Below are 57,671 nucleotides of genomic sequence, written 5' to 3'. Positions count from 1 at the left end.
GAAGCATGGTCACACGACCGTAACGCCAGATAAGCCGGGTAACCCAGGTCAACCAGTTAATCCAAACAATCCAAATGGGCCTAAGTACCCAGATGGCACTGATATCAACAACCTGAAGAAGACTGGTACGCAGACAATCCACTATGTTGGCGCCGGTGATAAGACCCCAGCTGATAATAAACAGAGCTTTGACTTTACTAAGACGATTACCTTTGATAACGTCACTGGTAAGATCACTAATGACTCTGGTTGGAATGTCACGAGTCACACCTTCGGAAGTGTTGACACACCAGTTGTCAATGGATACCACGCCGATAAGCGGACTGCTGGTAATACCACAGTAACGCCAACCGACTTGACGAAGACGGTTACTGTAACCTACACGCCAAATGGTAAGATTGTTCCAGTTGATCCAAACGGGAACCCAATTCCAAATGTACCAACGCCACAATACCCAACTAATCCAAACGATCCAACGACGGTAACGCCGGATGAACCAGTGCCAAACATTCCTGGTATGACGCCAGAAACACCAACGGTAACGCCAACTGATCCTGGTAAGGATACTAACGTTATTTACAATGTGCCAACTAAGGATCAAGGAATTGTTAATATTGTTGTTCATGACAATACTACTGGCAATGATTTGACTGAATATGGTTGGACTAGTGGTGAACATGAGATTGGCACGAAGGTTGACTTCAACAAGGCACAAACCATTACGAACCTTGAAAACAAGGGTTATGAAGTTGTCAACCCAGGAGTTACTGTTCCTGGTGAGATTACGAAGGGTACGACGACTGTTACGATTTACGTTGTTCACAAGACTAAGACCGTAACGCCAGATCAGCCAGGTAACCCAGGTCAACCAGTTGATCCAAACAATCCAAATGGGCCTAAGTATCCAGATGGTACTGATATCAATAGTCTGAAGAAGACTGGTACGCAGACGATCCATTACGTTGGCGCCGGTGATAAGACTCCAGCTGATAATAAGCAGAGCTTTGACTTCACCAAGACAATCACCTTTGATGAAGTAACTGGCAAGGTTATCAATGATTCTGGATGGAATGTAACTAGCCACACCTTTGGTAACGTTGATACACCAGTTGTTGAAGGGTATCATGCAGATAAGCGGACTGCCGGTGGTCAAACGGTAACTCCTGATGACTTAACCAAGACGGTTGTTGTTACCTACACGTCTAACGGTCATATCATTCCGGTTGACCCTAATGGCAACCCAATTCCAAATGCTGATCAACCACAATTCCCAACTGATCCACAGGACCCTACTAAGACAACTAGTGGTCAAATCCCTGATGTACCCGGCTACAAGCCAGAAAATGGTAAGCCAGGTGACCCAGTTGCTCCAAACGAGGATCCAGGAAAGGATGTTAAGGTTCCTTACGTCACTCCTGAAACTGACCAACAAGCGGTTGTTAACTATGTTGATGTTGATACTGGTCAACAAATTGCTACTTCCGGAATTCTTTCTGGTAAAGCAGGAACAAGCATTAACAAGCTTTACAGCACTAGTGCAGAGCTTCAAAAGCTCGAAGCTGCTGGCTATGAACTTGTTTACAATGGCTTTGATGGTGATGGAATTGTGAAGAACTTCGATAATGACAGTAATGTTACTCAAGTCTTCACGGTGGCATTGAAGAAGAAGGCAACGCCAACTCCTACACCAACTCCAGAACCAACTCCGCAACCACAACCTGTTCCAGAACCAACGCCGGAACCAACTCCACAACCACAACCTGGTCAACAGCCAACACCACAGCAACCAACTCCACAACAAACAGTTAATGTTCAACCAGCCGAAGAAGCACAGCAGCCAACATCAGCTGCAACCCTTCCACAAACTGGTAACGATCAGACTGCTGAAGCTGTTGCTTTAGGTGCAGCGGCCGCACTTGCTGCTCTTGGTTTGGCAGGAACAGATAAGAAGAAGCGTCGTAATTAGTTTGATTATTAATTAGTTCATTACTACAATTAGAATAGAACTAGCCAATAGGGAGTGACATGAACAATGCCACTCCCTATTTGGGGTTTCAGTTGGGAGGAATTACCATGCAAACAGAAGTAAAAGGTCAGCCACAATCTTTTGCGATTATTAATTATGTTGATCTAGATAACAACATGGCGCAAATTGCAACGTCTGGTCAGATTACCGCTACTAGTGACTACCACCTTGATGAGCAAATAAAAAAGCTTCAAAGCCAAGGCTATGAACTCGTCACTAATGGTTTTGCCCAGCAGCGCTTTGATAACCAGACCCACCTACTGACATTCAAGCACCAGCGCCAAGTGGTAACGGGTAATCATCTTGACCATGGTGTTGAGCCAAATGAAGTTGCTAAGGTGGGGCACCAAATAGTTCACTATCAAGGAGCAGGTAGTCGGACGCCTCGTGACAGTCAGACAACCGTCCAGTTGAGCCGGTCAATCATCTTTGATAAAGTGACCAATAAGAGGATGGGAAGTAAGCCATGGCGGCCGGTTCACTCAAATTACCCAGTCATTGGCAGTCCCAGTGTTCAGGGATATACTCCTTCTCAGGCAATGGTCGGCGGTCATGAAGTTGATCCAGCAAAACCAGATGTGGAATATACTGTTGATTACCGCTTAATTAAGCAAGCATCAACTGGGCCACAAACAGCAGTGATCCGCTTCTTAGACATTGATAACCATAATCAGGCCATCATAACGCCAGTTGAGGTTACCGGTCAGCCAAATGCGGTCATTAATTACGACCCAACTGAAACAATTAAGCAGTTAATTAACCGCGGCTATGAGTTAGTTGATAATGGCTTTAATCCGGACGGGGCACCACAGTTCTTTGATGCTAATGATCAGTTTGAACAAACTTACATCATTACATTGCAACACCGTCATGCCAATGTTTCACCACAACATCCCCAAGCTTCAGTCAACGCTGACCAATATCAACGGACAACGAAGCTAACTGTGCAGTTTTCTGGTGCCGGTGATAAAACTCCGCAACCGATTGTGCAAGCAGTCAATTGGGGACGAACGATTACGGTGGACCTGGTGACTGGTGAGCTAATCACGGCTAGTCCTTGGCAAGCTGATGAGCAGTCATATAAACCAGTGGCGGTTCCAGTAGTTAATGGTTTTCATTCTACTGTTAAGACGGTCGCTGCCCAAAAAGTCACTGGTAATAATGATGTGGTCAACGTTAGTTACCAACCTGATGTTGTTGAAAATGCATCACAAGAACCAGCTGCTCCAACGGTACTCCAGAAGCCAATGGCGATTGTTAACTATGTTGACTTAGGGGATGAGAGCAAACAACTTGCTTCTTCTGGATTGATTTCCGGAGAGGTAGGCCAAAAGATTGCTGCGCGGTATTCGACAGCCGATGAAATTGAGCAGTTGAAGAAGGATGGCTACCAAGTGCTATACAACAACTTTGATCGTAATAGGGAAGAGCATGTCTTTAGTAATGATCAACTTCAGACATTCACGGTGGCATTAGTCAAAACCAATGCTTCAACGAATTTACGTAAGCTGTCAAAAGCACAAAGTGGCAACATCCTTAATCCGGTAGCGACTAGCGATGACCTGTCAGTTGTGTTTGACGCGCTGAAATCCTTGAATAGTCTCTTAGGATTAATGATGAAAAATAACTTTAAATGATGAGTTCCTAATAGGTAGTTCACACAAGTGGGTATAAAAAAGGGGAAGAGAAAAAGCAGAATGCTTTTTCTCTTCCCTTTCTCTGTTACTAGTAGTCTCGAACTTAAACTTACGAGTCTATTTCCCAGCTTCTTTAAAGCCCTAAGTACTTGTTTTTAATCATTTCAGCTTTTTTAGCGTGGTCTTCTGGATAAATAAAGCTGTAGTCAATTCCTAACTTGGCCAGTTCATCTAAAATGGATCGTTTATACTTGGCTGGAATAATATACTTCTCTTTTTCATTCGGGTTATCTGCATTATACAAGCTCAAAATATCAATGGCTGCTTGTGCCTGGCGTTCAATTTCGTGATAATCGACATTTACTGATTGATCATATTCATCACCAATGAATGGCACGAAGAGGAACAGTCCTTGCTGATTTTCCATTCGCCGGCTCATTCGCTTGATAGTCACTATCTTGGGGACAATCAGTTCGAGCGGATTCAATTTGTTGGCAAAACTTGGAATATCACGTTTGGCCTCTTCAAATAACCGCAAAAATGGCAGCGTCTGTAAGTCATGCTTGAATTCAGCAAAGTAGTTGGCGTCTTCATTTTCAAAGTAATTTAAATAGTCGTCACTCCACAAGCGGTGTTGCTGAGCAATGTAACTATTATCTAGTTGGTAGAACTTCTTAATGGTTTGAAAGAACGAACTCTTATCCGCCATGGATTGCCGGGCGAGAGATGATTCCAATTGCATTTCATTACTAAAAGCGTTTTTCTTAAAATAATTGTGGTGGGTCACACCAACTTTATACTGGTATTCAGCAATTAAGTTATGCCATCCCCGCTGGTCAAGCATTGCAGCGAGCTTATCCTGGTTAGGCTGATCTTTGTAAATGTAGACTTCGCCATTTCCCTGACCGCCTTTTACCGCAAAAAACAGGGCAATTAATGGATTAGAACTGACATCCAGTAATCTTGTTGGTAAGTGGTAGTGTTCCATCAATGCCATTCGTTCGAAATTAGTCCGGCATTTTTCAAACAACTGGGGATCAGTCATTAGAAAATCATTGAATAAATTATCTTCGTTATCCAGTAATTTGCGACTCCGAAAAATAGCTGGTAGGGTGTTGGAAAATGCATCATCCTGGCCACGAAAATAGAAGTTATGGTGCTTGTCATTGATTAATTTTTCGATTTCTTCAATGTAATCAGAGACGGTTTGAATAGTATGAATCATATTGAAAACCTGCCTTTATAACCAAGCGATCAGTAAATACAAATATCAGCTTTAGTTTAAGCTAGTTCAAACATAAACTCTAGTAAAAAAGATTGGTTTAAATGTAATCGCTTGCAGGAATTGACTATTTATTGTACAGTTAAAACAGAATTGAATATTAGCACTAGGGGTGCCCACTGCGGCTGAGATTATACCCTTGAACCTGTTAAGTTAATACTTGCGAAGGAAAGTTGCATTCATGTTACGCACGTAGGTTTTTAACTTACGTGCGTTTTGTTTTAGAAAGGATCCGTTAATAATGACATTTGCGACAAGCATTCATCAACAAGTTGCCAATTTATGGCACCAGAGTTTTCACCATCCTTTTATCACCAGGATGGCAAACGGCCAGTTACCGATCCGTAAATTCCGCTTTTACTGCATTCAAGATTATCGCTATTTGGAAGTGTTTAATCACTTACAACGACAAGTAATGGATCAACTGAGTGCTGTCTATTCAATTCCTAATGACCTTTTTGTAATGGATGATTCGCAGCTGGAAATTAAGGAACGGGAGAAGTATTTTCAAGAAATGAAGGTTAGTACGCACGAATACCGGGAGACACCACTAGCGCCAACTACATATGACTACCTCAACCATTTGCGACAAAGCATTGCCGTCTCTTCAGAAGTAGGATTAGCATCTCTATTACCATGCCCATGGCTATATAACGAATTAGCGGAATACTGGCGATATCAACAGAGCCCGCAGCCAATGTATAATCGCTTTTTTCAAACTTATGCTGAAGTAGCAGCTAGTGGGGAAAAGCAAAGGATGATGAGCGCATTAAATACGGTGGCGGATAGTGTTAACAAGGAAATTCGCCAGCAGATGCGACAGGCCTTTGTTCGTAGTAGCTTTTATGAACTGCATTTTTGGCAAATGGCGATGGAGGAAGAGGGGTGGCAACAATGAAGCAATTTGATTGGTCACTAATTGAACGCGTTCGTTCAACCCATCCCCTGGTTCTAATAATTAACAATGCTGTTACCCCACAGATTGTGGCTAACGCGGTGAATTTTATTGGCGCATCGCCAATGATGATTACTGCTCCAGAAGAAGTTCCAGATATGGTTGCTCAAGCGGATGCGATCTGCTTAAACATTGGCACGCTTAATCAAGCACAACAAGAACTGATGACGGCAATTTTGGCCGCCAACCAAGCTTTTCACCGGCCAGTGGTGTTTGACCCGGTAGCGGTAGGGAGTAGTAGTTTTCGACTGAACTGGACTAAGCAGGTTCTGGATCGTTACCCAGTTACCTGTCTACGTGGCAATGCTGGCGAAATGGCAGCTTTATTACACCGCCCATGGCACAGTCACGGTATCGACAGTGGTGAGGGACAAGATAATGTTAGTGAATTGGTTCAAGAATGTGCCCGGCATTTTCACAGTTTTGCCCTCGCTAGCGGCCCCACTGATTATGTGAGTGATGGCATTGATGTTGAGGAATCAACGTTTACTAACCCATATTTTCCCCGGTATGTTGGTACCGGTGACATGTTGTCTTCACTTGTGGCAACTTTCCTGGCAGTTGAAAACAGTCTGCAGGCAGTTTCGACAGCAGTGGGGACTTTTACCTTGTGTGGTCAAAGTTGTCATGACCGGGGATCCCTTACTTGGTTCAACCACTTTAATGATGTTTTAAGTGAAATAACGACAGTAGAAATAACAAAACTATTTGAAAAGAGTGAGCATAATGATTAATGAATTCCCCCAGACATTGACGATTGCTGGTTCAGACTGTGGCGGTGGTGCTGGTATGCAAGCTGATTTGAAAACGATGCAGATGCGCCGTGTTTTTGGGGCGACCGTAATTGTAGCCATCACAGCCCAGAACACCCTTGGCGTCCAAAAGGCATATCCTCTGACCACTGAACAGATCAATGCACAGTTTGCATCAATTGCGGATGACTTTCGGATTCGGGCATGTAAGACGGGGATGCTGGCTGATATTCCGACTGTTCAAATAGTGGCAGAAAATCTCCGTCGCTACGATTTTGGACCATATGTTTTAGATCCCGTAATGGTGGCCAAGGGAGGAGCAAAGTTACTCGCTGATGATGCCATTGCCGAAGTTAAAAGAGATTTGATACCGCTGTGTACTCTTATCACTCCTAACTTGCCAGAAACGGAGAAGCTAACCGGGATCAAAGTTGAACAACCTGAACAAATGAAGGAAGCTGCTCGACAACTTCAATCTATGGGAGCTAAAAACGTGTTAGTGAAGGCTGGCCATTTTAACGATCCTGACTATGCCACTGACTACGTGCTCTTAGCTGATCAACGTGACTTTTGGATGAAGGCCAAACGGGTTCACACAAAACGGACCCACGGCACTGGGGATACGATTTCTTCCTGTATTGTTGCGGAATTGGCTAAGGGTAAGCCAATAGAAGAAGCCATAAAAATTAGTAAGCAGTTTGTGACTGCTAGTATTGCCAATACCATTCAGATTGGTCATGGCCATGGACCACTCAATCTGTGGGCGTTTGGAGGTGAAAAGTGATGTTTGATCCAGCAATATTACGATGCTACTTTGTGGCCGGGACGCAAGACATTCATCATTCCCCATCTGCCTTACTAGCAAAAGTCACAATGGCATTAAAAAATGGTATTACGGCTTTTCAGTTCCGTGAAAAGGGTTCTAGCCATCTGGATGAAACGGCCAAAATTGAACTTGGCGGCCAGCTTAAACGACTTTGTCAATCATATGGAGTTCCCTTATTCGTTGATGATGATGTGCAATTGGCCCAACAGATTCACGCCGATGGGATACATGTTGGCCAAAAGGATCAACAGGTTGAACAAGTCCTGTCTGCAGTTGGCAGCCAGATGATGGTCGGTTACTCATGTAATACCAGTGAACAGGTTGAGCATGCCAATAAATTGGCCGTTGACTATATTGGAGTGGGGCCAATTTATCCTACTGATTCCAAAGCAGATGCTGATCCGGCAATTGGGCCACAACAGTTGCAAAAACTTGTCCAGTTGAGCAAGCACCCCGTTGTCGCCATCGGCGGGATTAATAATCAAAATTTCGGTGAAGTAGCGAATACTAATTGTGCCGGTGCAGCGGTAATTTCTTATTTGGCGAATAATAACAACCTAAGAGAAGCAATTGATCAAATGAAGACTGCTTTTGAACACTAATTCATTAACGGGAGCGCTATAATTAAGTTAGTAATTGTTATATCGAGGCGCTATATGATGAACAAGCAAACAAATAGTAAAACAGGAACCATCGGGGTGGTTGGTGCCACCGCAATCGGCGTGGGCGGCATGATGGGTGCTGGCCTGTATACATTGTTAGGACTAGCGGCCAAGTCGGCTGGCGTTTGGTTACCAGTGGCTTTCTTGATTGGTGGCTTAGTGGCCGCTTTTTCGGTGTACTCCTATTCTAAGCTTGGAATGAAGTATCCCGATCGTGGCGGCGCAGCCCAATTTTTAGTCAAAGGATTTGGCGATGGCCTCCTTGCCGGTGGATTAAATGTTTTCCAGTATTTTGGCTGGATTATTGCAATGGCGCTCTATGCAACGGGTTTTGCTGAATATGCTTGTCAATTAATGGGTCGGCAAAATAATGACTGGCTTGGCAAAATGATTAGTATTGGCATTGTCATTGTGGTTGTCATCCTAAATTTGTTTGGCTCACAGCAAGTGGCCCGTGCGCAAACCGCTATTATTGCATTTGAATTAATCATTTTACTGGCATTCATTGGTGTGGGTTTGAGCCAGGCCCATATGGCGCCAATGATGACTTCGACTGTTCATGGCGGGATATTGGGTATTTTGTCAGCGGCAGGACTACTGTATGTTACCTATGAAGGTTTTGGGGTGGTCACTAATGCCGCGGGCAATATGAAGAATCCGCAGAAGCAATTGCCCATGGCCCTCTTCCTATCTTTAGGAATAGTAATGGCCATTTATATTATTGCAAGTGTAGTTGTTATTATGACGATTGGTGTTCATGGTGCGATCGCTAACCAAGGACACGTCCTGGCCATTGCTGGGAAGGTGCTATTTGGTAAAATTGGGATGGTCTTAATTAGTATTGCTGCGTTAGTAGCGACGGCATCTGCTGTTAATTCAACGATGTTTGGTGATGAGAATCTAGCAATTCGGATTGCTAAGATTGATGAAATCCCACCGAAGTTTGGGGCAATGACCAAGATTGGCGGTACTTGGGGATTGTTCTTTACCTCATTAATGGTCTGCTTATTTGTCGTCATTTTTCCATTGGCATCAGTTGGTGAAATGGCTAGTCTGGCTTTCTTACTGGTCTATGCAATGGTTAATGTTGGTCATTTGCGCTTAATTAGACAGACAGGCGCAAACCGGTGGCTGCTGATTGGCTCAATCATTCTTAATTTTGCTTTGTTTGCGCTGTTATTTGCTCAAACCATTATCAATGGTGAAGTGTTAACGTGGCTGTCAGTCATTGCTTTATTGATTATTAGTTTTGGTGTCGAGTTTACCTGGCGTAAATGGAACCATCAGGACTTGGCTTGGATAGTCTCGGTCAAACAAGATCATCGTTAGGATCGACCTTGAATTAAGGAGGAAATCATAATGACAAAAGTCGGAATTATTGGTGCTTCAGGAATGGCAGGACAAGCCATTTATCACCTGGCGACGCTGACCAGTGGGCTTACAGTTACTGGAATAGTTCGTCATGAAAAACGAGCAAAGGAAGTTTTAGGAAATAGTGCCCAGTTGATCGTTAAAGATGTTTTAGCCCTGGATAACCAGCAGCTAGCAAAATTTGACGTATTGGTAGATGCTTTTAACCCTGGCCCTCAGCATGCGGAGCAGCAAGTAACGTTGGCTCAAAAGCTGGTTCAAGTTGCGGCTAATACTAATATGCGATCATCTTTATCCTGGGAGCAGGCAGCTTATTAACAGGACAAGACCGGCACCGCTTTGTTGACGATATTGCAAAGGTACCAGGTGCTGATAAATGGATTAATACACCTAAGCAGCAATTTAAGGAATTAGAATACCTGGCAACGGTAAACAATGCGGATTGGCTTGGCATTTCGCCATCGATGACCTTTGAAGAGGGCCCTGCTACTGGTTATGTTATTGGTGGGGATGACCTTTTATTTGACGACAAGGGAGCGTCGAAAGTTACTTCAGGCACCATGGCAAAACTGATTGTCAATGAAATTGTGAAGCCACAACACCACCGTGAACGGATCACCGTTATTAACGCATAAATATAGAAATGCTACAGCACAGTACGAAAGGGCTCTAGTGTTCAATCCGAACGCTAGAGCCCTATTTATATTTGCGGGGGCGTGAAGAAAAAGACATAAATGGTTTCTGTCACGGCTCCTTTTATTGGTTCTTCTCTAAAGAACTATTAACTGCTTTTTGATGATTAAAAAAGTGACAAGTTAATCCCAGTAGCATTCCAGCAATCCCAAAACTCAACCATCCGAAGCCATTGTTAAAGAATGGGAAGTAATGTTGAGCAAATCCTAACAATCCTTGGGTAAATGCCCAATTATGAATGGAAGCAGGTAATGCATTCAGCATGTCAAAGAAAGCCGGAATTAAAGTTAACCCAGTAGTAATGCGGTAAACTAATGGGTCGTTGTGAAAGAGGGGTGAAGTGATCCCGAGAATGATTAAGGTAATTGCTAAAGGATACAAGAACATGAGAACTGGTGTCGACCAAGCAATAATTTGATTCAGTCCCAAGTTAGCAATCGTGAATGAAAGCAAACAGTTGAAACGCAGGAAAGCTTTATATGAAATCCGGGGGAAACGACGATGAAAATCTTGGGAGAAGGCAATTACCAAGCCCATTGCACTTGTCATACAGGTAATAGTGGCCAAGGTGGCTAACAACGCGTCACCAGTAGCTCCCATGTAGTAATGGGCAATTTGTGCTAACGTGGTGCCGCCATTGGCAGCTAACTTAAAGTGGTGGAGGCTAGTGGCACCGAGCCAGGTCAGGCTTAAGTAGATTAAGCCAATACCAGCTAAGCCAATCATGCCGCTTTTGGCAGTTGCTAGGGAAATGGTTCGTTGCTTGTGGATGCCAAATGATTTAATGGCCGTAATAACAGTAATTCCAAAGGCCAGTGAAGCTAAGCCGTCCATTGTGTTATAGCCCTGCAGAAAACCGTTTGAGAAAGCAGCGTGGAGGTAAGGCGTAGTTAATGGCGTATTTTCAGTCGTCCCCATTGGATTTAAGAAAGCGAGTAAGAAAATGGATAATAATAACAGGAGAAAAAGGGGATTCAGCAATTTACCAATGAGGGTGGTAATCCGCCCTTGTCGGGTAGAGAAGTAGTAGGTTAGCCCAAAGAAGATTGCAGAATAAATCAATAAGCCAATGGAGTTATTACTCGCCGATAAATGGGGCGCAATGCCAATTGTATATGGAACTGTCGCTGTCCGGGGAGTAGCAAATAATGGTCCTAAGGTGGCGTGAATTAAAATTAGAAAAATTAAAGCATAACGGCGGCCATTAGGTTTTGCCAGGTCATAAATACCATTTGAGCGGGTAATACTAATCGCCAGTAAAGCCATTAGCGGAATTAAAACACCAGAAATCAGAAAGCCACTACTCGCGGTTAACCAGTGAGCACCTGCCATTTGTCCGAGATGAACAGGAAAAATTAAATTACCAGCACCAAAGAGCATCCCAAAAATTAGTGAAGCAGTAATAATTGTTCGTTTAAAATTCAACTTGTCACTCATCATAATTACCATTCCTTTGTAAAAATTTATCGAATAACGGTATGAAAAAAGCGCCCTCCTTAAGCAATTGCTTAAAAAGGACGCTTGCGCGTGTTACCACCTTTATTCATACCACCATCACTAGTGATACCTTACCCCGTACATGATAAATCAGATACGTTGGCGCTGTAACGGGCGCTCCCGACTAAGACTCCTCAATGTCGCCCTAGTCACTCATAGGCTACTTTCGTTTAATTATCATTTGCCTAACTTGCACTTACTTAGGCTCGCTGCGTAATGATAAGAAAATTACTCTCCTATTCACTGTGTTTCAAAACCGTTATTTGATGTTGCAATTAATATAAGGCGGTGAAAAACAAAAGTCAAGAGATTTTTCTGAGAAACTTATAATTAATTTTTAAAGATTTAAAGACGTAATCACCATCATCAATAGGTATTAACGCTTAATAATAAATATTAATAACAGTAGCTTCTTATTTTTCTAATCAATTTATAATTTTCTATTTACTTTTTAATATAATTTGGCAAAATAGAACTCAATTCCTGCATAAGCAGAGAGGAGATTGAAAATATGCTAGTTACCCTTGTTTTTGCATTGTTGCCAATTGTCGTTACCATTGGTTTGGGTATTCTAGCCGGCAAAGTAGGTGACTTCGACAGCCATGATAGTCAACAACTTACGCGACTAGTTTTACGTTATGCATTACCAATGAGTATTTTTGCTGGAATTTTAAAAACACCACGGAAAGTGATTATTGCGGATATTCCATTGGTTGTATGGATTCTAGTCGGGATGATTGGTGCTTACTTTGTCTTTTGGCTCGTGATGCGGGCTAGCAAAGTGGAACGTCCAGTCGCTATCCTCCGCTCGATGTCCTTAGCAGCACCATCAGTACCTTTTATTGGTTCGGCGGTTTTACCACTGCTGTTCGCTGAATCAGTTGCTGCCATTGATATTGGGATCTCCAGTCTGTTAATGAACGTTATTTTAGTACCAGTTGTGTTTTGGCAAATGTCTTTAGTGAAGGGCGAAAATGATTCCTTAGGGCGACGCGTTTTGCGGACCCTTAAGCAACCATTGGTTTTTTCAGCTTTGTTAGCATTTATTTTAGCTTTATGTGGTTGTCAGCTGCCAAAGTTACTGGTACCTACTTTCACCACGCTTGGCCAAAGCGCAGGTGGGTTAGCAATGTTTGCTACCGGGATCATTCTATTCAGTCATGAGCTGAAGTTGACCAAACAAATTGCTGTCAATGTCTTTTGCCGTAATTTGTTAGTCCCACTAGTAATTTGGGGATTGATGTTAGTATTTAAGGTTCCAACTGAACTAGTTAAAGTAGTTGTTGTCACCTTAGCAATTCCAACCGCGGCAATTCCAACTATTTTGGCTATTCGTTACCGGGTTAATGAAACAGAAATTGCGGCAACCCAGTTTTATTCAACGGTGTTTGCTATTGTGACGATGGCCTTCTTCATGTTAATGGTTAAATTTTAATATTCAGCAAATAAAAGCGCCAGTTAACTGTATTTGCAGTTAGCTGGCGCTTTTATCAAGAATTAATACTTTTCTGTCGTCCATTTATTAATTCGCCGTAAGTTAATACGAAATCCTTTCACCGCATTATTTACCCAGCGATCAATGACCGTTTTACCAATGCTCAATGGACGTGAAATAGTTTCAGCGTAAGTATTCAGATATAAGTCACCATATTGATCTAAATGACCGAAGGGATGGTGGTTGATTTTAAACACGTAGTTAATTTCACCCTTATTTTCTGGATCAATCTCAACCTTGTCTTTTTTCATTAACTTCAACAATGCTTTAATTGTCATTGCTTTCATTATCAGACTTCCCTTCCTATAGACTCTAATTCCATTATAGAGGCGGAAAGGAACGGTGTTAAATAGGATGGCCCTTATTTGTTGCTGATTTGGTCGTAGAAACTGGTCCCCAGTTCAGCTGGGACATTAAAGTTGTCCAATATCGTAGCACCTAGGTCGGCAAAGGTCGAACGGGTTCCTAGTGATTGACCACTATTTTTCATTGATGGGGAATATGCTAACAACGGAACGTTTTCCCGGGTATGGTCGGTTCCGCGGAAACCGGGGTCGTTTCCGTGGTCAGCAGTGATCATTAGGAGGTCGTCGGGCTTCATTTCATCAAGGACCGTCCCAAGTCGCTGATCAAAGTCCATTAAGGCTTGCCCAAAACCAATTGGATTACGACGGTGACCATACATGGCATCAAAGTCAACGAGGTTAGTAAAGCAAAAACCAGTGAAGTTCTGTTTCATGACTTCATCGACGTGGTCCATCCCGTCCATATTGCTTTCGTTATGGAAGGCTTGATCGATCCCAGAACCGGAGAAAATATCGTTGATTTTACCGATAGCAATCACTTTATAACCGGCGTCATGAAGACGGTTGAGGTCGGTTTTACCAGTTGGCTTCAGGCCAAAGTCATGCCGGTTCGCAGTCCGGGTAAAGTGGTCTTTGTCTGGTCCAATATAAGGACGGGCAATAACCCGACCAACAATATACTTTGGACCATTCAGTAAGGTCCGCGCGTATCGACAGATCTTGTATAGTTCTTCCACGGGGATGATATCTTCGTGAGCAGCAATTTGCATCACAGAATCGCCAGAAGTATACAGGATTAATTCACCAGTCTTCATTTGTCGTTCACCGTAATCATGGATGATTTGGGTGCCGGAATAAGGCTTATTGACGATTACCTTACGACCAGAGAAGTGTTCAATCTTATCAATGATTTCTTGTGGGAAACCGTTGGGGAAGAAGGAGAGCGGCTTAGTAACGGGGAGCCCCATCATTTCCCAATGACCATTCATACTGTCCTTACCAGTTGAGATCTCAGCCATTTTACCAAAATCACCGATTGCCGGATTAGCAACTGGTACGCCTTCAATTGGGGTATTGCGCAAGTTACTGAGACCAAGTTTAGCTAAATTTGGTAAATGCAACTTTCCCTGATAAGCCTCACCCACGTGGCCTAAGGTATCAGCACCAACATCATCAAACTTAGCGGCATCGGCAGCAGCACCAGTTCCCACTGAATCCATTACAATTACAAAGACCCGTTTATAAGCCATTATGATCACTCCTCATTATTGTTGTGCAGCTTCTTGAAGAATTTTAACAGCGGCCGAAACACCTAAACGGTTAGCGCCGGCTTCAATCATGGCGTATGCTTCTGCCAAACTGTGGATACCACCGGCAGCCTTGATCTTAAAGTCGGGACCAACAGTTTGCCGCATTAGTTTGACGTCCGCGACCTTCGCTCCAGCGGTGGAGAAGCCAGTAGAAGTTTTAACAAAGTCAGCACCGGCCTTAACAACCAGCTGGCAAGCCTTAACTTTTTCTGCATCAGTTAATAGGCAGGTTTCAATGATGACCTTCAAAATTTTACCGTGGGCGTGAGTCGCTTCGACAACCGCGCGAATATCATGTTCTACCGCTTGGTCGTGCCCACTTTTGAGTTCACCAATATTAATCACCATATCGATTTCATCGGCACCATCGGTCAGGGCTTGTTTCGTTTCAAACACTTTGCTGGCGGTGGAAGTGGCTCCTAATGGGAAGCCAACCACGGTGCAAGTGTTGACAGTTGTTCCAGCTAATCCTTCGTGGACCCGGTGAACCCAGTAGGGATTAACACAAACGGAAGCGGTATTGTAGTGCCGGGCTTCAGCGATTGTCTGGTCAATCATGTCCGCAGTAGCGTCAGGTTTCAGCATCGTATGATCCATGTATTTAGCTAATTCGGCTTGGCTTAATTTCATCTTCAAAACCCCTTTGTGAATGCGCTTTCATAATATACACTCATAGCTTATCAAGAATAAGGGATGAGGTCCAGTTAATTTATGCATAATTTATGAATTGCTGTCAAATTATTGATAAAACCTGGCTAATAACCAACAAAATTTTCATTTTTACTAGGTAAAATTGAGTAAAAGCGAGGTGATTGGGGAATGCTGACAATTGAACAAGCTTGGCACCAAATCCACGCAATGTCGGGTTCGCCAGGTCAACGATTAGAACTACTGCTTAATGATTATTTCCATGTTAAGGTTGATCGTTTTGGTTTTCTTCAATTAACAACTAATCTGGTAGAGCCTGATACGGAGATATCACCCTTAGCGCCATTTTTTCGTCAATTTCGTAGTCAGGTTCGCCAGGTTTATCCAACAACAAGTGGATTACGGGTAGACGAACTGGGACATAAAATTCACTTATTTCGTGCTTATCTGGATTTGTTTTATTTGAACTATCTTCATAGTTACCGCGGCCACACAGATTATGAACGTTTGTTGAACTTTGCTAACGACCACCAATTGAAATTGGACTACTCAACCAACGCCCGTTATCATAATCGTTATCAAAAGGATTTTGCCTACCCACAACACATGAAAGTTCAGTTAGTACGTAACTCTTGGACGTGGCATGAAAGTCCAGCTCGAATGATTGAATTGATCATTGATATCGATAGCGAACAGTTCGTTAGCGAATGGCAACAGTATCAATGGACAGCTAACGGCCGGGTAATCAGTGATCCTGTTAAATATCGGGAGGAACAATTGGCAGAGATTGCCAATACGGAATCGTTTAATTATGGTATTCCCCATGGTCAATACTGTTTATGGCCGCAGGATCGGCGGAGTCACCAGTACCTCGACGTTCGTCAACCGCCGGATAATCAGCTTCGGCGCCGGGCTAAACAACGGTGGCAGACACCACAACGGAGGGTATACATTGACTTAGTACGGACGGGTGATGACGATGTGCGTTGTTGGCAAGGGGTGCCACTGGCTACTAGACCATTGCTATATCATGATTTTTTGCATTATTACCATCGCTATCACGGACCTAACTGGGGAATTAATCATTACTGTCGATCTACCATTCGTTATCAGCATTTTGCCGTTAAATAAAGAAGACGGTCCAAACTGATTTTGGACCGTCTTCTTTATTTCAGTATTTAGTAACGGCGTTTATTAATCCACCGAATAATTTCATCATAGATTTCCCACTTCCGATTAGTTTCATTGAGAATTTCGTGCATGAGAAATGGGTAGACATGGAGTTCCTTATCTTCAGAAGAGATCATTGCGTAGGCGTCCAGTGAATCTTGGTAATTGATCAAACCATCTTTTAACCCCTGGAGATAAAGAATTGGGTCAGTAATATCTTGTAAATGATCACGCAGGTACATGGCCCCATCCATAATACCGTGACGCATGATCCCCACAGTTAACTGGTGGAGAACCGCTGGATTATGAATGTACTTGTCAACTACTCGTTGATCGCAATCGAGACCGCCATTGATGGCATTTGGAATTTGGTCATGGTCATCGCCAGTTAAAGGACCGCCTAGCACTTTACTTGGTCCCTTTGCAATCGATACGGGATCAGTCACAATTAAACCATCCACGGTATTTGGATACTTGGCACCATACAAGAGAACCGTTTCTCCGCCCATACTGTGGCCGACCACAAACAGTGGTAAGTCTGGGTATTCATTTTTAACTTGTTCAACAATAATTTTGAGGTTGTCATACAGATCAGCTGGTGATTTCATATAACCACGCTCGCCTTCTGTTTCACCGTGACCAAGTTGATCATAGCGGAAGACATTGCAATCGTGTTTGACAAGGTAACTTGCTAGGGGATCAAAACGTTTGGCGTATTCAGCTAATCCATGGACAACAATAACGTTGGCTTGGGGTGTTGGAGCCAAGTTCGTAATGGTATGGAGCTGTAAATCAGGCGTATTTGAATCGATCATCTTTTCAATTTGTTCACTATAAAAACTCATTCAATAAGTAACTCCTCAGTACTGCCTATTATGTAAGCGATTACAAAAATAATAAAACTCCTGATGTTAAAAGGTCAATTAAAATCTGTAAAATTATAAAAACTGTAATCAGGCGGATCTAACCAATTAGCAATTACTAACGGCCCAGGAGAATAACTACACCTACTTATTTGATAAATTTATTGAATAATTAGAGAAAGAGTGTTCATTAACTTGAAAAAAGATTACAATAGAGTATGAAAGGAAGCATGAATCATGGAAATTAATGAAGATGCTCTTAAGAACTTCCAAAACTCGAAGTTTGATTTTGTTGATGCAAAGGGTAACGATGTTGACTTCAGTAATCTGAGCGACGACGTAAAGTACACTTTACGTGACGGCAAGGAAATTGTTGAAGACAACATGAGTGCCAAGGACGTTGTTGACACAATCAACAATGAGTATGGCAAGGAACTCAATGTCTGATTCATTACCTGATCTGCTAACTTTCGGAACCTTCCCAGCAATTAAGTGGGAAGGTTCTTTTTGTTTTAATTGATATTCCTAAATAATAGACAATTCTCCCTCATTAGACTAGTATTACAAATGTAAACGCTTAATTAAGGAGGAAACCATCATGAGCGAGAAGGCACTATATCATACCGTTGTCGAAAATCGAGTCGGTATTCATGGCCCGGTTAAAGTTGTTTCTGGTGGGAATTTACAATTAACTACAGCTAACCCAATTTCAGGTGATCCAGGAACTAATCCGGAACAGATGATTGGATTGGCACTAGCAACTTGTTTGAACGCAACGATTGAAGCTGATGAACATCGACGGGGATTAAAACACGAGAGCAGTGTCCAGGTCGGCATCACAATGTTGACTGATGATCCCGGCTTTCAATTCAAACTAGATGCCCAGGTAATAATTCCGCAGGTTGATCGGCAAACGGCCCACGCGATGTTGGCACGTGCTGAAAAACGGTGTCCAGTCGCTAAACTACTGCAAGATAGCTCTAACGTTACCGTTCACTTAGTCGATCACTTTGATTTTACAAATGAGAAGGCATAAAAATGAAATATTTGGTTACTAGTAATCGTGATATTAGATATAACTTGGCTTTGGAAACTTATTTGATGGAGCATGCTGACTTGGCAGAGCCAATACTGTACTTCTACATTAATTCGCCTTGCATTATCTTGGGGCGTTATCAAGATGCATACGAAGAAATTAATTTAGATTACGTCAAGAAACACAACATTATTGTCACGCGGCGAACTTCTGGTGGTGGAGCTGTTTATGATGACTTGGGCAATGTCAGCTTTAGCTTTATCACTAAAGATGATGGTGACTCAGTTGGTAACTTTCGTAAATTTACTGAACCAGTCATTGAAGCCCTTCATGAAATGGGTGCCCACAATGCTCAATTAGCGGGTAGAAATGACTTACAAATTGACGGCAAGAAATTTTCTGGCAATGCAATGAAAACGACCAATGGACGGATGTTCTCTCACGGTACTTTGATGTACGATGTTGATTTAGACGTGATTGGTAAGGCTCTAGATGTCCCAGCAGATAAGATTGCCTCGAAGGGGATTAAGTCGGTTCATTCGCGGGTGACGAACCTAAAGCCTTACTTTGCTCCCCAATACCAGTCATTAACGATTGAACAATTTCGCGATACTTTAGCGAAAAAGATTTTGGGTGTTGATGATTTAGCGCAAGCTCGAGAATATGTCTTAGATGATCAAACTAAACAACGAGTAGAAGAGTTAAATCAAAAGGTTTATTCGAACTGGGATTGGATCTATGGAAAATCACCTGAATCAGCTATTCAACACCGTCAGCATTTTGCTCAAGGAACCGTCGACTTTCGCTTGCAAATTGATAATGGTCGAATTAAATACTTAAAGACTTATGGGGATTTCTTTGGTCAACGAAAGATTGATGAATTTGAACAAGCCCTCATTGGGGTCCGGTATGACCGTCAAGCGGTGGAGAAAGCCCTCCAACCGCTCCAATTAAGTAACTATTTTGGTAAGATTAGTAAACAGCAGATTGTTGATTTATTAATGCGCCAAGAATAAGTAAAATTTTACTATTTGAGAGCACTTTCTTTATTTTGTGTTTATTTATGGTTAATTATGAAAGCTATTAGAATAAAAAGGGCGTTTTAAACCCATTTTTGTAATATAATTAAATCGTGCACAAAAACTGATATAGCAACATAGTAACCGCTTACTATGGATCGCTAAAATTAGGAGATGAAAATAAGTGCTTTCATTCTTAAAACCACGGCATAAACCAGCGGTACCTGCAGACCAAGCTAAACAAAAGTTTACTGCATACAAGTGGATGTCCTTGGTCGGGGTATTTATTGGTTATGCCGCTTTCTATATTGTTCGGAATAACTTTACGCTGTCGACGCCGAATATTAAGGCAACTCTGGACCTGTCAAAGGGTCAAATTGGGATGCTGTCTAGTTGCTTATTGATCGCCTATGGATTAGGTAAAGGGGTCATGAGTGCCTGGGCTGATAAGGCGGATCCAAAACGATTCATGGCCACTGGGTTAATTGCCTGTGCCATCATGAGTATGTGTCTCGCCGCGTTTGGTCATAATTTAATTTCATTAGCTATTATTTTGATTTTGCTTGGCCTTTTCCAGGGAATGGGGGTTGGACCTTCATTCATTATCTTGTCGACCTACTTTGACAAGAAACAGCGTGGCTTCATTACTTCCATCTGGAACTGTTCACACAATGTTGGTGGGGGATTAATTTCACCATTGGCTGGCTTTATGTTGGGAATGGTTGGTGCTGCTCACTGGCGTTTTGCAATGTACGTCTTTCCAGCATTAGTTGCGATTGTGATCGCCTGCTTAGTCCTCTGGTTAGTTAAAGGTCGTCCACAAGAAGAAGGGCTTCCTCCGCTGCCAGAAACCAAGGAACAGGAAAAAGGCATTGACTACAAAGATCTGTCATCTTGGCAAATTTTGACCCAATATGTCTTTAATAACCCTGGTGCTTGGCTGGTTTCCTTCATGGATACCTTCGTTTACATGATTCGGTTCGGGATCTTAACGTGGATTCCAATTTTCCTGATTCAGGCGAAGGGCTTCACGCACAGTCAAATGATGGTTGCCTTTGCTTTCTTCGAATGGGCTGCCATTCCATCAACCCTGTTAGCCGGGATCATTTCTGATAAGCTCTTCAAGAGTTACCGGATGCCACCGGCAATCATTGCCTTGGTACTGATTATCTTCTGCATCTTAGGTTACTGGAACGGTAAATCAGTTACTTCAGTTACGATTTACGCAGCCTTAGCTGGTTGCTTGGTTTACATTCCACAATTCTTGGACTCTGTTCAGACTATGGAAGTTGTTCCACCATTTGCTGTTGGTTCAACTGTTGGTCTTCGTGGATTCATGTCCTATGTTTTAGGTTCGACGTTAGGAACCAGTCTTCTTGGCTGGGCCGTTGATAAGTATGGCTGGAATGCCGGCCTGGTATTGCTGTTAGCCGCTACCGCTGGCTGCCTGCTTTGCTCAATCTTCTTACACATCTTTGTATTACGGAAAAAGGCTCAAGCACAAGCCCAAGACTAATTAGTGAGTGCAGACGGATCAGGTAATACTTTCTCATTTGTGCACGTTGTTAATTATTAGTCTGCATTATACTGATTCGTTTGAACCATTATTAAAACACCCCTGTCGTTTAATTAACGGTCAGGGGCGTTTTGGTGTTCCACAATTTAGAAAAAGGGTCTATATTAAACAGGTATGGACTTTGTGAATGCTAGATGGGAAGGATCGTCAGTGAATAAGCAGCAGAACAATTCGATGTCCATCCGGATTTTGGCGTTAGTTGTTGGGTTATTGTTAAATGCATTTGGTAATGGGTTAACGGTGTCAACCACTGTGGGGACTAGTCCGTGGACAGTATCAGAAGTAAATATTGCAGAACTAATTGGGACAACGGTAGGATTACCGATGTTCGTTGTCGGTACATTAACGGCAATTGCCAATCAACTACTTATTCGTCAATGGGATAAGTGGCGCTTCTTTGGCGAAGTAGCTTTTATTGCCTGCTTTTCTTCTTTTGTCGATATTTTTGTGAACTTCTTTAATCATTGTGGGGTGCCCACCTTGCCGTTTATTGTGCGGACTGGTTTGTGTTTCCTGGGTGTAGCTATTTTTTGTTGTGCGATTTCGATCTACCAACGGGCTAATTTAGTCATGCACCCGAATGATGATACGACGAATATTCTGCGGTTCTTATACTGTCACAATAAAGTAGTGGTCGCCCAACTTGTGAACTTTATTCCGCCGATTGTTATCATGGTGGTGACATTTTGCTTGAGTGGCCGTCTTTATGCCATCAATGTTGGGACCCTTTTTGCTTTACTGGCAAACGGACCGTTGATTGGTTTCTTTGACCGCCATATTTGGCATGGATTGAAACATAATTTTAGGGTTAAACAGATGAATTAAGGGTTTATAAATGAGATAAACCGCTTTCTTATCTATTAAGCGTTTCCAAGTAAGCACAATGACTTGGCTAACCAGACCAATAACAAGTATAATAATAAACAGATGTAAGGGGATGGATTAAAATGTCATTGATGAGAAATACGACTGATATTAATAAAACGAGCGAAAAGATTTATTTAGTAACCTTAGTTCGGCGAAGCGCTGATCGGCCAATGTACTTGGATCATATGCTGTATAAGTCTGCCGAAGAAGGTCAAAAGTTCATGGCACGTTTGGTTGAAGCATTTGCCAAAGCGGGCTACCGTGATAAGAAGATTAATGATGATCATTATCAATTAGATAATGGGTTGGATAAAATTAATCTGACTGGTAAAGAACATTCAGTATACAACGCTTAATGATAACTGCTTGTTGTTAATAAGATAGTATCTATTTTGACGACCAGCTTTATCAAATATTAACTCAATGAAAAAGTAGCAAAATAAAGGCCAGCCCTGGTGTACCGGGACTGGCCTTTTTACGCACGTAAAGAAGTGAGCGCATAATTCTTTAAGTTAGTAATTCTTGTAGTTCTGGTCCCCACCAAAGAGTAGATAGCACAAATAGCCCAAAACATATATATAATATACCTAATCCCTTATGATGTTTATCAACTTCATCATTGCTATCAAAAAATATTACCGGCAACGAATTGTAAGTATTAGATTAACTAGTGCTAGTTTAAAAACTGTATCCGGAGAACCGTTAACATATCCACTATATAGTAATGAGGCAGTAACGAAGGGTGATTTTATAGAGAGAATATTTAGATAACGCATACTATTTGATATAAAAAGCGCCAATCGTAGTCAGCACAGAAAAAGTAGCAATATTATTGCTTCACCTAATGAATCAGCTCAATTGTCTTTTTGATTAATCTTTTTACGTGCTTATTAGGCACGACAATGATTAGAATGCTGGTGTACAATTTGGATCAGTTGATTACTTATTCCGCGCTGGCCGGGCATCTGAAAAGATGCTCTTTTTTGTGCCTTAAATTTAAAATTAGGATCCATTTGTTAGAAATAACGCCCAAATTTAAAAAGCCGCTAGCATTTTCAGGTGCTAGCGGCTTCTTTCATAATTTAGCTTAGCAATGTTTTTTGACTAACGTATTTTTAGTTCGATATTCGAGCACTTGCTTACGATCTATCTATTACATATTACTATTATTTGAAGGGAAACTTGAATAAAGACATAAAATTATTCTATGTCATTTTATCAACAATTGTATTTACAAAATTAATAACATGAAGATATTGAGGACTGTACCTTAATATTCTGATAACATACAACTTATGTATTAACATTTATCATGATTTGCATATAATCAGAATTGATGAATAAAGATAAATGAGGTGTTTATAATGAGTTACAAAAATGTTTTAGTAGGAATTGATGGCTCCCGTCCTTCAAAAGAGGCTTTCTATAAAGCAGCTCGGATTGCTAAAAGAGATAATGCTTCATTACATATGCTAAGTGTTATTAATGGTCAACGGTTCCCTGAAAATACACCAAAAGGTTATGGCTTTGCGGATAACAGTATTTATCAACCAGCAGTTGATGAAATGAAGCGTCAACTTGCTGAATTCGAAAAGGTAGCCAAGGATCAAGGCATTTCCGATGTAAAAACAACCGTTATGATTGGTAGTCCAAAGGCAGAATTAGCAACTAAGTACCCTGAAAAGCATGATATTGATATGCTAGTACTTGGTGGTCAAGGATTGAATAGTGTAAGTAAACATGTTCTTGGTTCAACTGCTACTTACTGTGTCCGGGTTGCCAAGTGTGATTTGACGATTGTTAAAACTGATAATGGTAACAAGCTTATGGAAATTAAGTACTAATAATTAGTTGATACAATGTAATAAACACAGGAGTCTCTAGCAAGAAATTGCTGGGGACTTTTTGATTATTTGTCTTACTAAGCCAAAATAATGTACATACATTCATTATTATTCTAAAATTTAGGTAAGCGGTTACAATTAGTAACCATATATTGCGCATGTATTTTGGAAAGGAAGCTTTTGCGATGCGTGAACAAAGAGTAGCAGTTGTTACTGGGGCCGGACAAGGAATTGGTGAAGCAATCGTTCGCCAATTATCGGCAGATGGTTATGACGTCGTTGTTGCTGATTTGAATGGCGAAAATGCTAATAAGGTTGCTGATGACTTGAACAAAACCGGCCATAATGCAGTTGCCGTTGAAGGCAATGTTGCGAACAAAGCTGATCATGAAAAATTTGTTCAAGCTGCTGTTGAACATTTTGGTCGGCTTGACACCTACGTTAATAATGCTGGAATCATGATCGTTAAACCGGTTATGGACATTAATGAGGATGACTTAGAAAAAATCTATAAGGTTAATGTCTTTGGTGATGTTTGGGGAATTCAAGCGGCCGTGACACAATTTAAGAAGCAAAATGATGGTGATAAAGTTCGCAAGATCATCAATGCTTCCAGTGTTGCTGGTCATTTTGGGGATGCACTGATGGCCGCATACGGCAGTACAAAGTTTGCTGTTCGTGGTTTAACTCAGGTTGCTGCCCAGGAATTTGGTAAGCAGCATATTACAGTGAATGCTTACTGCCCAGGTATTGTGGACACGCCAATGTGGAAACAAATTGATAGCGACATGGTCAAACTCATGGGTGGTCAACCAGGAGACTACTGGAAGAAGTTCTCATCAAGTATTTCCGTTGGTAAGCCGGAAACACCACAAGAAGTAGCTGACTTTGTATCCTACTTGGCCTCACCAAAGGCCGACTACATGAATGGTCAAGCTGTTCAAATTGATGGTGGTATGCGGATGATTTAGTTTAGAATTTAATAAGGCAATGAGCACTCTGTCCAATTTAGGATGGAGCTTTTTATGCAGTTCTTTTGAAACGGACAAAAGTGTTATAATACTAATTGTCAATCAAGAGACGAATTGGAGAAGTACTCAAGTGGCTGAAGAGGCGCCCCTGCTAAGGGTGTAGGTCGTGAAAACGGCGCGAGGGTTCAAATCCCTCCTTCTCCGTTTTTTAAGGTATGAGGATACTCACTAGTGATAGGGGTGTCCTCTTTATTTTTTTAATAGGTGGTACTTAACTATGCCGAAATAGTATGGTCTTAACTTTAATAACCAAATTAAAAAATTAAATTTAGATTAGATATTGACAATAGCATTTTAAGAAACTATACTTTAGCCAACATCAAGAAAAGAATTAAGGAGTTCAAATCATGAGTTTTTCTAAAGCATCATTTAGTTACTATTATTATCAACCACGCTAGGGTTCACACCACACAGGTTGCGGGCTCTGGCTTAGTAACCTGTGTGGTTGATAATAACATGATTTACCAACCACGCAGCACATGTGAACACTGTGTGGTTGGATAAACTCCATTTAGCATTTTCATATTTGCTATAAAAAATCCTCACAGTGTTTCAACGCTGTGGGGATATTTTTTTACCAAGAATTTTGAGAAAGAGTGATTGTAATGATTATCGTATTAAAGAATGAAAACGCCCAATTAATGATTAACAAGTTAGAGAAGCATTTTGCTAGTGACCATCAAGTATTTGTTCATAATAATCGAGTTGCTATTCAAGGCGCTCATCCAGCAGATTTGACTGACGAAGAACGCGCACAAGCTAGTCAAATTATTACCGATGTTCCTAAAGCAGTGCAAGCTTCCCGTTTGTTCCATCCGGAAGACACAATTATCAAGACACCACATTCCGTGATTGGTGGCGACCACTTCACTTTAATGGCTGGTCCATGTTCGGTGGAATCAGCTGAACATGTGATGAAAATGGCCAAAGTGGCTAAAGACGCCGGAGCAACAGTACTGCGTGGTGGCGCCTTTAAGCCCCGCACTTCTCCTTACTCATTCCAAGGATTGGGTAAAGAAGGGTTAGTTGACTTGCGAAAGGCCGCTGACCACTTTGGACTGGATGTGATCACTGAAGTTATGGATGATGAACATGTCCCGTTGGTTGAACAGTTTACTGATATTTTCCAAATTGGCGCACGGAACATGCAAAACTTTTCGTTGCTGAAGGCGGTCGGGAAGACCCAAACGCCAGTGATGCTGAAGCGTGGTATGTCTGCAACCGTTGATGACGTGTTGAACGCAACCGAATACATTGCGGCTGGTGGTAATCATCAAATTATGATTGCCGAACGAGGCATTCGGACATTTGATAACAAGTACACTCGCAACACATTTGATGCTGGTGTTATTCCTGTCCTGCAAAAGCTGACTCATTACCCAGTCATTGCTGATCCAAGCCATGCTGCTGGTCATACGGAATTTGTAACACCATTAGCACTTGCCGGGACAGCGGCTGGTGCATCAGGATTAATTGTTGAAATTCATGATGATCCGGCACACGCCTTGTCTGATGGTCCACAAGCACTTCAGCCAGACCAATTTAAGACAATGGTCAAGAAAGTTAATGCCGTTCGTAAGGCACTTCAAGCATTCAATTAAGGAGTAATGTTTTTATGAAAAAGATTACAGTCGCACTAACGAATAAGCATTATGATGTCTTAATTGAAAAGGGACTACTCAATAATGCTGGTAAGTTGATCTCATCTGTTTGGGCACCACGGAAGGTTGCCATTGTGAGTGATGATAATGTCGCCCCATTATACCAGCAACAACTCGCAGACCAATTAACGAATAATGGGTTTACTGTTCATTGTTATCAATTTCCTGCTGGCGAAGCTTCCAAGTCATTGTCACAATTACAAACATTAGCTCAGCAACTAGTGACAGATAATTTTAATCGTGATGACGGAGTGGTTGCCCTTGGCGGCGGGGTGACGGGTGACTTAGCAGGCTTTCTGGCAGCCACCTATATGCGTGGCATCTCTCTAATTCAGGTTCCTACTTCATTATTAGCACAAGTTGATAGCTCAGTTGGTGGTAAAACAGCTGTTGATTTGGGAACTACTAAGAACATTGTAGGATCCTTTTACGAACCAGACTTAGTCTTAATTGACCCCACAACACTGAAGACACTAACGCAGCGGGATTTAGTTGAAGGTTACGGGGAAATTGTTAAGGTTGCAGCAATGACCGGTGGCAACTTCTGGCAACTAATCGAAAAGATTGAAAGTCCCACTGATATTCTTGCTAATGCGATGAGTTTAAGCGAAGGTTCCATCCAATTCAAGGCAGATATTGTTATGGCAGATGAAAAGGAGGGTGGCCAGAGACAACTTTTGAACTTTGGGCACACAATTGGCCATGCGGTAGAAGCATTAGCAAACGGCAAGTTACGTCATGGAGAAGCAGTTAGCATTGGCACAGTCGCTATTTGTCAAGATTTTGAAGAAGCAGGCAAAACTGTGGCAGGAGTAACCGCCAAGATCCGTACTCAATTAGCGGCAGTGGGGCTACCTGTTAGCTCTCCGCTGTTAAGCTCACCACAGATCCTAGATAAAATTAAACACGATAAAAAGAACCACAATGGGCACTTGAACTTAGTCTATATTAAGAAGATTGGCCAACCAGCAATCTTAACAGTTCCAGAAAATCAGATTTCTAATACGTTAAAAGTACCACGGCAGTAAGGAGCAATGAATTATGGTTATGAACTCAATTAAAAACAAAGCAGTCTTAAACAATATTACATGGGTGGAAGGTAATGCGGATTCAACAATCACTAGTCAGCAAATTAAAACGGCCTTACATCATCAACAACCAGTTTGTTTTCGAATTGATGAAGGGGCCCAACAACTAACACCCTTTGAATTTGTTGAAAGAATTAGTCGTCAATTCGACAACTGCTTACATGATTTAACTAAACAGCAAATTCAACACATTAATTTTATTTACCAGCCTCAATGGACGAGTCATTTGAATCATCAGCAGCAAATGATTCTTAGCCGATTAATTCAAGATGCATTAACAGACCTCTTTGGTCAAAGTGTTGTTGCCGATAACATCACAGTTGGCTTTGCTGCCCAGTAAAGCATATTGAGAGAAAAAGATTGATTATTAAATAAGGAGAATTATTATGACAAAACAAGATCGTGAACTAGCAAGACAGGTTGCCGAACAAGAAGTTAAATTAATTTCATCTAATGTTAATGAATTGAGGAGTAAATAAAATGGAACGAATTGATGGGCATACCGGTTTATTTGGTATTTTTGCAACACCAATCAAGCATTCATTATCTCCTAAAATGCACAATAACGCTTTTGCCAAACTCGGTTTAAATGATGTTTACTTGGCATTTGAAGTTGGGCAAGACCAGTTAGCGAACGCGGTTCAATCAATGCGGACTCTTCATATGCGGGGAGCCAATATTTCAATGCCCAATAAACAAGCTATCGTTCCGCTATTGGATAAACTTTCGCCAGCAGCCCAATTAACAGGAACAGTTAATACCGTCGTCAATGATCATGGCGTTTTAACTGGTCATATCACCGATGGAACCGGCTTTATGCAGGCTTTACGGGATGAAGGACTAAATATTTTGGGAGCCAAAATGGTATTAGCCGGAGCCGGTGGTGCAGGGACAGCCATTGCTATTCAAGCAGCGTTAGATGGTGTTGGTGAAATTGCCATTTTTAACCGCCGTTCCGGTGCTAAATGGTCTCAAGCATGTAAAAATGTAGAGTTGATTAATCATCATACGAAGTGCCACGCGACGCTGCATGCATTAGAAGATCAAAGTGATTTCAAACAAGAATTAGCTAGTGCAGATATTTACTGTGATACGACTAGTTTGGGGATGAAACCACATGAAAATGAATCAGTCGTCAACGATCCGACCTGGTTTCACCAACAAATGATTGTTTTTGATGCTGTTTACGCCCCACGTGAAACGAAATTGTTGAAAGTGGCTAAACAAGCCGGAGTGGCTCACCGGTTAAATGGGATCGGAATGATTATTGAACAAGGAGCAGAAGCCTTTCAATTATGGACGGGCAAACAAATGCCAGTTGATTACATTCGCCACCTATTATTTGAGGATGATCAAGTTGCCAAAAATAAAAATTAAAGATTTAGTTTTAGGAGTAGGGAAGCCTAAGATTGCGGTTCCGCTAGTAGGGACTAGCTTACAGTCAATTATCTATGCAGCACATCAAATTGGGCAAAAACCGGCAATCGACCTAGTAGAGTGGCGGATCGATTTTTTAAGTGATCTTAATAATATTGCTAAATTAGTAGATACTGCACATCAATTACAAGCACTGATTGCTCCTCGACCACTATTGATTACCTTACGAACGCAAGTTGAGGGTGGTCATTTTAATGAAGGCGATCAGGCATATGCAAATATTTATCAGGAACTATTGGAGAATCATTGTATGGACTTGATTGACCTTGAAATAACGGCTCACTCATCTGTGGTTATTCAACAGCTCGTAAAATTAGCACATCGGCAGAATGCCAAAGTGATTATGAGTAGCCATGATTTTAAACAAACACCGCCGACTGCGAGACTGACAAGTTGTTTACATCAAATGGAAAGGGCAGGAGGCGATATTGCTAAAATTGCGGTAATGCCTAAGAATACTACTGACATTCTCCGTCTCCTTGAAGTTACTAATGATTATCATCTTAAGGGGAAACTACCATTAATCTCCATGTCGATGGGCCAATTAGGAAAAATTACAAGAATTAGTGGTGAATTATTTGGCTCCTGCATTACATTCGCCAGTTTATCCCAGGCATCTGCACCAGGTCAGATTAGATTGGAATCCATGAAAATGATGATCGATGAGTTGAGTATTAACGACAACTGAACTTTGTGTTTTGAATATGCTTAGTTATTTGAAAAAATCCCCAATGATTAGTCGGGCAAACTAATCATTGGGGATTTTTGTAATTATGTATTGCAGATGGTGGTTGATCATTATTGAAATAAGCAACTTTAATGTCATTTGTGCTATCTCGATGAGAGATATCGTAACAATACTTTTGCAGTATACTAGAGGAGATGTGATGTTAGGGGGAGGATAAACAATGAAACATCAACAAATACTTGCATTAGGGCTGTTACCATTAACAGCCATATGCTTAACAGCATGTGGTAATAATAGTAAGTCGAGTTCAACAAGTAGTTCGTCAAATAGTGCCATTCAACGTTCGGCATCTAATAGTACTAGTAGTTCTAGTAATAATGATGCCTCAGTTAGCCAATTGCAACCTAAACAAGTTGCAGCAGCGGTTTTGACAGCTGGTGCTAAGGATAATGGTGCGTGGAGTAACCTTAAAGATTCGGCAACTAATGGTGATGGCAATTTACAGGTAACCGTTATTTCAAGTGATGGTCCAAAGGTCACGCAAGCAGGGACAGGGACATTCTACATGTTTACTTTGGGTGACCAGACTGGCGGAATGATTAATGGGTACACAATGAGCCCAGATGGGAAAACCATTTACCTTTATAGTGAAGGAACGCATGATTCAGCCGAAAGGACGGTATTGCCATTCAAGACCATTTCAGCTAGTCAGGTAATTCAAATTGCTCATTCCGGGAGTATAAATGACATTGCTGATAATGCAAAAATTACTGCTGATAATTAGTATCAACATTTTAAACTGTTAAAGAGGCATTTAGTACCAAGAATTATCTCGATGCTAAATGCCTCTTTATTTAAGTTCATTTTAGTTACTCATAATATCTTTTATCTCATCCGCAATGGACTGCGGTGAACGACCATCAGTGTCGATGGTGATATCAGCACATTCTTCGTATTTTGACTGACGCTTTGCTAATAGCTTCCCTAAACCGATGACATCTAATTGGTTGGCAATCGGTCGATCGTGGGAGCCTTGAATGCGGCGAGCAGTTTCTTCGGGTGAAGCATGAAGCAAAATAACTGGCGCAGGATCTTCTTGAAGTTTTAACCGATTGTCAGCCCGCAAAGGGGTTCCACCACCGGTAGCCAAGATACCATCCTTAGATTGCAGCGTTTCTAGCAAAACTTGGTGCTCAATTTGGCGGAAACCAATTTCACCGGAACGCTTAAAAATTTGCGGAATCGACATTTGACTGTGATCAATAATTGCTTGGTCGAGATCAGTGACTGGTAAATTGAGTTGATCGCTTAAAAGATTGCTGACGGTGGTCTTGCCACTCCCCATAAAACCAATTAAAATCACTTTCATCCTATTTCACCTCAGTTCAATTCTTTGCGAATCGTTGCTGCTTCACTAAATAACTCTCTCAAAGTCGTTAAGTCACCTTTGTTGATTGCAGTTCGTACTTTTTGTAAATCTGTTATGTATTCGTCTAATTGGTGCAGAATGTCAGTCCGATTGTTCTGCATGATGGCTGTCCACATGGTTGGGTCAGCTTGAGCAATTCGGGTAGTAGACTTAAAGCCCCCGGCAGCCGCGTTAATTCCTGGTTGTTGACCAGCTAAAGTGTAGGCAGTTTGTTGTACTAGCGTGTAAGCCAAAATATGGGGAAGGTGGCTAATTTGAGCCACTAATTTATCGTGATCTTCAGCTTTAATGGGTGTCCACTTTACCCCAGCAGCAATAAGGAGGGACCGCAGTCGTTGTGCGCTATCCCCCTTAATTGTTGGTACCAGGAAGTAAAAGGCGTCTTTGAATAGGTCAGCTTTACCGGCCTGGGCACCGGTTAAGTGAGACCCGGCCATTGGGTGGCCGCCTACAAAATCAATTCCTTTAGTCGTTAATGCCTGGGCTGCGTGCATAATGGTCTGCTTGGTGGACCCGACATCAGTAATCACCACTGAAGGCTTTAGAGGCAACTGAGCTAACTGCTGAATGTCTGTCACAATTTGCGATACCGGAGTTGCCAAAATAATGAAATCAGCCTGACTAGCCGCCTCCAGATTTGTCACTGCTTGGTCAATAAAGCCTTGCTGACGGGCAAATGTAATATTATCCTGGTCCGGATCAATTGCTAGCACTATTGCGTCTGGATGACCCTGCTTAATAATTCTGGCTAATGATGAACCGATTAAACCAAGACCCTTAATTAAGATCGTTGTCATGTTGCGTGCCTCCTAGAAGAGTTGCCAAGTCGTCAAAGAAACCAGGGTAAGAAACGGCCACGGCATCTGCATGGGCGAGTTGTAGCGGTTGGTCAGCTTTTAAAGCAGCAATTGCATCCATCATCCCCAACCGGTGGTCACCGTAACTCTCAAGTTGTGGATCTTGAACGTCCCATGATGAGCGACCGTCAATAACCATCCCATCAGGCAACTCTTTGACCTGCACGCCGAGTTTGCGTAATTCAGCGACGACGGTCTTAATCCGGTCAGTTTCTTTGACCCGTAGCTCTTGGGCCCCGTGGATCGTTGATTGGCCATCTGCACACGCAGCCAACAGAGCTACTAGGGGCAGCTCATCAATCACTGCCGGAATATCTTTAGCTGTTAAGTGAATTGGACGAAGAGCACTACTTTCAATCGTAATATCGCCGCTTGGTTCGCCAGTAGAGAATCGTTCCTCAATTGTTAGCTTGGCCCCCATTTGTCGAAGGATGTCGATGATTCCAGTCCGGGTAGGATTCAGGTTGACGCCTTTTAGAGTCACCTTGGAATGTGGAACAATGGTGGCGGCGACTAAGAAGAAAGCAGCTGATGACATATCACCGGGGACAGTAATTTCCCGGCCAATCAATGGTGACCCTGGCTCAACCAAGATGATTTTATGGGCGACAGTGCGAATGTGAGCACCAAATTGACGTAGCATAATCTCCGTATGGTTGCGAGTTGGTAATTTCTCGACAATTGTTGATGATTGCTTAGCTTGCAGGGCAGCAAAGATTAAAGCACTTTTAACTTGGGCAGAGGCTACTTTCATCTCGTATTCGGCACCGTGGAGTTGCTGGCCGACAATGGTTGCCGGTAATGTTCCGTTAGTCGTCAATTGGACTTCACCACCGAAGGCTTTCAATGGTTCACTGACCCGTTTCATGGGCCGTTTTGATAAGGAAGCATCGCCAATAAGTTTTGTAGTAAATTGACTACCAGCTAATAGTCCCATCATCAGACGTGTGGTGGTGCCCGAATTACCCATGTCTAAGGGATGAGAGGCAGGATGTAGACCAGCAAAGCCCTTTCCATGAACCGTGATGGTGTCACCATTATCTTCAATCTGAACTCCTAAGTCACGAAATGCCTGTAGAGTTGACAAGCAATCATTACCCCGCAGAAAATGATGAATGGTAGTAGTTCCCTCAGCAATAGAGCCAATCATAATGGCTCGGTGAGAGATACTCTTATCTCCAGGAACAGTTAAAGTACCATGAAGACCTGTTTGGTTAGCAATTGGTAGTTCTTTCATCAGTAAAGTCCTTTCTAATAGTTATTTAGAAATCTGCATTATGTTTACGGTATTGAGCGACCCCTGCTTTTAAGCGAACTAAACTAGCTGATTCAAAAGTATCAGTGATTGCTTTGGCTAGTTCAATGGCCACGACATTTTCAACGACAATGGAAGCCGGGACGATGGCGGTGACGTCAGAACGTTCAACATTGGCTTTCAGTTTCTCCTTGCTGTTAATATCAACTGTTTGAAGGGGCTTGTAAAGAGTGGGAATTGGTTTCATTGCTGCGTTGACAATGATTGGCATTCCGTTTGTCATTCCACCTTCAAAGCCACCGAGATGATTGGATAAGCGACTAAAGCCAGTCCCCTTATGGTAGTCGATCTGGTCCATAATTTGGCTTCCCGGGTGTTCAGCATCAGCAAAACCATCGCCAAAGCTAACCCCCTTCATAGCATTTACTCCCATTACGGCGCCGGCAATTTTACCATCTAATTTAGTGTCCCAGCTTATGTAAGAACCAAGGCCAGCGGGTACGTTTTCAGCAATGACCCGAATGGTGCCGCCTAATGAATCACCAGCCCGCTTTGTGTCATCAATCAATTGGTGGATTGCTGGTACTTGTTCCTGGTTGAGAATACGGAGGTCGTTTTGCTTGATGGTCGCTTGAATTTGCTGCACAGATAAGGAATTATTAGCAGTTACTTTGATAGAACCAACTTGCTGAACGAAGCCTACCAAGTGGATATCGAGGGCTGCTAATAATTGTTCGCAGAGGTTACCAATAGCAACCCGCATGGCAGTTTCACGAGCCGAAGAACGCTCAAGCACATTTCGCAGGTCGCGGTGATCGTACTTCATCCCCCCGACAAGGTCCGCATGACCAGGGCGGGGATGCTCCACTTTACGGACTGAATTCTCAGGGGTTGCCGGGCTCACTGGATCCATGATTGCTGACCAATTAGCATGGTCACGATTCTGAATGGTCAGTGCAATTGGTGACCCGAGGGTAACACCGTGACGAACACCGCCGACAATTTGAACCTGGTCATGTTCAATTTTTTGCCGATTACCACGGCCGTAGCCACCTTGGCGGGCGGCTAATGCAGCATTGATCTGTTCAACATCAATCGGTAATCCAGCCGGCAGTCCTTCAATAATACCGGTAAGTTGGGGACCATGAGATTCACCAGCGGTAATAAAATTCATGGGTTAATCTTCCTTTCTGAGAGCTTGTTCATATTGACGAGATTGTTTCATAATATCTTTAAAGATTGCAGCAATGAATGGTGCTTTAGCCGGATCTGAAGTCTCAGCAGTGACTTTGTTGAGAATAGCCTGTTCACGTTGCTGGTCCAAGATTGGCAATTGGTGTGCCACTTTATAGTTATTGACTTTGGTAACGGCCGTGAAACGTTGTTCTAAGAGTTTTACTAACTGTTGGTTAATGCGGTTAATTTCTTGTCGTGCTTGATCGAGCTCCGTCATTAAAATCACTCCTTAAGCTTGACGAACTGGCTTTTGTAAGACAGCTAAGATAATCATCAGAACTGTCCCAATAATGCCGACAATGATATCAGCACCAAATGTTGCTGTAATGCTGTGGGTGGAAAGAACTCCAGTGATCAATGGAACGGTGAAGGATGCAATTGATCCAAAGAAGTAGAAGATTCCGGTAATCATTCCGCGGTGAGCAGGGAACATGTTCATGAAGACGGTTAAGCCGGTTTGCATTACTCCAGATGCAGCAGAAAGGCCGAAGATAAATGATGCAACATTGGCGATTAAGACATTTCGACCAGCTACCAAGATAATTACTAATGACAGAACCGCAACTAAGTTTAGACTGATTAATAGCTTCATCTCACTAGCATTGTGTTTGAGCAGGAAGAAGAGGGTGAGAACCCCGGCCATTGAGCCAATGCTGTAGCAAGACATGACGGTATGGGCGGCAATGTTACCAAAATTGAATGCCCGTTGAGTGAAGAGGGTGATCCATTGCGTGAACCAGATCATCAGGGCCATTGAAGTGTAACCGTATGCCAAGAGAACGATGGTTGATAAGACTGTCCGCACCTTGCTTTGTTTGTGGGCATGTTCACCCAGATCAACCTTACTTGGCGCTTTGATTACAGGGAACTTCAAAGATGACATGTTGATGATGTTGATCACCAGCAGGGCAGCCATGATGATGAATGACCAGCCAAACCATAAGTTTTTGGCATTCAGAGTGGCGATAATTAATGGAAGAATAAATTCACCGATGGACATGAAACCTTTGATAAGGATGGTGTCGTAACCATTTCCATCATTCATTTCAACCAAGGTAGTGTACGTTCCCGCATCAAGGGCTGAGTTGGCAATCCCAGCAAGAATTGCTAAGCAGTAAGCGACGGGAACACTATGGGTCATGATCATTCCCACAGCGAAGATCAAGTATGATAGCATCCCAATATTAACGAGTAATTTACGGCTAAAGAGGTCGGCTAAAGTACCCGTAATGAGGTATGAAATTAACCGGCCAATCCCAACTCCTGAGATAACAAATGAAACAGTTTTAACAGGAACTGACCAGGCACCACCAAGGGCTACCATGTTCTGAGCTAAGATGATTAATCCAAAGCCATGAATAAGGTAGTTGAGGTAGAGGCTCAAAGTCAAACGTCTACGGTTAATTTGTGGTTCTTCAGTAACAGTTGCTTGCATGAGTAAAACTCTTTCTATATAAATCAAAAACGACCAACTAGTTGAGACGTTGCTCAATCTAGTCGGTCGTTCTAATTCAAGAAGGCATTAATGGCGCTTGATTAGAAAATAAATGATGATCTTGCTAGATTGCGTTCCCTAGCAAAGTCACATTAACGATTCCCTTGCTGAGGTCCGAACGTCCCCGTCCGCACCCCAAATAGCACGGACTTAATTCATGTCAGCAAGGCGATAATACTTATGCATCGTTAATGTGTTTTGGTTCATCATTAAATCTTCCCTTCATTTGATGTTGTAATTATTAAAGCATTCTCATTTTACCTTGTCAAGGTCTAATTTTAAATTAATTTTTGATTGAGAATTACTCCTTGGGCGCTCTATAATGTGGGTATTAAGTTAGAGGGAGAATATTTATATGGCAAAAAAGGAATCTGTTTTTACGAGGGATGTCGTCCTCGTCATGGCGGCGTCTTTCTTCTTTATGTTCGCTAATATGTATTGCAACCCGCTAATCAACGGGTATGCCAAAGATTTGGGCGCATCGAGTGCCTTTGCTGGTTTTATCGTCGGCGTGATGAGCATTGTTGCGATGTTTTTACGACCGATTGTTGGTAACCTCACTGACCGTTTTTCAAAATACCGGTTAGCTTTTTGGGGTGGGGCCTTGTCGTTTATTGGCATTGCTGGTTATATCGTGACACCCAATAGTGGTTTACTCCTGCTATTTCGTTTAATCAATGGGACTGGTTATGTTTTATGTACCGTTTGCATGACTACCTGGTTATCATATTTAGTTCCCTTTTCCCATGTTGGGGAGGCCATGAGTTTTTATGGCATTATGAATGCATTAGCAATGGCCTTTGCACCTGCGGTATCCATTGACTTGTACCATGTCATTGGTTACCGAACAGCAATCGTAATTTCTGCTTTGGCATCCCTTTGCATGATCATTACGATCCAATTTGTTTCTAATCGTGCCCAACCAACCGCTGAACAAGCGGCAACGGCTGCCAAGGGTAAGTTAAAGATTATTCAGAAGCAATGCTTACCAATTGCTGCCATGGTGGCATTATTCGCCATGCCGTACTTTATTACCCAAGCTGACATTGTGACTTATGTTGAACAACGTCATTTAACAGTGGCAGTTGGGATGTATTTCTTAATCTATGCGGCGTTTTTAATGCTAATTCGACTGTTCCTACGAAATCAGTTTGATACTGTTCGTTTCGGTGTCTGGCTATACGCTAGTGTTGCCGCAGATGCATTTTACCTTGTAATGCTGGTTATTATGAAAAATAATTGGCAGATGGCCTTGGCTGCTGCGGGGATGGCAATTGGTTATGGAACCTTGTACTCGGTTTGCCAGTCAACAGCGATGATGGTTGCTCCAAAGAGTGAACGTGGCTTAGCTTCAGCCACCTTCTTCTTGGGACTCGATATTGGGATGTCGTTTGGACCGATCATTGCCGGCTTTGTTGATACGCTTTTGCCAATTAAGTACTTCTATGTCGTTTGGCTGATCATTGTCCCAGTACTACTAATCATTTACTGGGCCAACCGGCAGATGTTAAATGGGGCCATTAATAACCACTAACTCCTTTTCTGATAGAATAGTAGTGAACGATGAATAAGGAGATGACTAGGAATGGCCCAACTAGATCAAATTAAATTGGCGACAGTTGATGATCTTGCAGAAGTTGCCAAAATGTACCACGAGGTGTGCGACCATCAATCATTAGATGAATATGGGGCGGACTGGACCTGGGGTGAATATCCAAGTGTTGAGGGCTTACGTGACTATATTCAGCATGCGCTGATCGTGACTGGGTGGAAAGATGGACGGTGCGTTGCTGCTGGTGTATTAACTGCTGGTGAGGATGATGAATACCGGCAGGTTAACTGGCCACTTAAAGCCACTGACCAAGAGATTGTTGTCTTGCACTTGTTCACTGTTCACCCAGATTATCGGGGCACTGGTATTGCGGATGAAATGTTTGAGGCGGTATTAACGGTCGCTCGTCAGCATGATTTCCGTGTATTGCACCTGGATGTTTTAGCGGCTAATATTCCTTCAGAAAAACTCTATGTTAAACATGGTTGCCAGGTAGTGACTGATTTGACGATTCATTACGACGATATTGGTGACCAGCAAGCTCGTGTTCTCCAGTATCAGTTGATGAACTAATTTTTGAGAACTTCTAAAATTTGGTAGAAAAATGCTTCATTTTGGTGAAAAAAGTTTACAATATAACTCGAAAGGAAGCATGAATCATGGAAATTAATGAAGATGCTCTTAAGAACTTCCAAAACTCGAAGTTTGATTTTGTTGATGCAAAGGGTAACGATGTTGACTTCAGTAATCTGAGCGACGACGTAAAGTACACTTTACGTGACGGCAAGGAAATTGTTGAAGACAACATGAGTGCCAAGGACGTTGTTGACACAATCAACAATGAGTATGGCAAGAAACTCAATGTCTGATTCATTACCTGATCTGCTAACTTTCGGAGCCTTCCCAGCAATAAGCGGGAAGGTTCTTTTTTTGCTTCATTACATTGCTAAAATTAACAAGATACTTATAATTTGTTAAATATTAAGTCAAATAATGGGCAAATTACTTTATAATTTTGTGTTCAACATAGTATAATTGAAATCGTGGTAAGCGCTTACAAAAAAGGAGGCAATATTATGAGTCAAAAAGTTGCATTAGTTACCGGTGGTAGCCAAGGAATTGGTAAAGCAATCGCTGAACGATTAGTTCACGATGGCTTTGCTGTTTCAATTGTTGCATTGGAACAAGACAAGATTGACGACACTGTTAAGGAATTGGAAGCCAAGGGTGCCAAAGCGTTGGGAATTGCTGCGGATGTTTCTGACCGTGACGCTGTCTTTAACGCTGTTAATGAAACCGTTGATAAACTTGGCGATTTAAACGTTATGGTTAACAATGCCGGCTTAGGACCAACTACCCCTATTGACACTATCACTCCTGATCAATTCAAGACGGTTTATGGCGTCAACGTTGGTGGTGTTCTATGGGGCATTCAAGCTGCACACCAAGCATTTAAGAAATTGGGACATGGCGGCAAGATCATTAACGCTACTTCCCAAGCTGGTGTTGTTGGTAACCCGAACTTAGCCCTGTACTCTGGCACTAAGTTTGCTATCCGGGGGATTACCCAAGTTGCTGCCCGTGATTTGGCTGACGAAGGTATCACCGTTAATGCATACGCTCCAGGGATTGTTAAGACGCCAATGATGTTCGATATTGCTCATCAAGTTGGGAAGAATGCTGGCAAGAGTGACGAGTGGGGGATGCAAACCTTCGCTAAGAATATTGCCTTGAAACGGTTATCTGAACCAGAAGATGTTGCCAATGCTGTTGGCTTCTTAGCTGGCCCAGATTCTAATTACATTACTGGTCAAACCATCATTGTTGATGGTGGAATGCAGTTCCATTAGTCATAAATACGCACCGTTAGGGATCAGCCTAATGGTGCTTTTTGGGTTGAAAATATGAACAAACTAGACCATAAACAGACAATTGCACTAGGCACATTAATAGTTATTGCAATCGGCTGGCCCGTTTACTTAGCCCGCCAATTAAACAAGCATCGTCAGTAAATATTAGCCCTGCTAGTAAAAAAATTACTAGTAGGGCTAATTTATTTTTATGTATTTATTTGCATTTATCGCTAAATATAGTTACTATATTGATTAAATATTCATAATAACTAATATTTTTTAGTTAGGTTGGATGCATTAATGGGGTAAAAATGAGAGCTTACTCATGATACAATTATCATGTAAACGCTTTAATAGCTATTTTTGGAGGGATGAACATGGATAAGGATAAGCAAATCGCCATTTTATCGAAATTGATTTCAATTAAGTCAGTTAATGATAATGAAGCAGAAGTCGCTGACTATATTGAATCATTGTTCAAGCCATATGAGGATCAAGGCGTTCAGATTGATCGTGTTCAATACGCACCTGGCCGTGATAACCTGGTAGTCACTATTGGCTCTGGTGATAAGATGCTGGGCTTCTCTGGTCATGAAGACGTGGTGTCTGAAGGAGATGCGAGCCAGTGGTCTTCGGATCCATTTAAGGCCACGATTAAGGATGGCAAGTTGTATGGGCGTGGTGCTGCGGATATGAAGAGTGGTTTGGCCGCACTGATTATTGCAATGATTGATATGTTAGATAATCATAACGTGCCGGGCAAAATTCGCTTGCTGTGCACGGTTGGAGAAGAAACCGGTGAGTACGGTGCCGCTCAACTTACTAAGGAAGGCTATGCTGATGGTTTAGCAGGCCTGATTATTGCTGAACCTGGTAACAGCATGACCGAGATTGGCTATACGTCTAAAGGAGTAATTGACTACATTGTTACTTCCATTGGTAAGCAAGCCCACAGTTCACAGCCACAGAATGGGATTAACGCAATTGACCACTTGGTTGATTTTGCAACCCAGGTTAAACCATTAATGGCCAAGTTTGATAAGGTTAACCCCATTTTAGGCAAATTGACGCATGTTCAATCGGTCTTCCAAGGTGGTTCGCAGATCAACTCAGTTCCAGCCAAAGCGATTATTAAGGGAAATATTCGGACCATTCCTGAATACCCAAACCAAGTTGTCTTTGATGCGCTGAACAAGCTGGTAGCTGACCTCAACCAAAAGCCAGGTTACGACCTTAGCATCCGTTACAGTTTTCCAGAAGAAGCAATGCCGGGAGATAAGGATGCACCATTAATTAAGTTGATGGAAAAGGTTCATGATGAAATTTTTGATGGTCCAGTAAAGGCCATTGGTCAATCTGGGGCATCCGATGGGTCCGAATTTTTACATGGGAAGGGTGACTTTGCGATTGCCGAAATCGGCCCTGGTAACAATACTCAACACCAGACAGACGAGAATGTTGAAGTAGATGTTTTCCATAAGTCTGTTGAGTTTTATAAACAAGTAGCTCAAGAATTTTTTGCTGACTGAGGTGACTATGGATGGAGAATCAGACAAAACCAAAACATAAATTTCATATGCCGTCGGCGTTTACAATCCTGTTTATGCTGATTGTGCTGATTGCCATTTTGACATGGATTGTACCAGCTGGTGAGTATAAAGTTGATTCCGCCGGGAACATGATTTCCGGGACCTATCATACAGTTGCCGCCCATCCTCAAGGTATTTGGGATGTCTTCATGGCGCCCGTAATTGGAATGATTGGTAACAAGGCTACGACGGGTGCCATTGATATTGCCCTCTTCATTCTGGTTATTGGTGGTTTCTTAGGAGTCGTCAATAAGACTGGTGCTCTGGATGATGGGATTCGTTCCATCGTTACGAACTCCAAGGGGCATGAAAAACGATTAATTGTTATTTTGACTATCATTTTTGCTATTGGTGGTTCAACTTACGGGATGGGTGAAGAAACCTTAGCATTTTTCCCGCTAATTGTGCCGATCATGATGGGGGTTGGTTATGACTCCTTGGTTGCGGCCGGAATTATTTTATTGGGAACCCGGGTTGGGGACTTAGCATCAACGGTGAATCCATTCTCAACAGGGGTTGCTTCCGGAATTATTAAAATTTCTCCCGGATCGGGTCTGGGTTCACGGATTATCTTATTAGTGATCGTGACCGCTTTGACGATTGCCTTTGTTATCCACTATGCTGACAAGATCAAGAAAGACCCGACCAAGTCTTTAGTTTATAAACAACGAAAGGCTGATATGAAGTTTTTCGAAGTGGAGGAACGGAGTAGTAAGCCCAAGCCATTAACTAAGGTTCAAAAGCATGTTTTATGGGTCTTTGCCCTGACATTCATCATCATGATTGTGGGATTAGTGCCATGGACGAGTATTAATAAGTCATGGACATTCTTTGATGCCTTTACCAAGTGGTTAACCAGCGTACCATTCCTTGGTAATTTCTTGGGTGCTGACATGACAGCACTAGGTAGTTGGTACTTTAACGAAATTACGATGCTCTTCCTGTTTATGTCGGTCGTAATTATGTTCGTTGGCCACATTAAAGAGGCTGATTTTATTGATTCCTTCATGAAAGGAATGGGTGAATTATTGAACGTTGCGATTATTGTTGCGGTTGCCCGGGGAATCCAGGTTGTAATGAACAACGGTAAGATTACTGGGACGATCCTCCACTGGGGTGAATTGTCACTTGGTGGGATGCCAAAAGCAGCGTTTATTATCTTAGCATTTATTTTCTTCATTATTTTGTCATTCTTGATTCCATCTAGTTCTGGCCTAGCAGCGGCGACAATGGGCATCATGGGGTCGTTAGCTCACTTTGCCCATGTTGATGGCAGTGTTCTGGTCACTTCTTACCAGGCCGCAACTGGATTGATTACTGCCGTAACACCAACAGCGGGGATGCTCGTCGGGGCACTGGCCCTGTCACGGATCCCAATTACCATTTACTGGAAGTGGGTCTATAAGTTTATCCTCTTGCTGTTCTTCGTTACCTGTGTATATTTAGCAATATTGACAATGATGTGAGCGTGGAAAACTGTTTTGATTATGTTGCATTATGCACTCTAGTTTTTCTTCAACACTCATCATTAACACAAAGCGTGATCACAGTTATTTACTGCGGTCACGCTTTTAGATTATCCAAATGGGCTAAAAAGTAGTACAGTAGAAAGGTAACTTATTTGAGAGGAAAGATAACTGAATGAAGTCCTTATTACGTGGCTGGATCACATTAGTTGCTGTGTTATTGATGTCGGTTGGAGCATCAGCTAGTACCCATGCTCAGCATATGCGAACACCCATTGATTGGCATAAGTCCTCAGAAACGGTTGCTTATCCTGATGTTAAACAGGCGAAGAATCTGTGGATTAAAGTGGATTTGAAACACAACCGCACTTATATCTATGATGGATCTAAATTACTCTATACCATGTATAGTTCAGCTGGCATTTACAAAAAGAACAATGCTTCTGGTAAGAAACAGAGTGTGACGCCCACAGGCACCTTTCATGTTCAAAATATTCGCAAAGATCGCGTGTATAATCCAAGTCTTGGTTTAGGGGCTAACTATTGTATTTCCTGGAACGGCGACTATATGTTTCACTCCGTTGTCACAGACCAGCGGCCACATCATTATTTAAAAGATGATGCGGCTAAGCTTGGAAAAGCACCCAGCTCTCCTGGATGTGTTTGCCTTTCGATTCCAGATGCCCAATGGATGGAGCATAACTTACCCACCGGTACAAAAGTTGAAGTTGTTGGCTAAGATAAAAAACGAGTCAGGACAATCATTATCCTGACCCGTTTTTAATTACTTAATCCAATGATACTGGTAGGTCTTAGGCGCTAGTTTGAACTGTACACTGGTGTACTTTTGATCATTATCAGAATAAGTAACGGTGAAGTCATGCGGGTTAGCGTGGTCGTCTAATTTGCCCGCTGGCTTAGGCTGAAGTTTTCCGTTATTAATCCGCATTTTATTATTACGCTGAATGGTAAAGACATTCTTTGTGGCCTGTCGATTCAAATAGCGTGGCCGATTGAGCAGATGGCGAATCTTTTCGGGAGCAGCCTGCTCTTCTTTGTTTGCGTGCGCATCCACTACTGGATTACTGTGGCTATCAATGTCTTCAACGTTGACATACGTTGCGCGCCCATGTTGATCAAAGAAAGCGTATTGGTGTTCCGTTCGGTAGGCGTTGGCATTAATCATTGTCACAATATAAACGTGATTGTTTAAGTCGCTTTGCTTCATGGCATTTGCTTGACAATTTCCCATACTGATGCCGATCAAAGCACAAATGCAGACCAGCATTAATTTAATTTGTCTCATTTTTATCCCTCATCATTAACCATATCTTGTAATTCATCCAACACTAATGGAAATTCTTGATAACCGTCACTTGATAAGAAATGGCCACCAGTTGGCCGGAGTAAAAGTTTGGCATTGATGCTATTAGCAACGGCCACCGCATATTGATAAGGGGCGATAGGGTCATTTTGTGCGGTGATGACAGTTGCTTGGGCAATTTTATCTTTGATCTGCGAATAATCAGGACGTGGTGTCATAAAATTATCCAGTTCTGGATAAGTAGGTAGTGGTTCTGCAAAGGCACCGACCAAGATTAAATTAACATTACTAATCTGGTGCTGTTCTACGAAACGAAGAGCGGTAATACAACCCAGACTATGAGCAATGATGGTGACCCCATCTTGAGCAGGGATCTGCTGGTTAACAGCGGCTGCCCATTCATCTTGCTTTGGATTGAAAGGGTTGGGCAGGGTTAGCCGTTTTACTTTAATGGACGGTTTAGCGGCCTGCTCAAGCCAAGGGAACCAGTCGTCATCCTTAGTAGAAGTGCCGTGAATTAAATAAACGGTTGTCATTATTATGCGCCCCCAGAGTCATTATTTTATATATTTAATCATTACTAATCACATTATAGCTCAACAAAAAAGGACCACGAAAAATCGTAGTCCTTCATGTAAGTAAGCAGGTAGTTAATCGCTACCTGTCTTCAATCTTAGCATAAGTTAAGCCGGCGTCAATCAAAATTAGACAATTTTAACGATCTGTGTCTAATTGAACCAATACATGATTAACGCATTCGCTTCGTTTAATCTATTGTACAATAATCAGTGGAACTAATTAATTATGCTCGTTAAGCGAGGAATAATGGTATGAAAACAGTTAAACTTGGTGGCACTAATCTGCCTGTATCAAATATTGCACTAGGGATAATGCGAATGGGGACCTTGTCTGTTGAAAAGTCAACGTTAGCCCTTCAAGCAGCTCATGAAGCAGGAATTAATTACATTGATTCTGCAGATATTTACGGTAATGACCCGGAATTAGGACGGGGTTCATCTGAAATTCACTTTGGCCAGGCGTTTAAGCAAAGTGGTCTTCATCGTGAGGACTTCTTTATTCAATCCAAGGCGGGGTTATTTGCGAACGCTGATAATAAGATTACCCGTTATGATTCATCGAAGAATCACCTATTAAAAGCCGTTGATGGGATTCTCCAGCGGATGGGGATTGATTACTTAGACTTATTAGCCATTCACCGCCCGGATCCACTCATGGAACCAGAACAAATTGCTGAAGCATTTGACCAATTGGAAGCTAGTGGTAAGGTCCGTCGGTTTGGGGTTTCCAACTTTAACCCGCAACAAATTGCCCTTTTACAGCAGGCAGTTAACCAACACCTTCTAGTGGACCAAGTTCAGTTTGGTTTGGGACATACGGGGATGATCGACTATGGTCTGCACACAAACATGACGGATGATGGTTCCGTTAACCATGATGGGGGGCTGATTGAATACACGCGCTTGCGCCGGATAACTATCCAAACATGGTCGCCATTCCAGTACGGGACTTTTGCGGGGACTTTCATTAATAGTCCTAAGTTCCCCGAGTTAAATGATAAGCTCGGTGAGTTAGCTGCTAAATATCATGTCAGCAAGAATGCCATTGCTGTGGCATGGATCTTGAAACATCCTGCGCACATGCAAGTCCTGATTGGTACAATGAACCCTGAACACATTAAAGATAGTGCGGCCGGAAGTGACATTACTTTGACAAACCAGGAATGGTACGACCTGTATCTGGCTGCCGGAAACACATTGCCATAAGATGAACTATCAACAAATTTATTCGCAAATTTCTTCCTGGTTTAATGGCCATCCTACTGCTCATAAAATGTTAATTTGGTCCAACACACTCATTGTGTGGGTCATGTACATCGCATATTTTAGCTTGCTGTTGTGGCTGATTATCGCTCCACAATCTTTGTGGCCATTCATTGTCATACCCGGTGGCAGTTTTGTCCTATTATCCATTGTTCGCAGACAATTAAACTATGCACGGCCATATGAAAAGTGGCCAATTAAACCGTTAATTCCTCGTGAGGGGCGGGGGGAATCAATGCCTTCCCGCCACGTTTTTTCAGCAGTAATGATTGCGCTATGTGTGTGGTTAATTCAGTGGTGGCTAGGGTTAATATTGTTAGGGTTAGCACTTACTTTGGCGTTTATCAGGGTTATCGGTGGTGTTCACTACCCACGTGACGTGATTGTCGGGGCCTTGTGTGGACTGTTGGCTGGTGCAATGCTCTTTATTGTTATTAGTTATCATTAGTAATACCAAAAAAGCGATGAGGTAATTTACCTCATCGCTTTTTTGAATAAAACCATTAAAATAATTGCTTAAGCCCGATTGTTCATTATGTGGGCGCTTGTCGCAATAATCAGGGCCACGAAACTAATTAAGGCAATAACATTACTCATAGCAGACATCATATTGAACAACTCCTTTTAACATAATCTGGAAAATAATTGGGTTCTTATTAACCCCTCCACAGTGTATTATAACAGCTTTTATTCATTATGATGATAATAATTGCATAAGCTTTTAGTGAGCGATTTTCTTAAAAATTCGCCATTTTTATTAACAAATGCTCAGAGAATGAAACCGGTTACATAATCATTGTCTTAGCTCTTTTCAAAAAGTTAATTTTTTAAATATCAAAGGCTTTCATATGGCCATTTGCTGGGAGGTGATGTTAAATTAAGTTATCAGAGTTAAACGAAAGGGCGAATAAGTATGTCACGAAAAATGAAAGGAGTCTTATTAGCAGCTGGTGGGGCTTCTTTATGGGGTGGTTCTGGAGCGGCTGCTCAGTACCTGTTTTCTAGAACGGACATTAACACCAATTGGTTAGCGGCAATGCGGCTTTTACTAGCTGGTGCATTGTTGTTATTATGGAGTACTTATAAGGCACCTCACCAGGTACGGGCATTGGCAACTAATAAGAAAAATATTTTTTATTTAGTCATGTTTGCCGTTTTTGGGATGCTCAACTCACAGATTTCTTATTTTTTGGCAGTTAAATATAGTAATGCGCCGACTGCGACGGTGATTCAGTATTTGCAACCGGTCATTATTATTGTGTGGTTAGCAATCGCAGAACGCCATTGGCCAAGTCGATTAGACAATATTTCCGTTGTTGTTGCATTAATTGGGACATTTTATCTTGTGACTGGCGGGCATTTGAATACCTTGACACTAACACCGCGGGCAATTTTGTGGGGTGTTTGGTGCGCCGTTGCGGCCGCATTGTATACTTTATTGCCACGACCATTGCTTGAACACTTCGATGCTCTTGCTGTGTGTGGATTTGCCATGCTCCTAGCAGGAGTTTGTATTATACCAGAATTGTTTATTCATCCAGTACCCCACTTGGATTTGTTGGGCTGGTTACTGATTGCCTACATTATTGTCGGCGGGACCATGTTCTCGTATACCATGTTTTTGCAAAGTATGCGCTACATTTCGCCAGCCGTAACGGGGATCTTGTCAGCTTTTGAACCATTAGTGGCCACTTTGCTGGCGGTGACGTTACTAGGGACACGACTCACAGTGGCAGCGGTGTTTGGCTCAGTATTGATTTTGCTGACAACAGTTATTCAGGCTATTCCAATGGACCGGATTCCGGGATTGCATCATTTAACAAAAAAGGAGCCATGGAATTAGTAAAATCGATCGTTAAAGAAATTTAAATATTTTTTTCGGAATTAAATAACTGCTCATAATATAATGAACCTTTTGCAATAATGATATTTAATCAGCTATCAATAATGCTGGTATCACGACTAATGAGACACTTTTAAATTATTAGACCAATTTGAAACTGCCATGCGATATTGTTCAAATTGGTTCATTTTTGTCTAGTAAAAATGTAAGCGCTTCTTTAAATTTTACTGAAAATCAAATATAATAAAACTTGTGATGTAGGAATTACCTACTCAACGTTATAACAAGGGAGTTGTTTGGAGTGTTTCATTTTCTTAAACCGTCCCCGGATGCTGAGAAATTAGTACCAAAGGACAAAATAAGTTCTACTTATAAACGCCGTCAAGCCGGTGTTTTAATTGCCACCTGCTTCTCTTACTTGGCTTACTACATTATTCGGTTAATCTTTACGACTGAACAGAAGCCAGTTATGAAGGAATATGGATTTAGTATCGGTCAAATCGGTCTGATTCTGTCTACCTTCGGGATTGGTTATGGGGTTGCCAAGCTGTTCATGGGTGGTTTAGCTGATAAGGCTAACACTAAGACCTTCTTAGCATTTGGTTTGTACCTATCTTGTTTCTTTAACGCCATTTTGGCTTTCACGAAGAACTTCTATGCAATTATTTTCTTAATGCTTTTAATTTCCATTACGCAAGCCATGGGTGCACCAGCTTGTCAGCGTGAAATTTCATTATGGTTCGCTAAGAAACACCGTGGGGTTGTCTTTGCCGTTTGGGCATCTGCCCACAACGCGGGGGCCTTTGCCTGTGTTGCATGTATCCAAATTGCCACATTCTTATTCTCCGGTTCACTACCAGCCGTCTTCTTGACCGCCTCAGTTGTTTCTGCTGTGATCGCTACGATCATGCTGCTGATCAACTCCGAACGTCCAGAAGCTGCCGGCTTGCCAAACATGGCTGTTTATTCTGGCCACGTGGAATTGGATGAAAATGGTAATTCAACTGCCCAAGAATTGTCTAACAAGTCATTCTGGCAGATTCTGGTTCAAAACATCTTATGCAACAAGGTTGTTTGGGCCGTTACCTTAACTTCAATGTCAATTTACATTGTTCGTTATGGGATTATGTCATGGATTCCTTCATACCTGCCAACCAAAGGATTCTCTGTTGATTGGGCTAAATGGTTAGTCGGAATCTTCGAATTGTCTGCTGTTCCAGGTGTTATCATCTTGGGTGCTGTTTCTGACCTTTTGAAGGGTCGTCGTTCACTGGTTTGTTTCATCTGTGTTATCCTGATGATCATTTGCCTGATCACCTACTTCACTTCTAACAACCATGCTGTAATCGTAACTGTTCTCTTCATCATGGGAAGTCTGATTTACGCACCACTATCATTAGTTGGATTGATGGTTAACGAAGCGGTACCAAATTACGCCGTTGGTCTTTCAACTGGATTCATGGGCTTCTTCCAGTATGTCTTTGGTGAAACTGCTGCTACGGCCTTAATTGGTCAATTGGTTGACCACTACGGCTGGGGCGCATCATCTGCTACGATTTACGTTGCTGCTGGGATTGCCTTCTGCCTCTTAGTTTACTTAGTATTTAAGGAACGTCATATTCTTAAGATGGAAGCTCAGATTAACTCTGATCCAGCAGCCCAAAAGGCTGAAGAAGAAGCTACAGCCAAGGCTGATAAAGCAGCTGCTGAAGATGAAAACAAGTAGTCAATTATTTTCATAGACTTAAAAACCATTTGATGTTTCGCGCATCAAATGGTTTTTTCTTTATAATGCATCGATTAACTTTTTAGTGATGGGGCTAAGTTGGCTACCTTTTTGCCAAACTAACTGCACTTTAGTGGCCCAACGTGGATGGTCAATTACTCGCAGGGAGTGGTTGGCATATAACTCTGCAATTGATTTAGGGACCAATGCGATGCCCATCCCCAAGTCAGCCCACAAGACGGCTGTTCGGGCATCGTCGCATTTGACGGCATAAAAAGGGGAAATACCTGCTTGGGCGAACCCGTCATTTAATATTGCTTCAAAGCGACGGTACAAAATCAGGGGTTGTTTACTGAAGTTTAGTAAATCCAGCCTCCCCATCGGTAAATGATACTGGTGGTCGTCAAACACCGCTACAATCGGATCATTAGCAATGGTTTTCTTTTCAATGCCAAGAGCATTGTAAGGGGTTCTGACAAGAGCTAAGTCAATCAAACCACTATTGACTTGCTTGATTAATTCGAAGGTATTACCCTCGGTTAATTCAAATGTCACATCAGGGTAATATTGGCGGAAAGACTGGAGGATGGTGGGATCGATGAGCTTCCCAGCAGATGACATCAGGCCCAGTTTAATAGTCCCCATTGTGCCGGCCTGTTCACGTTGCACTTCCTCTTTGACATTATCCGCAAGACTGACAATTTGCTTAGCATAGCGTTGGAAGACTTTACCTGCATCGGTCAATTCGATTCCATGTGATTCCCGCATAAATAATTTAGTCCCCAGCTCTTTTTCCAGTTGCTTCATGTTATAGGAAAGGGGTGGTTGGGATGTATATAGTAACTTAGCGGCGGAAGTAATTTGGTGTTCCTGAGCGACAACCAAAAATTGCCGTAGTTGTTTGAGATTCATAATAGTCACCACGATATTCAAATATTTAATATCACTTATTATAAAACAGTATTTTATTATTTACCAAGGCACGCGTACACTAATTATTAGCTTGATAAAGTTATCCAATAATTAGCTAGGAAGTGAGTTTTAGATGCATGAATATCATGGTCGCCATCAACGTCCTCGCCGTCGTTGGCCATTGATGGTAGCACTAGGAATGATGGTAATTGCCATCTTAATAGGGTGGGCTCACCATTCCTTCTATACGACTGCAAGTCAGATGATGACTACTAATTCTCGCTCCATGCCAGCCAAATTGAGGCACGGTAAGCCATTTACCGTTCTTGTGATGGGAACTGATGTTGGTGCCCTGGGTCGGGGAACGTCCTATGCCGGTAATACTGACACGATGGAATTGTTAACGGTTAACCCCAAAGAGAAGCAGATTCAAATGGTGGCGATTCCCCGTGATACCTTAGTACGGGTCAATACTAAGAAAGGCCCCGACTTTGTTAAGATTAATGCTGCCTATGCGATTGGTGGAGCTCGGCAAGCCAAAACCCAGGTTGCTGAATTGTTACACGTCCCAGTTGACTACTATGTTCTGACTAATATGGGGACGTTAAAGAAAGTGGTGAACGCGGTTGGCGGTGTCAACGTAAATAATCCGTTTGCCTTTACTTATGAAGGTCACCACTTCAAAAAAGGTCACCAGCATTTAAATGGCGAAGAGGCCTTGAAGTATTCGCGGATGCGCTATGATGATCCCAATAATGATTATGGCCGTCAAGAACGTGGTCAGCAGGTTTTACAGTCAGCGATTGTGTCATTTAAACAACATGGTTCTATCACTGCTGCTCACCAAATTATGACGGCAGTACGTGATGGGGTGCGGACGGACTTACCAATTAACCAGGTAGAACGGTTGTATTTGAGTTACCATGCTGCATTGGCAAATACGACCCATACACATCTTCAAGGAAAAGACGCTATTATCGATGAAACATCATTTCAAATTGCACCACCACAGGAAATGCTTCGCCTATCCAACCTTGTTCGACAATCATTGGGGATGGCGACTATTCACTCTATTGATAATTATGAAACAAGGATGTATCATCAACAACATTGGTGGAACGGCTACAACCGACTTCACTTTACGTTACCCAATGGCGCCAGGTATAACCAGCCTGGCAGTGGCCAGTGGGATAATTAGGAGGAGAATTGAAATTGGAAACTAAGTCGAAAAACAGCGCAATGGTTGTCGCAACCTTAGTTTTAGGAGTGATCGTTGGCTTCAGTTCACTACTACTTAGTGTGCTGTTAGATGTGACAGAACGCTTCTTTTTGAACTTTGAAGAAACTAACTTGGTCCCGGTCGACGTCAATGCGGGGGCGATGCACCGCTTTATCTCAGTCTTAATTGGTGGGATTATCGCGGCAATTATTTGGTACTATTTGCAGCGGCATTACCGTCCTGTTAAATTAGGCAAGGCCGTTGATGGTCAAAAAATGCCACTCGTGAAGACCCTAATTCACGTTTGCACGCAAATCTTCTTCGTTGGGACAGGAAATTCAATTGGTCGTGAATTAGCACCACGGGAAGCAGGTGCTGCCTGGGCCCAAAAATGGGAAGAAGTAACCGCTAAGTATCCAGCATTACAGCTGACGGCGGAAGACCGCAAAATGCTAGTTGCTGCCGCTGCGGGGGCCGGCTTTGCCGGGGTTTATATTGCGCCGATTACTGGAGCAGTTTTCTGTATTGAATTGCTTTATAAGAAAATTAATGCACGGGTGATTGCCGTTAGTTTGACTATGTCAACGATTGCCACTTTAATCGGTTCCATTGTTAAAGGGTATAAGCCTTATTACTTAGTTGGGTCGAATAATTTTCATTTACAGTTATTACCACTAGTTGTTTTATTAGGCCCGCTGTCAGGGTTAATAGGAACAATTTTTAAAAAGTATATTGCAAAGGCGAAGGCCCATCGGGTTCGTAACATTAACATTATGATTCAATTGCCAGTGGTTGCTGCTATTACTGGTGGGATTGCTGCTTTCTATCCGCAAATTATGGGGAATGGCCGTGGCTTAGCCCAGTTAGCAATGAGTACTAATTCGCACAGCCAGAAGGTCATCTTAGCGCTGCTCTTTGGTTTAGTAGCTAAAGTCCTCGTGACACTGTTCGTCATGAAGTGCGGTGGCTATGGTGGTGTACTGACGCCGTCAATTGCAGCTGGTGCGGTTATTGGTGCTTTTGCCGGGATGGCTTACATTGCTTTCGTCCCTGGCGTAACGATCGCGCAAGTAGCTGTTTTAGGGGCGGCCTTCTTCTTGGCTGCTTCCCAACAGGCTCCATTGATGGCGTTATTTATGCTGTTTGAAGTTTGTCATTTGAACTTCTCCGCCTTATTGCCATTAGCCATGGGTGTTGGGTTGTCCATTGCTATTTCCAAGTGGTTGCAAACAAAGTCATTTTTCAAATAAAAATACAAAAGCGTCCGTGGCTAATTCCACGGGCGCTTTCTTTGATCGTTATTAATTAACGGCCATCGTATTTACTTTGAATCTTGAAGTGCTTATTAATGTGAACATGAGGCTTCTTGGTAATATCAGAGCCGTAGTACTTCTTCGCAATTCTGGAAAGGGTACCATTCTTCTTCAATTTAGCGAGTTCGCCATCAACTTGCTTTTGGAGTTTGGCATCCTTCTTGTTCATGACAATTCCTTCACCCTTACCGTCTTCGTTAGTGGTGAAGTACATGCCTTTCTTGATCTTCAGACCACTGTTTGGTTCAGCAGCCAAGGCCAATTTTTGGAGGTAGTAATCATTCATGATGTAGTCGGTCTTGCCAGAAGCAACGTCTTTAGTATAAACATCATTAGAAACGTTATCGTAATTAACTAGCTTAGCACCAAGTTGTTGGGAAAGACGCTGGTAACCAGTCCCGGCTTCACCAGCGGACTTCTTACCTTTTAAATCACTCCAGTTGTGGATCCCAGAATCATCGCTCTTCCGGACGATCAAAGCGTTGAAGGAGTGCTTGATTGGTGTTGACATCCGGTATGACTTAGTTCGACTTGGAGAAATAGCAAAATCATCAACCGCCATATCAGCCTTACCAGTTTTAACGGCGGTCAGCATACCATCGACACCGTATTCCTTAAACTTAACTTTTTTATGAAGTCCCTTGGCAACTGCCCGAATAACTTCCACATCATAACCAGTTAATTTTTTCGTCTTCGGGTCATGGTATGAAGTTGGGTACAGTGTCCCTGAAGTAGCAACTGTCCAGGTATCTTTATCGGCGGCACTCTTGCGACCACATGCAGAGAGGCCAACAACGACCAGCACTACCATCGATAGTAGTAATAATAATTTTTTACGATTCATTAAAATGTTCCTCCTAGCAACACACTTATTCATCAGTAGAACTGAAACTAAAGTAATCTTCAGACCAATGCTCAATCCATCCGAGGACGCAGCAAACTAGCCAATAGATGACCGCAATTTCAATATAAATGGTCATGTAGTCTTGACTAGCACCAGCCACGATTTTGGCTTTCATGAACATTTCTGAAACGGTAATCATTGCCGCCAATGATGTTCCCTTGAACATGTCTAACATCACGTTACCAAGTGATGGCAGAACGATTCGGAAGGCCTGCGGTAAAATGACGTACATCATCATTGTGTGATATGGCAACCCTAATGCCTCGGCCGATTCATACTGGGAGTGGCCAACCCCTTTGAGAGCTGACCGGTAATATTCAGCCAGAAAGGCACTTGGCACCACCGTAAACGAGACGATCGCTGCTGGCATGGCATCCATGTTAATTCCAAAGTAAGTTAAGAACAGGACAACCAGCAGGGGGACACCACGGAAAAATGAGATGTAGAAACGGGCAATCCAGGATAAAACTCTCGACTTGCTAATCCGGAGCAGCATGACTAAAATGCCAACAATGTTGGATGTCGTAAAACAAATGATCAATAATAGCAGTGACAACGGCAGACCACTCAGAATTGTTGGCAATGAACGAAAGGCCAGTGGGGCATCGAAGAAACCAGGAATAGAAAGAAACTTGGCCCAACCCACAATAAATTCATCTCCTTGCTAAGAATTTGACTAAAGTATAGGCTGATGTAAACGCTTTTACAAGAATTTTGAGACGGTTTATAATAAAAGAGTCTAATTGTGGTGAACTAATAGAAAGAAGTAACCATTGTGAATATCAAAACAATGCTATTAACATTACCTGCATATCAACTTGGTCAACTTGTACAAACGGGTCAAGTAACCAGCAGTGAGTTGATTGATGCAGCACTATCGCGAATTGAAGAACGCAATCCTAAGCTTAATGCGGTAATTCATCTTCGGGCTGAGGCTGCCCATCAGGAGGCACAGAAACTGAAGGATAATGGTCAGCCGTTCTTAGGCGTCCCAATCTTAATTAAGGGCCTTGGCCAGCCCTTGGCTGGTGAACCGGATACTAATGGCAATCGGTTATTCAAGGACCACGTTGCTAGCGAAACGAGTAACTTTGTTCGTTCTTTGCAAAAAGCCGGTTTCATTATCATTGGTCAGACGAATTTCCCTGAATTTGGTTTCAAGAATGTTTCCGATGACCAACTTTACGGTGCGGTTAAAAGTCCCTGGGTAAATGAATACACGCCGGGTGGTTCTTCTGGTGGTTCTGCTGCAGCGGTTGCTGATGGTTGGGTGCCATTAGCTGCCGCCAATGATGGCGGGGGATCAATTCGAATTCCCGCTGGCTGGTCCGGATTAATTGGTTTAAAACCAACACGTGGACGGATTCCAACTGGGCCTAGCGGTTGGCGTTCTTGGCAAGGAGCCTCAATTAACTTTGCTTTAACCCGGACAGTTAAGGACACGGCATTGCTGTTGGACCAATTACAGACGGTACAAGATGAGGCGGTTTTTCAGACACCGTTGTATGCGGGTGGCTTTGCAAAGAATCTCGGTAATGTTATTCCACCCATTACGATTGGCTATACGACAAAGTCACCATTAGGCACTCCCGTAAGCGACGAAGCTAAGCAAGCTGTTCTTGACGCAGTAGATTTTCTTCGTGACCAGGGTTTCCATGTTCAAAAAATGTATGATCCTGTTGATGGAAGAAAATTAATGCGTTCTTATTACTTAATGAACGGTGCCGAAACTGCTGCGATGTTTGCAAATGTACAACGGGGGATGAAAAGACCGCTGGGACGGAATGACATGGAACTATACACGTGGGCATTATGGCAGATGGGTCAACACGTGCTGGGCTCTGAATATAGTCAGGCATTGAGCTTGTGGGATGAAGCAGCTGCTCAACATTCCCAAATGCACCAGTTTTATCCACTATTTCTAACACCAACTAATGCTGAACCGGCACCGCGGGTTGACGATCCTGACCGGGTCGAATATATTGACCAGATGAAACACATTCAAGAATTAACGCCCGGGGAACAACGGCAGCTCATTTATGATCAATGTTTACCTGGAGCCGCTCGCTCGCCATTTACTGAGCAGGCTAATATGACTGGTGAGCCAGCAATTTCTTTGCCAACAGCAATGAGTAAGCAAGGGACCCCAATGGGGATTCAATTTATTGCTGACAAGGGTCATGAAGAACTACTGCTTCAAATGGCCAAATTATTTGAAGACCAGCGACAATTTAAAATGCTAAATCCTGTTCCACAAATTCACTAATGAACAAAATGGTATAATAGTAATTATGAGTGAGGTTACTATTGTATGACTAATAAATCTGTAAAGTTAGAAGATGTTGCTAAAGAAGCTGGTGTTTCTAAAACAACCGTTTCACGGGTCCTAAACAATCGAGGATATTTAAGTAAACAGACTGTCGAAAAGGTCCATCAGGCAATTGAAAAACTACATTACCGTCCTAATGTTGTGGCGCGCCAACTATTTCGCCAGTCCACTCATTTGGTTGCATTAATTTTTCCAACTGTTGATGATCCCTTTTTTGCTCAACTTGAGGCGGAATTGGAAAAACGATTGGCGGCCCTGCGGTATGGAGCTTTGATGGGCAATAGTCAGAATAATCCCGAAAAGGAACGCCAGTATTTAAAACTACTCTTAAATCACCAGGTCGATGGGTTGATCGTTGGTGCCCACAATCAGGGTATTACCGAATACCAGCATACAAATTTGCCAATTGTTTCGATTGAACGTTATATGGGGAATAATATTCCAATTGTTACTTCGGATAATTACCATGGTGGCGAGTTAGCTGTTCAACGATTATTGAATGATGGATGTCAACACATTATCCATACTAATTACCCTAGTTATCAGGTTTCACCAAATGAATTGCGGCAACAAGCTTATGAAGATGTTTTGCACCGTCATGGAATGAAACCAATTACATATCAAGTATCATTTGATATTTCTGAGGAGGCCAAGAAAAAAGTCTTTCGGAAGATGTTTCGCGAGCATCCGGAAGTTGATGGGATTTTTGCTGATAACGATACCAACGCTAGCTTAATTATTCGTGTCGGTAAGGAATTTAATCGTCATGTTCCAAATGATCTTAAAGTCGTAGGGTTTGATGGTGCTAATATTACGCGGATGTTATCGCCAGAATTAACGACGATTCAGCAGCCATTACCAGAAATGGCAACGAAGGCCATTGAATTACTGATGGCCCAAATTGATGGCAAGCCATATCAAAAAACGGTGAAATTACCAGTACGGCTCATTAACTCAACAACTGCATAAATAGAAGAAGACTGAGAAACGATTTGTTCCTCAGTCTTTTTTGTTCAAGCTAACCTTCACTTAATGCCAGGAACGCTAATTAGATTAGTGGATAAAGGCTGTAATTGCAGTAATAATTCCGAAAATGATTCCGGGAAAGTTAGAGATAATCACAGGCCAATCCTTTTTAATTGGTTTCAGCCAACCATAAACAACCCACATGGTAGCGTTAATAGCAGCAAAAAACGGTTGCACAGGGGATACTGGATGACCAGAAAAGTTAGCGATAATTTGTTCGACATATGAAGAGTACATTATTAAGCAAGCAATTGTTGCAATGTTCCCACTGATTTTGACTTGCTTGAGACGTTTTGCCACCCATTCTTTATCAGGCTCAACTTGTTTACTAACGACTTGGGGGCTGACTTTCTTTTCTTTACCGGTTAATTCATCTTTACTAATAACTTTTTCTTTACTCATCATTCATAATCCCTTCTGGTAAATACTCCACTTTAAGTAAAAAATACTCGAGGAATATATTATCTTGCAAATAAATGTATGTCAACCGGTTGACATATTCTTCGGTAAGCGCTATCATACAAAGTGTCGAATAAGTAAGCGCTTTAGACGACTAAACAACTCACAGAAAGAAGATTATATCAATGGCACATATCTCTTTTGACAAAACTGGCTTAAAGAAATTCGTTAATAAAAATGAATTAGGCGAAATGCAGGCCATGGTTACTGCAGCAGATGATGAATTACGTAACGGGACTGGTGCTGGTGCTGACTTCCGTGACTGGCTCCACTTGCCATCTGATTATGATAAGGAAGAATTTGC

56 protein-coding genes, 1 tRNA gene, 2 pseudogenes and 1 riboswitch (1 of these 60 running past the window's edge) are annotated in these 57,671 nt (G+C 42.3%); of the genes and pseudogenes, 41 read left to right on the top strand and 18 right to left on the bottom strand.

Annotation, left to right across the window (positions count from 1 at the left end; all coding sequences use genetic code 11):
• Together FD27_RS08975 and FD27_RS08155 are read left to right on the top strand one after the other, a co-directional pair.
• Nucleotides 1-1,966, top strand: the 3' portion of a protein-coding gene (locus FD27_RS08975) for a mucin-binding protein (protein ID WP_151495774.1). It extends 12,917 nt beyond the left edge of the window; 1,966 of the gene's 14,883 nt are visible here — the last part of the coding sequence; its start codon lies beyond the left edge, outside the window; the stop codon is at nucleotides 1,964-1,966.
• 107 nt (nucleotides 1,967-2,073) lie between these two features.
• On the top strand, nucleotides 2,074-3,663 hold the full coding sequence (locus tag FD27_RS08155) for a mucin-binding protein (RefSeq protein ID WP_057752523.1): 1,590 nt from the start codon (nucleotides 2,074-2,076) through the stop codon (nucleotides 3,661-3,663).
• Nucleotides 3,664-3,796: 133 nt separating this feature from the next.
• Here FD27_RS08155 and FD27_RS08150 read toward each other — a convergent pair whose 3' ends face one another.
• Nucleotides 3,797-4,888 (bottom strand): FRG domain-containing protein, encoded by a 1,092-nt coding sequence (locus FD27_RS08150; protein WP_057752520.1) that lies wholly within the window; start codon nucleotides 4,886-4,888, stop codon nucleotides 3,797-3,799.
• A gap of 155 nt (nucleotides 4,889-5,043) precedes the next feature.
• Nucleotides 5,044-5,133, top strand: a riboswitch (TPP riboswitch).
• Nucleotides 5,134-5,186: 53 nt separating this feature from the next.
• On the opposite strand from FD27_RS08150, the gene FD27_RS08145 reads away from it, so the two are divergent.
• From FD27_RS08145 to FD27_RS08120, 6 genes and pseudogenes are all read left to right on the top strand, one after another.
• Nucleotides 5,187-5,843: a thiaminase II/PqqC family protein gene (locus tag FD27_RS08145; RefSeq protein ID WP_057752517.1), complete on the top strand. Its 657-nt coding sequence runs from the start codon at nucleotides 5,187-5,189 to the stop codon at nucleotides 5,841-5,843.
• Nucleotides 5,840-6,634: a hydroxyethylthiazole kinase gene (gene thiM / locus FD27_RS08140; protein ID WP_235803037.1), complete on the top strand. Its 795-nt coding sequence runs from the start codon at nucleotides 5,840-5,842 to the stop codon at nucleotides 6,632-6,634. Before FD27_RS08145 ends, thiM begins: the two co-directional genes overlap by 4 nt.
• Entirely contained in the window at nucleotides 6,627-7,436 is an 810-nt protein-coding gene (gene thiD / locus FD27_RS08135; protein WP_057752511.1) for a bifunctional hydroxymethylpyrimidine kinase/phosphomethylpyrimidine kinase, read from the top strand. Before thiM ends, thiD begins: the two co-directional genes overlap by 8 nt.
• Nucleotides 7,433-8,080, top strand: a complete 648-nt coding sequence (gene thiE, locus FD27_RS08130; RefSeq protein WP_057752508.1) for a thiamine phosphate synthase — start codon at nucleotides 7,433-7,435, stop codon at nucleotides 8,078-8,080. Before thiD ends, thiE begins: the two co-directional genes overlap by 4 nt.
• Before the next feature lie 54 nt (nucleotides 8,081-8,134).
• The gene (locus tag FD27_RS08125) at nucleotides 8,135-9,469 is read left to right on the top strand and encodes an APC family permease (protein WP_151495775.1); all 1,335 of its coding nucleotides are present in this window, start codon (nucleotides 8,135-8,137) and stop codon (nucleotides 9,467-9,469) included.
• Nucleotides 9,470-9,499: 30 nt separating this feature from the next.
• Nucleotides 9,500-10,146: pseudogene (locus FD27_RS08120) on the top strand (NAD(P)-dependent oxidoreductase).
• A 121-nt stretch (nucleotides 10,147-10,267) separates the two neighbouring features.
• Here FD27_RS08120 and brnQ read toward each other — a convergent pair.
• On the bottom strand, nucleotides 10,268-11,641 hold the full coding sequence (brnQ, locus tag FD27_RS08115; RefSeq protein ID WP_413230742.1) for a branched-chain amino acid transport system II carrier protein: 1,374 nt from the start codon (nucleotides 11,639-11,641) through the stop codon (nucleotides 10,268-10,270).
• A 571-nt stretch (nucleotides 11,642-12,212) separates the two neighbouring features.
• On the opposite strand from brnQ, the gene FD27_RS08110 reads away from it, so the two are divergent.
• Nucleotides 12,213-13,136 carry an AEC family transporter gene (locus tag FD27_RS08110; RefSeq protein ID WP_057752502.1) on the top strand — a complete coding sequence of 308 codons (924 nt, stop codon included), beginning with the start codon at nucleotides 12,213-12,215 and terminating at the stop codon, nucleotides 13,134-13,136.
• A gap of 62 nt (nucleotides 13,137-13,198) precedes the next feature.
• Here the strand turns inward: FD27_RS08110 and FD27_RS08105 are convergent, their stop codons facing one another.
• The 3 genes from FD27_RS08105 to deoC form a co-directional block, all read right to left on the bottom strand.
• On the bottom strand, nucleotides 13,199-13,483 hold the full coding sequence (locus FD27_RS08105) for a hypothetical protein (RefSeq protein WP_057752499.1): 285 nt from the start codon (nucleotides 13,481-13,483) through the stop codon (nucleotides 13,199-13,201).
• 74 nt (nucleotides 13,484-13,557) lie between these two features.
• Nucleotides 13,558-14,751 carry a phosphopentomutase gene (locus FD27_RS08100; RefSeq protein ID WP_057752496.1) on the bottom strand — a complete coding sequence of 398 codons (1,194 nt, stop codon included), beginning with the start codon at nucleotides 14,749-14,751 and terminating at the stop codon, nucleotides 13,558-13,560.
• Nucleotides 14,752-14,766: 15 nt separating this feature from the next.
• Nucleotides 14,767-15,441 carry a deoxyribose-phosphate aldolase gene (gene deoC / locus FD27_RS08095; protein ID WP_057752492.1) on the bottom strand — a complete coding sequence of 225 codons (675 nt, stop codon included), beginning with the start codon at nucleotides 15,439-15,441 and terminating at the stop codon, nucleotides 14,767-14,769.
• A gap of 189 nt (nucleotides 15,442-15,630) precedes the next feature.
• On the opposite strand from deoC, the gene FD27_RS08090 reads away from it, so the two are divergent.
• Nucleotides 15,631-16,590, top strand: a complete 960-nt coding sequence (locus tag FD27_RS08090; protein WP_057752489.1) for a DUF3114 domain-containing protein — start codon at nucleotides 15,631-15,633, stop codon at nucleotides 16,588-16,590.
• A gap of 47 nt (nucleotides 16,591-16,637) precedes the next feature.
• Here the strand turns inward: FD27_RS08090 and FD27_RS08085 are convergent, their stop codons facing one another.
• The gene (locus FD27_RS08085; protein WP_057752485.1) at nucleotides 16,638-17,474 is read right to left on the bottom strand and encodes an alpha/beta hydrolase; all 837 of its coding nucleotides are present in this window, start codon (nucleotides 17,472-17,474) and stop codon (nucleotides 16,638-16,640) included.
• A 255-nt stretch (nucleotides 17,475-17,729) separates the two neighbouring features.
• Between FD27_RS08085 and FD27_RS08080 the strand changes: the two genes are divergently transcribed.
• From FD27_RS08080 to FD27_RS08010, 15 genes are all read left to right on the top strand, one after another.
• Nucleotides 17,730-17,939, top strand: coding sequence for a hypothetical protein (locus tag FD27_RS08080; RefSeq protein ID WP_057752482.1), 210 nt, complete (start codon nucleotides 17,730-17,732; stop codon nucleotides 17,937-17,939).
• A 151-nt stretch (nucleotides 17,940-18,090) separates the two neighbouring features.
• Nucleotides 18,091-18,528, top strand: a complete 438-nt coding sequence (locus FD27_RS08075) for an OsmC family protein (RefSeq protein WP_057752479.1) — start codon at nucleotides 18,091-18,093, stop codon at nucleotides 18,526-18,528.
• A gap of 2 nt (nucleotides 18,529-18,530) precedes the next feature.
• The gene (locus FD27_RS08070) at nucleotides 18,531-19,544 is read left to right on the top strand and encodes a lipoate--protein ligase (RefSeq protein WP_057752476.1); all 1,014 of its coding nucleotides are present in this window, start codon (nucleotides 18,531-18,533) and stop codon (nucleotides 19,542-19,544) included.
• A 187-nt stretch (nucleotides 19,545-19,731) separates the two neighbouring features.
• The gene (locus FD27_RS08065; protein WP_057752473.1) at nucleotides 19,732-21,063 is read left to right on the top strand and encodes an MFS transporter; all 1,332 of its coding nucleotides are present in this window, start codon (nucleotides 19,732-19,734) and stop codon (nucleotides 21,061-21,063) included.
• A gap of 210 nt (nucleotides 21,064-21,273) precedes the next feature.
• A complete protein-coding gene (locus FD27_RS08060) occupies nucleotides 21,274-21,948 on the top strand; it encodes a YczE/YyaS/YitT family protein (RefSeq protein WP_328796892.1) in 675 nt (224 codons plus the stop codon).
• Between the two features lie 122 nt (nucleotides 21,949-22,070).
• Entirely contained in the window at nucleotides 22,071-22,346 is a 276-nt protein-coding gene (locus FD27_RS08055) for a hypothetical protein (RefSeq protein ID WP_057752468.1), read from the top strand.
• Nucleotides 22,347-23,354: 1,008 nt separating this feature from the next.
• On the top strand, nucleotides 23,355-23,834 hold the full coding sequence (locus tag FD27_RS08050; RefSeq protein WP_057752465.1) for a universal stress protein: 480 nt from the start codon (nucleotides 23,355-23,357) through the stop codon (nucleotides 23,832-23,834).
• Nucleotides 23,835-24,019: 185 nt separating this feature from the next.
• Complete coding sequence (locus FD27_RS08045; protein WP_057752461.1) at nucleotides 24,020-24,805, top strand: acetoin reductase; 786 nt, start codon at nucleotides 24,020-24,022, stop codon at nucleotides 24,803-24,805.
• Nucleotides 24,806-24,921: 116 nt separating this feature from the next.
• Nucleotides 24,922-25,009: transfer RNA gene (locus FD27_RS08040), tRNA-Ser, on the top strand.
• A gap of 461 nt (nucleotides 25,010-25,470) precedes the next feature.
• Complete coding sequence (gene aroF / locus FD27_RS08035) at nucleotides 25,471-26,466, top strand: 3-deoxy-7-phosphoheptulonate synthase (protein WP_057752458.1); 996 nt, start codon at nucleotides 25,471-25,473, stop codon at nucleotides 26,464-26,466.
• A 14-nt stretch (nucleotides 26,467-26,480) separates the two neighbouring features.
• The gene (aroB, locus tag FD27_RS08030) at nucleotides 26,481-27,554 is read left to right on the top strand and encodes a 3-dehydroquinate synthase (protein WP_057752455.1); all 1,074 of its coding nucleotides are present in this window, start codon (nucleotides 26,481-26,483) and stop codon (nucleotides 27,552-27,554) included.
• A gap of 13 nt (nucleotides 27,555-27,567) precedes the next feature.
• Nucleotides 27,568-27,954, top strand: a complete 387-nt coding sequence (locus FD27_RS08025) for a hypothetical protein (RefSeq protein ID WP_057752452.1) — start codon at nucleotides 27,568-27,570, stop codon at nucleotides 27,952-27,954.
• A gap of 140 nt (nucleotides 27,955-28,094) precedes the next feature.
• Nucleotides 28,095-28,991 (top strand): shikimate dehydrogenase, encoded by an 897-nt coding sequence (locus FD27_RS08020; RefSeq protein ID WP_057752449.1) that lies wholly within the window; start codon nucleotides 28,095-28,097, stop codon nucleotides 28,989-28,991.
• Complete coding sequence (gene aroD, locus FD27_RS08015; protein ID WP_057752446.1) at nucleotides 28,972-29,739, top strand: type I 3-dehydroquinate dehydratase; 768 nt, start codon at nucleotides 28,972-28,974, stop codon at nucleotides 29,737-29,739. The genes FD27_RS08020 and aroD overlap by 20 nt, the downstream gene beginning before the upstream one ends.
• Nucleotides 29,740-29,959: 220 nt before the next feature.
• The gene (locus FD27_RS08010; protein ID WP_057752443.1) at nucleotides 29,960-30,523 is read left to right on the top strand and encodes a hypothetical protein; all 564 of its coding nucleotides are present in this window, start codon (nucleotides 29,960-29,962) and stop codon (nucleotides 30,521-30,523) included.
• Between the two features lie 81 nt (nucleotides 30,524-30,604).
• Here FD27_RS08010 and FD27_RS08005 read toward each other — a convergent pair whose 3' ends face one another.
• From FD27_RS08005 to FD27_RS07980, 6 genes are read right to left on the bottom strand one after another with little or no spacing between them, the layout of a single operon-like run.
• Nucleotides 30,605-31,108 carry a shikimate kinase gene (locus tag FD27_RS08005; protein WP_057752439.1) on the bottom strand — a complete coding sequence of 168 codons (504 nt, stop codon included), beginning with the start codon at nucleotides 31,106-31,108 and terminating at the stop codon, nucleotides 30,605-30,607.
• A gap of 11 nt (nucleotides 31,109-31,119) precedes the next feature.
• Nucleotides 31,120-31,965 carry a prephenate dehydrogenase gene (locus FD27_RS08000; RefSeq protein WP_057752436.1) on the bottom strand — a complete coding sequence of 282 codons (846 nt, stop codon included), beginning with the start codon at nucleotides 31,963-31,965 and terminating at the stop codon, nucleotides 31,120-31,122.
• Nucleotides 31,946-33,262 (bottom strand): 3-phosphoshikimate 1-carboxyvinyltransferase, encoded by a 1,317-nt coding sequence (aroA, locus tag FD27_RS07995; RefSeq protein ID WP_057752432.1) that lies wholly within the window; start codon nucleotides 33,260-33,262, stop codon nucleotides 31,946-31,948. Before aroA ends, FD27_RS08000 begins: the two co-directional genes overlap by 20 nt.
• Before the next feature lie 25 nt (nucleotides 33,263-33,287).
• Nucleotides 33,288-34,454: a chorismate synthase gene (aroC, locus tag FD27_RS07990; RefSeq protein ID WP_057752430.1), complete on the bottom strand. Its 1,167-nt coding sequence runs from the start codon at nucleotides 34,452-34,454 to the stop codon at nucleotides 33,288-33,290.
• Nucleotides 34,455-34,457: 3 nt separating this feature from the next.
• The gene (locus FD27_RS07985; protein WP_057752427.1) at nucleotides 34,458-34,733 is read right to left on the bottom strand and encodes a chorismate mutase; all 276 of its coding nucleotides are present in this window, start codon (nucleotides 34,731-34,733) and stop codon (nucleotides 34,458-34,460) included.
• 12 nt (nucleotides 34,734-34,745) lie between these two features.
• Nucleotides 34,746-35,951 carry an MFS transporter gene (locus tag FD27_RS07980; protein WP_057752422.1) on the bottom strand — a complete coding sequence of 402 codons (1,206 nt, stop codon included), beginning with the start codon at nucleotides 35,949-35,951 and terminating at the stop codon, nucleotides 34,746-34,748.
• A 415-nt stretch (nucleotides 35,952-36,366) separates the two neighbouring features.
• Here FD27_RS07980 and FD27_RS07975 point away from each other — a divergent pair, with 415 nt between their 5' ends.
• The 7 genes from FD27_RS07975 (at nucleotide 36,367) to FD27_RS07945 (ending at nucleotide 43,210) form a co-directional block, all read left to right on the top strand.
• Nucleotides 36,367-37,545, top strand: a complete 1,179-nt coding sequence (locus FD27_RS07975) for an MFS transporter (RefSeq protein WP_057752420.1) — start codon at nucleotides 36,367-36,369, stop codon at nucleotides 37,543-37,545.
• Nucleotides 37,546-37,596: 51 nt separating this feature from the next.
• A complete protein-coding gene (locus FD27_RS07970; protein WP_057752417.1) occupies nucleotides 37,597-38,136 on the top strand; it encodes a GNAT family N-acetyltransferase in 540 nt (179 codons plus the stop codon).
• A gap of 86 nt (nucleotides 38,137-38,222) precedes the next feature.
• Nucleotides 38,223-38,432: a hypothetical protein gene (locus tag FD27_RS07965; RefSeq protein ID WP_057752414.1), complete on the top strand. Its 210-nt coding sequence runs from the start codon at nucleotides 38,223-38,225 to the stop codon at nucleotides 38,430-38,432.
• Between the two features lie 207 nt (nucleotides 38,433-38,639).
• Nucleotides 38,640-39,413, top strand: coding sequence for a (S)-acetoin forming diacetyl reductase (locus tag FD27_RS07960; RefSeq protein WP_057752411.1), 774 nt, complete (start codon nucleotides 38,640-38,642; stop codon nucleotides 39,411-39,413).
• A gap of 380 nt (nucleotides 39,414-39,793) precedes the next feature.
• Nucleotides 39,794-40,945 (top strand): ArgE/DapE family deacylase, encoded by a 1,152-nt coding sequence (locus FD27_RS07955; protein ID WP_057752407.1) that lies wholly within the window; start codon nucleotides 39,794-39,796, stop codon nucleotides 40,943-40,945.
• 47 nt (nucleotides 40,946-40,992) lie between these two features.
• Complete coding sequence (locus tag FD27_RS07950) at nucleotides 40,993-42,471, top strand: YfcC family protein (RefSeq protein ID WP_477218321.1); 1,479 nt, start codon at nucleotides 40,993-40,995, stop codon at nucleotides 42,469-42,471.
• A gap of 223 nt (nucleotides 42,472-42,694) precedes the next feature.
• Entirely contained in the window at nucleotides 42,695-43,210 is a 516-nt protein-coding gene (locus tag FD27_RS07945) for a L,D-transpeptidase (protein WP_235803036.1), read from the top strand.
• Nucleotides 43,211-43,255: 45 nt separating this feature from the next.
• Here the strand turns inward: FD27_RS07945 and FD27_RS07940 are convergent, their stop codons facing one another.
• Both FD27_RS07940 and FD27_RS07935 read right to left on the bottom strand, forming a co-directional pair.
• Nucleotides 43,256-43,777 carry a hypothetical protein gene (locus tag FD27_RS07940; protein WP_057752398.1) on the bottom strand — a complete coding sequence of 174 codons (522 nt, stop codon included), beginning with the start codon at nucleotides 43,775-43,777 and terminating at the stop codon, nucleotides 43,256-43,258.
• Nucleotides 43,778-43,779: 2 nt separating this feature from the next.
• Entirely contained in the window at nucleotides 43,780-44,331 is a 552-nt protein-coding gene (locus FD27_RS07935) for an RBBP9/YdeN family alpha/beta hydrolase (RefSeq protein ID WP_057752395.1), read from the bottom strand.
• Between the two features lie 294 nt (nucleotides 44,332-44,625).
• Between FD27_RS07935 and FD27_RS07930 the strand changes: the two genes are divergently transcribed.
• The 4 genes from FD27_RS07930 (at nucleotide 44,626) to FD27_RS07915 (ending at nucleotide 49,205) form a co-directional block, all read left to right on the top strand.
• The gene (locus FD27_RS07930) at nucleotides 44,626-45,579 is read left to right on the top strand and encodes an aldo/keto reductase (protein WP_057752393.1); all 954 of its coding nucleotides are present in this window, start codon (nucleotides 44,626-44,628) and stop codon (nucleotides 45,577-45,579) included.
• A gap of 1 nt (nucleotide 45,580) precedes the next feature.
• The gene (locus FD27_RS07925) at nucleotides 45,581-46,084 is read left to right on the top strand and encodes a phosphatase PAP2 family protein (RefSeq protein WP_057752390.1); all 504 of its coding nucleotides are present in this window, start codon (nucleotides 45,581-45,583) and stop codon (nucleotides 46,082-46,084) included.
• A 465-nt stretch (nucleotides 46,085-46,549) separates the two neighbouring features.
• A complete protein-coding gene (locus FD27_RS07920; RefSeq protein WP_057752388.1) occupies nucleotides 46,550-47,479 on the top strand; it encodes a DMT family transporter in 930 nt (309 codons plus the stop codon).
• A gap of 301 nt (nucleotides 47,480-47,780) precedes the next feature.
• Complete coding sequence (locus FD27_RS07915) at nucleotides 47,781-49,205, top strand: MFS transporter (protein WP_057752385.1); 1,425 nt, start codon at nucleotides 47,781-47,783, stop codon at nucleotides 49,203-49,205.
• Between the two features lie 60 nt (nucleotides 49,206-49,265).
• Here the strand turns inward: FD27_RS07915 and FD27_RS07910 are convergent, their stop codons facing one another.
• Nucleotides 49,266-50,117, bottom strand: a complete 852-nt coding sequence (locus FD27_RS07910; protein ID WP_057752383.1) for a LysR family transcriptional regulator — start codon at nucleotides 50,115-50,117, stop codon at nucleotides 49,266-49,268.
• Nucleotides 50,118-50,250: 133 nt separating this feature from the next.
• On the opposite strand from FD27_RS07910, the gene FD27_RS07905 reads away from it, so the two are divergent.
• Nucleotides 50,251-51,315, top strand: coding sequence for an LCP family glycopolymer transferase (locus tag FD27_RS07905; protein WP_057752379.1), 1,065 nt, complete (start codon nucleotides 50,251-50,253; stop codon nucleotides 51,313-51,315).
• A 14-nt stretch (nucleotides 51,316-51,329) separates the two neighbouring features.
• The gene (locus FD27_RS07900; RefSeq protein WP_057752377.1) at nucleotides 51,330-52,586 is read left to right on the top strand and encodes a chloride channel protein; all 1,257 of its coding nucleotides are present in this window, start codon (nucleotides 51,330-51,332) and stop codon (nucleotides 52,584-52,586) included.
• A 55-nt stretch (nucleotides 52,587-52,641) separates the two neighbouring features.
• Here the strand turns inward: FD27_RS07900 and FD27_RS07895 are convergent, their stop codons facing one another.
• Together FD27_RS07895 and FD27_RS07890 are read right to left on the bottom strand one after the other, a co-directional pair.
• Nucleotides 52,642-53,493, bottom strand: coding sequence for a transporter substrate-binding domain-containing protein (locus FD27_RS07895; protein WP_057752374.1), 852 nt, complete (start codon nucleotides 53,491-53,493; stop codon nucleotides 52,642-52,644).
• Between the two features lie 25 nt (nucleotides 53,494-53,518).
• The gene (locus tag FD27_RS07890) at nucleotides 53,519-54,199 is read right to left on the bottom strand and encodes an amino acid ABC transporter permease (RefSeq protein WP_057752370.1); all 681 of its coding nucleotides are present in this window, start codon (nucleotides 54,197-54,199) and stop codon (nucleotides 53,519-53,521) included.
• Nucleotides 54,200-54,343: 144 nt separating this feature from the next.
• On the opposite strand from FD27_RS07890, the gene FD27_RS07885 reads away from it, so the two are divergent.
• The gene (locus tag FD27_RS07885) at nucleotides 54,344-55,819 is read left to right on the top strand and encodes an amidase (RefSeq protein WP_151495813.1); all 1,476 of its coding nucleotides are present in this window, start codon (nucleotides 54,344-54,346) and stop codon (nucleotides 55,817-55,819) included.
• Between the two features lie 45 nt (nucleotides 55,820-55,864).
• On the top strand, nucleotides 55,865-56,851 hold the full coding sequence (locus FD27_RS07880) for a LacI family DNA-binding transcriptional regulator (RefSeq protein ID WP_057752364.1): 987 nt from the start codon (nucleotides 55,865-55,867) through the stop codon (nucleotides 56,849-56,851).
• Nucleotides 56,852-56,935: 84 nt separating this feature from the next.
• Here the strand turns inward: FD27_RS07880 and FD27_RS07875 are convergent, their stop codons facing one another.
• Nucleotides 56,936-57,208: a SemiSWEET family transporter gene (locus FD27_RS07875; RefSeq protein ID WP_057752568.1), complete on the bottom strand. Its 273-nt coding sequence runs from the start codon at nucleotides 57,206-57,208 to the stop codon at nucleotides 56,936-56,938.
• Nucleotides 57,209-57,492: 284 nt separating this feature from the next.
• On the opposite strand from FD27_RS07875, the pseudogene pgi reads away from it, so the two are divergent.
• Nucleotides 57,493-57,671 (top strand): annotated as a pseudogene (gene pgi / locus FD27_RS08755) (glucose-6-phosphate isomerase); the annotation flags it as partial.

Source organism: Limosilactobacillus frumenti DSM 13145, assembly GCF_001436045.1.
Taxonomy (GTDB): Bacteria; Bacillota; Bacilli; order Lactobacillales; family Lactobacillaceae; genus Limosilactobacillus; species Limosilactobacillus frumenti.
The sequence above is the reverse complement of the archived record's forward strand: the minus strand, read 5'-3'. Positions and strand labels throughout refer to the sequence as shown.

What these genes read in the sequence shown, in the direction of transcription:
- FD27_RS08155 (WP_057752523.1), top strand. Translation starts at nt 2,074, where the DNA reads ATGCAAACAGAAGTAAAAGGTCAGCCACAATCTTTTGCGATTATTAAT.
- FD27_RS08150 (WP_057752520.1), bottom strand. Translation starts at nt 4,888, where the DNA reads ATGATTCATACTATTCAAACCGTCTCTGATTACATTGAAGAAATCGAA.
- FD27_RS08145 (WP_057752517.1), top strand. Translation starts at nt 5,187, where the DNA reads ATGACATTTGCGACAAGCATTCATCAACAAGTTGCCAATTTATGGCAC.
- thiM (WP_235803037.1), top strand. Translation starts at nt 5,840, where the DNA reads ATGAAGCAATTTGATTGGTCACTAATTGAACGCGTTCGTTCAACCCAT.
- thiD (WP_057752511.1), top strand. Translation starts at nt 6,627, where the DNA reads ATGATTAATGAATTCCCCCAGACATTGACGATTGCTGGTTCAGACTGT.
- FD27_RS08125 (WP_151495775.1), top strand. Translation starts at nt 8,135, where the DNA reads ATGATGAACAAGCAAACAAATAGTAAAACAGGAACCATCGGGGTGGTT.
- brnQ (WP_413230742.1), bottom strand. Translation starts at nt 11,641, where the DNA reads ATGAGTGACAAGTTGAATTTTAAACGAACAATTATTACTGCTTCACTA.
- FD27_RS08110 (WP_057752502.1), top strand. Translation starts at nt 12,213, where the DNA reads ATGCTAGTTACCCTTGTTTTTGCATTGTTGCCAATTGTCGTTACCATT.
- FD27_RS08105 (WP_057752499.1), bottom strand. Translation starts at nt 13,483, where the DNA reads ATGAAAGCAATGACAATTAAAGCATTGTTGAAGTTAATGAAAAAAGAC.
- FD27_RS08100 (WP_057752496.1), bottom strand. Translation starts at nt 14,751, where the DNA reads ATGGCTTATAAACGGGTCTTTGTAATTGTAATGGATTCAGTGGGAACT.
- deoC (WP_057752492.1), bottom strand. Translation starts at nt 15,441, where the DNA reads ATGAAATTAAGCCAAGCCGAATTAGCTAAATACATGGATCATACGATG.
- FD27_RS08090 (WP_057752489.1), top strand. Translation starts at nt 15,631, where the DNA reads ATGCTGACAATTGAACAAGCTTGGCACCAAATCCACGCAATGTCGGGT.
- FD27_RS08085 (WP_057752485.1), bottom strand. Translation starts at nt 17,474, where the DNA reads ATGAGTTTTTATAGTGAACAAATTGAAAAGATGATCGATTCAAATACG.
- FD27_RS08080 (WP_057752482.1), top strand. Translation starts at nt 17,730, where the DNA reads ATGGAAATTAATGAAGATGCTCTTAAGAACTTCCAAAACTCGAAGTTT.
- FD27_RS08075 (WP_057752479.1), top strand. Translation starts at nt 18,091, where the DNA reads ATGAGCGAGAAGGCACTATATCATACCGTTGTCGAAAATCGAGTCGGT.
- FD27_RS08070 (WP_057752476.1), top strand. Translation starts at nt 18,531, where the DNA reads ATGAAATATTTGGTTACTAGTAATCGTGATATTAGATATAACTTGGCT.
- FD27_RS08055 (WP_057752468.1), top strand. Translation starts at nt 22,071, where the DNA reads ATGTCATTGATGAGAAATACGACTGATATTAATAAAACGAGCGAAAAG.
- FD27_RS08050 (WP_057752465.1), top strand. Translation starts at nt 23,355, where the DNA reads ATGAGTTACAAAAATGTTTTAGTAGGAATTGATGGCTCCCGTCCTTCA.
- FD27_RS08045 (WP_057752461.1), top strand. Translation starts at nt 24,020, where the DNA reads ATGCGTGAACAAAGAGTAGCAGTTGTTACTGGGGCCGGACAAGGAATT.
- aroF (WP_057752458.1), top strand. Translation starts at nt 25,471, where the DNA reads ATGATTATCGTATTAAAGAATGAAAACGCCCAATTAATGATTAACAAG.
- aroB (WP_057752455.1), top strand. Translation starts at nt 26,481, where the DNA reads ATGAAAAAGATTACAGTCGCACTAACGAATAAGCATTATGATGTCTTA.
- FD27_RS08025 (WP_057752452.1), top strand. Translation starts at nt 27,568, where the DNA reads ATGGTTATGAACTCAATTAAAAACAAAGCAGTCTTAAACAATATTACA.
- FD27_RS08020 (WP_057752449.1), top strand. Translation starts at nt 28,095, where the DNA reads ATGGAACGAATTGATGGGCATACCGGTTTATTTGGTATTTTTGCAACA.
- FD27_RS08010 (WP_057752443.1), top strand. Translation starts at nt 29,960, where the DNA reads ATGAAACATCAACAAATACTTGCATTAGGGCTGTTACCATTAACAGCC.
- FD27_RS08005 (WP_057752439.1), bottom strand. Translation starts at nt 31,108, where the DNA reads ATGAAAGTGATTTTAATTGGTTTTATGGGGAGTGGCAAGACCACCGTC.
- FD27_RS08000 (WP_057752436.1), bottom strand. Translation starts at nt 31,965, where the DNA reads ATGACAACGATCTTAATTAAGGGTCTTGGTTTAATCGGTTCATCATTA.
- aroA (WP_057752432.1), bottom strand. Translation starts at nt 33,262, where the DNA reads ATGAAAGAACTACCAATTGCTAACCAAACAGGTCTTCATGGTACTTTA.
- aroC (WP_057752430.1), bottom strand. Translation starts at nt 34,454, where the DNA reads ATGAATTTTATTACCGCTGGTGAATCTCATGGTCCCCAACTTACCGGT.
- FD27_RS07985 (WP_057752427.1), bottom strand. Translation starts at nt 34,733, where the DNA reads ATGACGGAGCTCGATCAAGCACGACAAGAAATTAACCGCATTAACCAA.
- FD27_RS07980 (WP_057752422.1), bottom strand. Translation starts at nt 35,951, where the DNA reads ATGCAAGCAACTGTTACTGAAGAACCACAAATTAACCGTAGACGTTTG.
- FD27_RS07975 (WP_057752420.1), top strand. Translation starts at nt 36,367, where the DNA reads ATGGCAAAAAAGGAATCTGTTTTTACGAGGGATGTCGTCCTCGTCATG.
- FD27_RS07970 (WP_057752417.1), top strand. Translation starts at nt 37,597, where the DNA reads ATGGCCCAACTAGATCAAATTAAATTGGCGACAGTTGATGATCTTGCA.
- FD27_RS07965 (WP_057752414.1), top strand. Translation starts at nt 38,223, where the DNA reads ATGGAAATTAATGAAGATGCTCTTAAGAACTTCCAAAACTCGAAGTTT.
- FD27_RS07960 (WP_057752411.1), top strand. Translation starts at nt 38,640, where the DNA reads ATGAGTCAAAAAGTTGCATTAGTTACCGGTGGTAGCCAAGGAATTGGT.
- FD27_RS07955 (WP_057752407.1), top strand. Translation starts at nt 39,794, where the DNA reads ATGGATAAGGATAAGCAAATCGCCATTTTATCGAAATTGATTTCAATT.
- FD27_RS07950 (WP_477218321.1), top strand. Translation starts at nt 40,993, where the DNA reads ATGCCGTCGGCGTTTACAATCCTGTTTATGCTGATTGTGCTGATTGCC.
- FD27_RS07945 (WP_235803036.1), top strand. Translation starts at nt 42,695, where the DNA reads ATGTCGGTTGGAGCATCAGCTAGTACCCATGCTCAGCATATGCGAACA.
- FD27_RS07940 (WP_057752398.1), bottom strand. Translation starts at nt 43,777, where the DNA reads ATGAGACAAATTAAATTAATGCTGGTCTGCATTTGTGCTTTGATCGGC.
- FD27_RS07935 (WP_057752395.1), bottom strand. Translation starts at nt 44,331, where the DNA reads ATGACAACCGTTTATTTAATTCACGGCACTTCTACTAAGGATGACGAC.
- FD27_RS07930 (WP_057752393.1), top strand. Translation starts at nt 44,626, where the DNA reads ATGAAAACAGTTAAACTTGGTGGCACTAATCTGCCTGTATCAAATATT.
- FD27_RS07925 (WP_057752390.1), top strand. Translation starts at nt 45,581, where the DNA reads ATGAACTATCAACAAATTTATTCGCAAATTTCTTCCTGGTTTAATGGC.
- FD27_RS07920 (WP_057752388.1), top strand. Translation starts at nt 46,550, where the DNA reads ATGTCACGAAAAATGAAAGGAGTCTTATTAGCAGCTGGTGGGGCTTCT.
- FD27_RS07910 (WP_057752383.1), bottom strand. Translation starts at nt 50,117, where the DNA reads ATGAATCTCAAACAACTACGGCAATTTTTGGTTGTCGCTCAGGAACAC.
- FD27_RS07905 (WP_057752379.1), top strand. Translation starts at nt 50,251, where the DNA reads ATGCATGAATATCATGGTCGCCATCAACGTCCTCGCCGTCGTTGGCCA.
- FD27_RS07895 (WP_057752374.1), bottom strand. Translation starts at nt 53,493, where the DNA reads ATGAATCGTAAAAAATTATTATTACTACTATCGATGGTAGTGCTGGTC.
- FD27_RS07885 (WP_151495813.1), top strand. Translation starts at nt 54,344, where the DNA reads ATGCTATTAACATTACCTGCATATCAACTTGGTCAACTTGTACAAACG.
- FD27_RS07880 (WP_057752364.1), top strand. Translation starts at nt 55,865, where the DNA reads ATGACTAATAAATCTGTAAAGTTAGAAGATGTTGCTAAAGAAGCTGGT.